Raw genomic sequence first — 57,671 nt, 5'->3', positions numbered from 1 at the left:
TCGCGATCATGGAAGTCAAGCGGTCCATCCCGGTCGTCAAGCAAGGCCTGGTGCTCCCGCTCAGCGAATTCACCAGCGCAACGGATGACATCAACAACGAACAACGCCTGATGAGGAAGCTGACGCCGATCGGCGGCGTTGAGTATGCTTTCGGCGAACCGGGCGTTTCGATCGTCGGTATGTACTACAACCGCGACCTCGTGAAGCGGCTCGGCGTGAAAGATCCGCAAGAACTTTACAATGCCGGCCAATGGAACTGGGAAACGTTCCTGCAGCTGGCGAAGGATGCAACGCGCGACACGGACAACGACGGCACGCTCGACACGTTCGGCTACGCCGGCTGGGCGGCTGACGCAGCCCGCCACTTCGGCGCAACGAACGGCGCGCTGTTCGTCAACGAAGACCTGACGCTCGGCATGACGGATCCGAAGATGATCGAAGCACTGGAATTCGTCAATCGCCTGTACAACGTCGAGAATGTTGTCAAGGTCAAGACGGGCAACAAGATGGACTGGAACGAAACGAACACGTTCAAGGACGGCGACGTCCTCATGTCGGTCAACTATGACTGGAACATGGGCGACCTGACCTTCGAAGTCGGCGTCGTGCCGAACCCGGCCGGCCCGCAATCCGACGGCAAGACCACGTATGCGAATACGGCCCAGAACGCCTGGTTCATTCTCAAGGGCGTCAAGGATCCGCAAATCGTCTACTCGATCTTCGAGCAAAGCTTCGACTTCGAGTCGACGGCCGAATATCTCGGTCAAGACTGGCTGGAGTCCCGCTTCAAGACGCAGGAGGATATCGACATGGCGCTGCAGCATATCAACGGCACGGGTCGTCTCTCGCTCGAAGAAGGCATCCCCGACTTCCCGTTCTACGCCATCATGGATGAAATCATCATGCAGAACCAATCGGTATCCGCCACCATCGAGAAGTACAGACAGGACGCGGAAGCTGCGCTTGAGAAGGTAAGATAACAACCGGTATTTGCCGGTAATCGACGGAGGAAGGGGTGTACCGCGCAACATGGTGCACCTCTTCTTGTTATTATTTTTAGGTTCCTTATGCAAAAATTTCGGGCATCCAGACCGCGCGCCAACCGTTGCGCTCCGCTTGAAAAAACAAGCGTGGTTCAACGCTTAATTCCGCGTCATTCTAAGAATACATCTGCCTTCCCCCAACAGCGGAATACATTCCGAATGAAAAACAACACCAAACAAAATACTAAGAATATATTGAATTATAATTGACTATTGTTTTGTTCGATGATACGATTGTTATGTAATTGAGGCATCGTCGGAAGAGGGGCGTTGCGCTCATGTGCGGCGGACGAGCAAGCCAGCTTGCGGGTTCGCCGTTTGTTTGAAAGATAAGCATGGATCGGCTGGCTTGTCTTTCGACGCAAAACGGATGCGGCCGTCCGCGGGACGGCGAAAGCCGTTTTACTGAATTGGGAGGGCTGACCTTGAAGGGGATACCACGGCTGAGAAACATCGCAATATCCACTTTGTGTGCCGTGACGGCGTTCGGACTGCTGCCGCCCGGTCCGCTTGTCAAGGCCGATACCGCCGCGGATGGCAATCTGTCGACCGTCCTGGCATTCGATGTCAACGATCTGTACGATCTCGTCGACGGTCGAATCGAATACAAAGATTATCTGGTCCAATATGAAAGCGCTGCACTTCCGGACAGGGAGATCGTGATCGACGCCGCCCGGTATCAGGCGGTTCACGGAGAAGGCTTCGAAGTGCTTGACGGATTCGAGGGACAGGAAGGCGCTTCGCTGCTCACCGGCGAACAGGGCCGGGTGGACTGGACCGTCGACATTCCGGAGAGCGGGCTTTACCATGTTTCGATTTTGTACTATCCGATCGAAGGGAAAAGCTCCAGCATCGAACGGATGCTGTTGATCGACGGCGAGGTGCCGTTCCAGGAAGCCGCCTATCTGCAGTTCGACCGGATCTGGGACAATCAGTACGACGAAGTGAAGCGCGACAACCGCGGCAACGACCTTCGTCCGCAGCAGATCGAGAAGCCCGAATGGCGGGAGATGCTGTTCAAGGATTATGAAGGCTACTACGAGCAGCCGTTCCAGATCTATTTCTCGGCCGGCCGCCATACGATCTCGCTCGTCTCGTCGCGCGAGCCGATGGTCATCCGCCAGCTGAAGCTGTTCCAATACAAGCCGCCGGCCCCCTATGCCGAGGTCATCGAACAATTTCGCGCAGAGGGACTCAAGGAAACATCGGGCTTCCTGCTCACCGTCCAGGGCGAGGATGCGACAGCCAAATCATCGCCGACGCTCTACCCCCAGACCGAGCGTTCGACCTCCGCGGTCACGCCGTACAGCCCGTCGAAAGTGCGCATCAACACGATCGGCGGCTACAACTGGCGCATACCGGGGCAATGGATCGAATGGGAAGTGGAAGTTCCCGAGACCGGCCTGTACAAAATCGCGTTCAAATCGCAGCAAAATTTTGTCCGCGGCATCTATTCGACGCGCCGGCTGTATGTGAACGGCGAAATTCCGTTCCGGGAGGCGGACCGTATCGCGTTCAAATACAAGAGCGGTTATCGGATCGACGTCGTCGGCGAAGGAAAAGAAGCGTACCTCGTCAAGCTGAACAAGGGGAAGAACACGATCCGGCTCGAGAATACGCTTGGTGAATTCGCCACGCTCATCCGTGAAGTCGAGGAGAGCCTGTTCAACCTGAACAGCATGTACCGGAAGATCCTGATGATCACCGGCTCTTCTCCGGACCAGTTCCGCGACTACCGGGTTCACATCCAGATTCCGAACCTGCTCGAGACATTCCAATACGAGCATGACCGGCTGAAGCGGATCAGCGACGAGCTGCGCCGGCTGTCCGGCGGCAGCGGCAACTCCGAGGCGATGCTGAAGACGATGTACCATCAGCTCGAAGAGATGATCGACGACCCGGACACGATTCCACGGCGGCTGGTCGCTTTCAAGCAGAACACCGGCGGACTCGGCACCTGGCTGCTGACCGCGCGGGAGATGCCGCTCGAGATCGACGAGCTCTACGTCGCTTCGCCCGATGTCAAATTCCCGAAGGCGGGAAGCGGATGGTTCAGCGAGCTCAGGCACCAGGTCTTGACGTTCGCATACTCGTTCATCATCGACTACAACACGATCGGCAACGTCGTCGACGAGAAAGCCCGGCGCACGATCACCGTCTGGATCGGCAGCGGCCGCGACCAGGCGAACACGCTGAAGCAGATGATCGACGAAACGTTCACGCCGCAGACGGGCATCAACGTCAACCTGCAGCTCGTGCAGATGCAGAACCTGCTGCCGGCCACACTGGCGGGCCAGGGGCCGGATGTCGCGATGCAGATCGCGAGCGACATCCCGGTCAACTACGCGATGCGCAACGCGACGGTCGATCTGACCCAATTCCCGGACTTCGAGGAAGTGGCGGCCCGCTTCCGGCCAAGCGCGCTCGTGCCGTACACGTATGAAGGCGGCGTGTATGCGCTTCCGGAGACGCAGACCTTCCCGATGCTGTTCTACCGGAAGGACATCCTGAAGGAACTGGGGCTTGAAGTGCCCGAAACCTGGGAAGACGTCGCCGCCTTGCTGGCCGTCCTGAACAAGAACAACATGCAGTTCGGGCTGCCGCTCGTCATCACGCCGTCCTATCCCGGCGAGAACCTGCCGCCGAACCCGCTGTTCGCGGCGCTGCTCATGCAGAACGGCGGAGAATTCTACCGCGACGGAGGCCGGGCGTCGGGGCTCGATTCACCGGTCGCCATCGAGACGTTCAAGATGTGGACGGAGTTCTATACCGACTACAAGCTGGAGCGCGAGTTCGATTTCGCGAACCGGTTCCGGACCGGTGAGATGCCGATCGGCATCTGGGACTATACGATCTACAACCAGCTCACCGTCTTCGCGCCGGAAATCCGCGGCATGTGGGGATTCGCGCCGGTTCCGGGCACGGTGCAGGTGGACGGCACGGTCCGCCACGACGTGACGAGCACCGGCGTCGGCACGATCATGCTGAAGAACGCGCAGGACAAGGAAGCAGCCTGGGCGTTCATGAAATGGTGGACGTCCGCCGAGACGCAGACGAAATTCGGCCGCGAGATGGAAGCCCTGATGGGCGCCGCGGCGCGGTATCCGACGGCCAACATCGAGGCGCTCGACAGCCTGCCCTGGCCGGTGCAGGATTATACGAACCTGAAGGAGCAATTCCAGTGGGTGCAGGGCATCCCGGAAGTGCCCGGCGGGTATTTCACCGGACGCCATCTGATCAACGCGTTCTACCGGGTCGTCGTCAACGGCAACAACGAGCCGCGGGAGACGATCATCGAATACGTGGAATACATTCACGACGAGATTCGCGCGAAGCGCAAAGAATTCGGCCTGCCGGAGTAAGAGGAGGGACTGAACGTGTCGAATATCGCCATTGAACCACAAGCACCGGCAGGCACCGGCAGGCAGACGCGCCTGCGCACATGGTGGGCGACCCGGAAACGGGAAATGAAGCTGCACAAGCATTCGTACATTCTGATGGCGCCCTACATGCTGCTGTTCTTTTCGTTCACGGTGCTGCCGGTCTTCATGTCGCTGCTGATCAGCTTCACCTATTTCAACATGCTCGAATTTCCGCGGTTCATCGGCTGGCAGAACTATGCGCGGCTGTTCCTTGAGGACGACGTGTTCCTGATCGCCGTCAAGAACACGCTGCTGTTCGCCGCCATCACCGGCCCTGTCAGCTATATGGCCTGCTTCATCTTCGCCTGGATCATCAACGAGCTCGGGCCGAAACTCAGGGCGTTCATGACGCTCGTCTTCTACGCCCCGTCGATTTCCGGGAACGTCTATTTCATCTGGCAGATCATTTTCTCCGGGGACCGGTACGGCATCGCGAACGCCTGGCTGATCAAGCTGGGGATCATTCTTGAACCGATCCTGTGGCTCAAGACGGAAAAGTATATTTTGCCCATCCTCATTCTCGTTCAGCTGTGGCTCAGCCTCGGCACCGGATTCCTGGCGTTCATCGCCGGCCTGCAGACGGTCGACAAGACGCTGTACGAGGCGGGCGCCGTCGACGGCGTCAAGAACCGCTGGCAGGAGCTGTGGTACATCACGCTGCCGTCCATGCGCCCGCAGCTCATGTTCGGCGCCGTCATCCAGCTGACGACGTCGCTGGCCGTCGCCGACGTGTCGATCAACATCGCCGGGTTTCCGAGCGTCAACTACGCGGCCGAGACGATCGTCACGCACCTCATCGACTTCGGCACGATCCGGTTCGAGATGGGCTTCGCTTCCGCGATTGCGACCGTCCTGTTCATCCTGATGGTCGGCACCAACCTGATCGTCCAACGACTTCTCAGGAAGGTGGGGCAATAAACGCATGAACATGATTCTGTCCTTGCGCCGCAGAAAACGCGTCAACCGGTCCTTCCTGGGAAGCTTCATGCTGTTCCTGTTCCTGGCGGTGTTCGGCGCGTTCATGGCGCTGCCGCTGGTCTTTGCGATCAACGCGGCGTTCAAGCCGCTGGACGAAATTTTCCTGTTCCCGCCGCGGCTGTTCGTCCGCAACCCTACGTTCGACAACTTCATCGATCTGGTCGAACTGCTCGGCAACTCGTGGGTGCCGTTCACGCGGTACATTTTCAACACCGTGTTCATCACGGGCATGGGCGTGCTGGGACACGTCATTTTCGCCTCGGCAGCCGCCTATCCGCTGGCCAAGCACAAATTCCCGGGACGGAACGTGCTGTTCCAGATCGTCGTCCTGTCGCTCATGTTCTCGCCGGCGGTCACATCGATTCCGAACTACATGATCATGTCGTGGCTCGGTTTCGTCGACACGTACTGGGCGGTCATCCTGCCGGCGTTCGCCTACTCGCTCGGGCTCTATCTGATGAAGCAGTTCATGGAGCAGATTCCCGACGCGCTGCTGGAGGCGGCGAAAATTGACGGCGCCAGCGAGTACCGCATCTTCTGGTCAATCGTCATGCCGAACGTGAAGCCGGCCTGGCTGACGCTCATCATCCTCGTCTTCCAGATTCTGTGGGGGACGGACGGCAACGGTTTCATCTACAGCGAGCAGCTCAAGACGCTCCACTTCGCTTCGAACCAGATCATCCAGGGCGGCATCGCGCGCGCGGGTGTGGGGGCCGCGGTCGCGCTCATCCTGATGAGCGTGCCGATCACGATATTCATTTTCTCGCAGAGCCGCATCATCGAGACGATGGCGACGTCCGGCATGAAGGACTAAGGGGGGATCGACGCGTGAGAATGAAGAAAGCGCTTCTGCTAGCGGCGATCATTTCCCTGCTGGCATTGACCGCCGCGCCCGCCGCCCAGGCGGCGGCGCCTTACGAGGCGTACACCTACAACTATTACCGGGATGCCGTGGCGCTGCCCGCGCCGTTCCTGCCGGAGCGGACCGTGGACGGCTTGCGGCTCGGCGTCGGCGATTTCAAGATGCCGAACGACATCTATGTGACGAAGGACGGCATCGTCTACATCCTGGACAGCGGCAACAACCGCATCATCGTGCTGGATGAAAACTGGAACGTTACCCGCATCATCGACGGGTTCGACAACAACGGAACGTCCGACACCTTCGGCAATCCGAACGGCATTTTCGTGGCGGAAGACGGTGAGATCTACATTGCGGACACGGACAAACGGCGCGTCGTCGTGCTGACGGAAGACGGAAAGCTTGTCAAGATCGTCCAGAATCCGCAATCCGAAGTATTGCCCGACAACTTCGAGTTCGCGCCGCTCCGGGTGACGGCGGACCGGGCGGACCGGATTTTCGTCATCGCGCGCGGCGTGTACGAGGGCATCATGCAGTTCGACGAGAAGGGCGAATTCCTCGGGTACGTCGGCACAATCAAGGTTCAGCCCAGCGCGGCCGACCGGCTGTGGCGCTGGCTGGCGACGGACGCCCAGAAGGCGCAGATGGTGCTGTTCATTCCGACGGAGTTCTCCAGCCTGGATATCGACCACAAGGGATTCGTGTACGCGACGAACATCGACGTCGGTTCGACAGAAACGATCAAGCGGATCAATCCGCTCGGTCAGGACGTCATCAAACGGTTCGGCCATTATCCGAACGTCGGCGACATTCGCTACCGGATCTATGGCAACAATTCGGGTCCGTCCAAGCTGACCGACATCAAGGTGATCGGCGATGGCATGTATGTCGTGCTGGATTCGAACCGGGCGCGCCTGTTCACCTACAATGACGAGGGCGAACTGCTCTACGCTTTCGGCGGCCGCGGCACCCAGCTCGGCGTCTTCAACACGCCGGTCGCCGTGGAATGGCAGAAGGACAAACTGCTCGTTCTCGACCGCGGCAAGAACAACATTGTCGTCTTCAAGCCGACCAGGTTCGGCCGGCTGGTCCATGAAGCGACCGCGCTCCATTACAACGGCAACACCGAGGCTGCGGTCGAGCTGTGGAAAGAAGTGCTGCGCCTCAATTCGAACTATGACATCGCTTATCTCGGCATCGGCAAATCGCTGCTCATGGCGAAGGAGAACAAGGAAGCGATGGAATATTTCAAGCTGGGCATGTCGCGCAAATATTATTCCATCGCCTTCAAGCGATACCGCAGGGAAGTGATGCAGGAGCATTTCGGCACGTTCATGACGACAGTCATCGTTCTGATCGCCGCGTTCGTCGCCTTCCGCATCGCGAGGAGAGTCCGGCTGGGAAGGAGTGCGGGTCATGAAGCATGACTGGATCAAGTTCCCGTTCCACATCATCTTCCACCCGTATGACGGGTTCTGGGATCTGAAATACGAGAACAAGGGCAGACTGCGCGTCGCGATGACGATCCTGCTGCTGATGGTCGTCGCCACGTCGCTCATGAATCAGTTCGCCGGTTTTCTCGTCAATTTCAACGATCCGCGCTACCTGAACACGCTGTACGATCTGATGTACACGGTGCTGCCGTTCATCCTGTTCTGCGTCGCCAACTGGTCGGTAACGACGCTCATGGAAGGCGAGGGCAAGTTCAGGGAGATCGTCATCGCGACGGCCTACGCGCTGCTGCCGATGATTCTCATCAACCTGCCGCTGACCTTCATCAGCCGGTTCATGACCAATGAGGAGACGGCGTTCTACTGGATGTTGAACACCTTCGGCGCCATCTGGTTCCTCTACCTGCTGTTCGTCGGCAACATGACGATTCACCAGTATACGGCGGCCAAGGCGGTCATCACCCTCATCCTGACCGTCATTGCGATGGGGATCATCGTCTTTCTCGGCGCGCTGGCGCTTACGATCAGCATGGATATATACTGGTTCGTCTACGACATTTATCGTGAACTCATATTCCGCTAGAAGGGGGCCGCACCAGTGAACAGACGCAAGAAGTGGTACGCGGTGCTGGCCTTCGTCCTCGTCGCCGGTATCGCAGCCACGACGTATTACATTGCAACGAAAGGCGCTCCCGCGGTTGACGTCTCCCGCTATGCGACGGATTCCGCGGAGATGCTGCAGGCGTCCGAACTCAAGTTTCTCGCGGACAGCCGGAACGCCGTTCCGGGCATGAAGCCGGTCGCGGAGACGGATGCCCTGGCGCTGTATTACCACGAGGAGACGACCGAGATCGCCGTGCTGGACAAACGGAGCGGCAAAGTGTGGCGGAGCAATCCGGAGGACCTGGACAGCGATCCGATCGCCTCGCCCTATGAGAAAGAAGCGCTCGCCTCGCAGGTGACGGTGAACTACCGGGATGAAATCGGAACGCTCGGCACGTTCACCAACTACGCGATGAGCGTCACGAACGGGCAATTCACGACGGAGAGCATCGAGAACGGGCTGAGGATCACCTACGTTCTCGGCGACGCCGAAGCCGGCATCGACGCGCTGCCGAAGCGGATCAGCAAAGCCCGGTTCGAAGAGAAGATCATGAGCAAAGTCGACGAACAGGCGCAGGCGGCGCTCCGCCGGGCCTACGCCGCGACCAAGTCCGATCCCGAAGTGCTGGAGCGGCTCGATTCGTATGTCGAGCGTCCGCTCGTCCTCGCCCGGGTGCTGGCCGCTTTCGAGCAGGCCGGGTATACCGAAGAGGACCTGGCGTACGACAACGAGGAGAACGGCATCGGCGGCGCCCTGACCGAGAAGCCGAGCTTTACGGTCGTCGTCGAATACCGGCTCGAGGGCGACTCGCTGGTCGTGTACGTGCCGGGCAGCAAGATCGAAGAAGCGGAAGGCTTCAAAATCCGGAACATCGAGCTGCTTGAATTTTTCGGCGCGGCCGGTCCGGAGGAACAGGGCTACATGCTCGTACCGGATGGATCGGGCGGCCTGATCTATCTGAACAACGGCAAGAAGAACGCCGAAGTGTACAGCCAGCGCATCTATGGTGACGACATGAACGACAACGCCTGGCGTCGGAAACAGATCGCGGAATCCGCGCGGCTTCCGGTGTTCGGCCTCAAATCCGGGGACCATGCCTGGCTCGCCGAGATCGAGCTCGGCGAAGCGATCGCGAGTATCACGGCGGACATCAGCGGCCGGCAGAACAGCTTCAACAACATCTACGCCAGCTTCATGATCCGCGGTGAAGACTGGCTCGAACTGTACAAAGGTTCTCGGGGCGTCGAGGAGATCCAGCTGCTCACGGAAGACCGCTATACCGGGGATCTGCAGATCCGCTTCAGTTTCCTTTCGGGAACGGATGCCACCTATTCCGGCATGGCGAAGCTGTACCGCGAACGCCTTCGCGCGGCCGGCAAGTTGAAGCCATTGCAGGCGGAAGGCGATCTGCCGTTCTATGTCGACGTGCTCGGCGCCATTGACAAGCGCAAATCGTTCCTCGGCGTGCCGTACAAAGGGATTGTGGCCATGACGACGGTCGAGGAAGCCGGCGAAATCGCGTACGCGCTCGAATCCCGCGGCATCCGCAACGTGCGGATGCGGTATCTCGGCTGGTTCAACGGCGGTCTCAGCCATACGCTTCCGTCCAAGGTGGATATGGTGGGCAAGCTCGGCAGCAGGAAAGACCTGCGGAACCTCGCGGACCGGCTCGAGTCGATGGGCGGCGGGCTCTACCCGGACGTCGCGCTGCAGCATGTGCTGAGGGACAACTTCACGTTCAGACCTGCGGCGGACGCGGCGCGCTTCGTGACGCGGGAGCAGGCGTGGCGTCATCCTTACGACCGCGCCCTGAACCGGATGAACCCTCTCCTCGGCGATTACTGGTTGCTGTCGCCGGCCAAGCTGCCGCACTTCGTCGACAAGTTTATGAAAGGATACGACAAGTACGGCATTGACGCGGTATCGCTGCGGGATCTCGGCGACCTCGTTCACGCGGACTATCGGGTAAGACGCGTTGTCTTCCGCGAGAACGCCAAGAACATCGCCGCCGAGCAGCTCGCGAAGCTGAGCGAGCGCTACGGAGACGTACTGATCACCGGCGGCAACGCGTACGCGCTGCCTTACGCGGACCAGATCGTGAACGTGCCGATGGAAACGAGCAACTTCAACATCGTGGACGAAACGGTGCCGTTCTATCAGATGGTGCTGCACGGGTCCATCGAGTACGGCGGTTCGCCGATCAATCTGCACGACGAGCAGGATACGCGCGAGCATCTGCTCCGTCTGGCCGAATACGGCGCGGCCCCGCATTTCCTGTGGTCGTACGAATCGTCGTCTGAACTGAAATTTACGCGCTACGACTACATGTTCTCGACGCAGTATACCGACTGGATCGACGAGGCAGCCGACTTGTACGCGCGGCTGAACGGCGCACTGGCGGGCCTTCGGACACAGACGATCGAAGAGCATATCCGCCACCGGGACGGCGTCGTCGAAGTCCGCTACTCGGACGGCACGGCGATCTTCGTCAACTACACCGATGAACCGGTGACGGTGGGCGGCGTCAAGATCGAGGCGAAAAACTTCACGGTGGGCGGTGATTCCCGATGATCAAGAAACGATTGACCTTGTCGCAGAAGCGATCGCTTCTCGGGATCTTCTTCATCCTGCCGTGGCTGATCGGCTTTCTCTTCCTGTTCCTGACGCCGCTTCTCGAGTCGATCCGCTTCAGCTTCAGCGAACTGAAAGTGGCGCCGAACGGGTTCACGCTCGAATTCATCGGTATCGAGAACTTCAGGTTCGCGCTCGCGGTCGACCCGGATTTCAACCGGGTGCTGACGCAGTCCATACTGGAAATGGTTTATGACGTGCCGATGATCCTGTTCTTCAGCCTGTTCACGGCAACGCTGCTCAACCAGAAGTTCCGGGGCAGGTCGGTCGCCAGGGCCGTCTTCTTTCTGCCGGTCATCCTGGCGTCCGGCGCCGTCGCCGCGGCGCAGCAATCCGGTCTGATCCAGCTCACCGGCAGCTCCGAGATTGCGCAGGAGCTGGCCCAGCAGCAGTCTGGATTCGACCCGATGATGGTCGTCCGGATGCTGGGCAATGCCGGCATACCGCTCTGGTTCGTCGAGTATATCGCGGAAGCGATCAACCGGATTTACGAGATCATCAGCAGCTCCGGCGTTCAGATTCTGATTTTCCTCGCCGCGCTGCAATCGGTGCCGTCTTCGATGTATGAAGTGGCGAAGATCGACGGCGCGACGGCGTATGAATCGTTCTGGAAGATTACGTTCCCGATGGTCAGCCCGCTCATCCTGACGAACGTCATCTATACGATCATCGACTCGTTCGCCGACAGCCCGGTAACGGAGCGGATCTATCAGACGGCGTTCCAGTCGCAGAATTTCGGCCTCAGCGCGGCTATGGCGTGGCTGTACACGATTGCCGTCAGTCTGCTGCTGGTCATCATCGGCATTCTGATCTCGCGAAGAGTCTTCTACCACAACTGACGGACGAAAGGAGGGAACGGATCATGGACGCGAAACTGCTCAAGAACGAAGCGATCGTGCTGCGGTATCAGCGGGTGAGGAACAAGTCGATGGCGTGGCTGTGGTCGATTTTCCGGCTCGTCCTCATCATCGGCATCGGCTTCATCATCATCCGGCCGATCCTGACGCAGATTTCCGTGGCGTTCAAAAGTCCGGAGGACATTTACAACCCGACGATCTATCTTGTTCCCGTCCATTTCACGATGGAGAACGTGAAGTACGCGATGGACATTCTCAATTATTGGCCGCTGCTGCAAAACACGCTGCTGTTTGTCATCGTGACCACGATCGTGTCGGCGGCATCCTGCGCGTTGGCCGGCTACGGATTCGCACGGTTCAAGTTTCCGGGGAGCAATGTGCTGTTTGCGCTCGTCGTGCTGACGATCCTCATCCCGGCGAGCACGCTCATGGTGCCGATGTATCTGCATTTCCGGAACTTCGACGTGTTGGGGCTCGTCACGCTGTTCACGGGCAAGGAAGGCGTCAACCTGCTGAACACCTACTGGCCTTCCATCATCACATCGGCGCTGGGCGTCGGCCTGAAATCGGGTCTCTACATTTATATATTCCGGCAGTTCTTCCGCGGGCTGCCGAAGGAGATCGAGGAAGCGGCGCTGATCGACGGGGCGGGCGGCATCCGCACGTTCCTGACGATCATGCTGCCGAACGCGATTCCGCCGATCATCACCGTGATGCTGTTCGCTTTCGTCTGGCAGTACAACGATACGTTCTACGCTTCGCTGTTCATGAGCAACAGCGAGCTGATGGCGAACGCAGTCGCGGCCCTGCCGGCGAACGTGAACAAGTTCCTGCCGGAACTGCTCGGCCTGGTCGGAACGGAGGCGAGGGCGGATCCGAACCATGTGGCGATGATCGTCGATACCGGCATTCTGATGGCGATCGCGCCGCTCATCATCATGTATTTGTTCGTGCAGCGCTACTTCGTGGAGAGCGTCGAGCGCACCGGCGTCGTTGGCTGACCGGCCGGAGGATGCCGCTGCGGGACTGTCGGTTCCGGGCGCGGATCAAGCCGCGCCCGGAGCGCTTTTGCTCAAGGAGGCACCGAAGGATGAATGAGCATCTGCAAGGCCGGCTGAACGTCGAACCGACGCTGGTAAGTCCCCGCGCGTCGGAGAATGCCAGGCGCCTGATGGCGTATCTGTGCGATCTGTACGGCCGGCGGATGCTGACGGGGCAGCAATACGGCATTGACGAGACGCCGGAGATGGACGTCATTTTCCGCGCGACGGGCAAATATCCGGCCGTGGGCGGGTTCGATTTCATGAACGACTCGCCGTCACGGATCGAGCGGGGAACGGTCGGAACGGATACCGTACGCGCGATCGACTGGTGGAGGCAGGGCGGCATCGTGACGTTCTGCTGGCATTGGAACGCGCCGGCGGATCTGATCGACGAGCCGCCGGACCGGGGCTGGCACCGCGGGTTCTATACGGAAGCGACGACCTTCGACATCGAGGCGGCGCTGCGCGACGACTCGTCCGAGGCGTTCGGCCTCCTCATGCGCGACATCGATGCGATCGCCGCCCGTCTCAAGCAGCTGCGGGACGAGGGCATCCCCGTCCTCTGGCGGCCGCTCCACGAGGCTTCCGGCGGCTGGTTCTGGTGGGGAGCGAAGGGACCGGAACCGTGCATCAAGCTGTGGCGCATCCTGTTCGATCAGCTGACGCGGAAACATGCGCTTGACAATCTGATCTGGGTATGGAACGGCCAGCACAAGGACTGGTATCCGGGCGACGCCTTCGTGGACATCATCGGCGAAGACATTTACCCGCCGGAACGGACGTATGTCTCGCACATCGACCGCTTCAAGCAGGCGCTGGGATATACGGCGAAAAACAAAATCATCGCGCTGACGGAGAACGGACCGCTGCCCGATCCGGACCGGATGATCGCCGACGGCGCGCCGTGGGCGTGGAACTGCACCTGGTACGGTTCTTTCGTCTGCGAGAAGCGGAAAGACGGAGCGTGGGTTGTCGGTGAACAGTACACCGAACGGTGGATGCTGAAAAAATTTTACGATCACCCGTTCACGGTGACGCGGGACGAACTGCCGGATCTGACGCGCTACCCGCTGCCGGAGGAAAGGGAAAACGGGGAAAAACGATGAAACATGGACGTCGGGAGGATATCGCATGACACTCGAGGTGATCATGCATCGCGCCGGGCTGACGAGGCTGAAAGAGGCGATCCGCGACGGGCGGGCCGTAATCGGGTTCATCGGCGGTTCCATTACCGACGGCCGGCCGCGGCACAACTGGCCCGAACCGGTCATCGCCTGGCTGGTCGACCGCTATCCGGGCACGCGTTTCGTCGTCGAGAATGCCGCGATCGGCGCCACGGGCAGCGATCTCGCGGTGCTCAGGGCGAAGCGCGATCTGATCGACCGCGGCTGCGATATCGTATTCATCGAATTCGCCGTCAACGACAACGACACGCCGACCGACCGGCGGATGCGGACGCGCGAAGGGCTCATCCGCAAGCTCTTGCTGGAAGACGGGGGCAGGGATCTCGTCTTCGTCTACACGTTCTGCCACGACATGTACGAGGCGATGATGGAGGGCAGGATGCCGGCGTCGATCGCGGAGTTCGAGCAGATGGCAGAACATTACGGCGCCGGATCGGTCTGGGTCGGGCTGCACGCGCTGAATCAGGTGCGCCGCGGCTTTATGCGCTGGGAGGAATGGCTGCCGGACGGCCTCCATCCGACAAGCCGCGGCAGCTACGCCTACGCGGAAGCGGTCATCCGCTATCTCGAGGAGGCGCTGGAGCGGCAGCCCGACGCGGCGTGGGATGCGGCGCGGGCGAGGGCGCTGGCGCAGCCGCTGCATCCGGACCACTGGGGAAACAGCGTGCTTCTGCCGCTTGATGCGGTCCGGACCCGCGGGCCGTGGACGCTCCGGCGCTGGCTGTATCACGCATGGATCGACCAGGTGCTGGAGACGGCCGCCGTCGGCGCCGGGTTCGAGCTCGATTTCGAAGGGCGCGGCGTCGCGCTAGCCTTCGATTTCGGCAAGACGTCCGCCGAATTCCGGTGGCGGATCGACGGCGGAGAATGGCGAACGGAAGCGCGCGAACGGCCGGACTGGGTCGGTCCGGACGGCTGGTTCCGGCTTTCCGTGCTGACGGAGACTTTGGAACCCGGTCCGCACCGGCTTGAACTGGAAGTGATCCATGGCAGCCGCCCGGACTGCGGCGGGACGAACTTCCGGCTGGCGCTTGCCGCCGCAATCCGATAAATGCGCGGGTTCACCTAAAGGCGCGGGTTCACCGGCTCGGTCTTCAGACCGAGCCGGTTTTCCGTTTTCGGACCGTGGCGGAACGGCCGGGACGGCGGTATAGTGGGGGCGTGCAGCGGCAGACGTACGCGGCTGTGAATTGCGCGTCAGGAGGGGACGCTTTATGCATGTGTTGGAAGTATCGCGGGTGTCGAAGTCTTTCGGCAGCGTGCAAGCGGTTCAGGAAGTGAGTTTCACGGCGAACAGGGGCGAAGTGTTCACGATTATCGGCCCGAACGGTGCCGGCAAGACGACGACGCTCGAGATGATCGAAGGACTGCAGCGCCCCGACAGCGGCGCGATCTCGGTGCTCGGCATGACCTGGGACAGGGATGCGGAGAAAATCAAAATGCGGATCGGCGTCCAGCCTCAGACCAGCGCGCTGTTCGATCTGCTGACCGTCGAGGAGAATCTGGCGCTGTTCGCTTCGTTCTATGACCGCCACCGGCCGGTCCCGGAGATCATGGAGCTGATCAATCTGACGGATCATCGGCGGAAAATGGTCAAGACGCTGTCGGGCGGCCAGAAGCAGCGCCTTGCGATCGGGCTCGGCCTGATCAACGACCCGGAAATCATTTTTCTCGATGAGCCGACCACGGGCCTTGATCCGCAAGCGCGCCGCAACATCTGGGACATCGTGCTCAAGCTGCGGGAGATCGGCAAGACGACGGTGCTCACGACCCACTATATGGAGGAAGCCGAGCAGCTCAGCGACCGGGTGTGTATCATCGACCAGGGCAGGATCATCGCCATGGACACGCCCAGGGCGCTCGTCGGCAGGCTGACGCGGGAACGCGAAATCCAGCTGAAACTTGCGGACGACGCCGAGGCCGCTGTTTCGGAAGGCGTCGCCCGGACGGAGCCGAACGTGACGCGGGTTGATCGCACGGGCGCGCATCTCCGGATCCGGTCCGGGAAGCCGGAAGCGACACTGTACCATCTGCTCGGCTTCGCGTCGGAAAGCGGGCTGACCGTCGAGCAGATTTCGATTCGCGAGATGAGCCTCGAGGACGTATTCATCGCCTTCACCGGCAAGGAGTGGAGAGACTGATGGCGAAAAACATGAAGCAGCTTCGCATGTTGTTCGACGCGCAACTCAAAGAGACGTTTCGCGAGCGGCAAGTCTGGTTCTGGTCGATCATGTTTCCCGTCCTGTTGCTTGTCATCTTCATGATCATTTTCGGCGGCAACAGCGACTTCTCGGCAAAGGTCGCAATCGTCGGAGACAAATCCGGCGCGGCGGCGGAAGCGTTCGTTCAATCGGCGGAAGCGACCGGCGTGCTGAAGATCGAGCAGGATCTCGATCTTCAGGAAGCGGAGAAGCGGCTGAAAGAAAAACGCCTCGACGCCGTCTTTGTCCTGCCTGACAGCAGCGAAGCCGGTGATTTCCGGCTGCTGCTCAACGCCGAAGGGCAAACCAGCTCGACGTCCCAGGCGCTGGGCAGCATTGCGGGGCAGCTGACGGCAGCAGCCAATCAGGCCGCAACCGGCATTGCTCCCGCGTTCGATCTGAAGACGGAATATGTATCGGCAAGCCACAACCGCCTGAAAGTTTCTGATTTTCTGCTCTCGGGCGTGATCGCGCTGTCCATTGCTCAATCGGGACTGTTCGGCATGGTGGGACTCGTCGAAATCCGCCGCAAAGGATTACTGAAGCGGCTCAAGATGACGCCCGTTAACATGCGTCTGTTCGGGGTTGCCAATGTGGGCGCCAGGTTCGTCCTCAGCATCGTGCAGGTTATCCTGCTGACGCTCATCGGCGTAGCGGCTTTCCGGGCGAACGTTGACTTCTCACCGCTGACGTTCCTGCTCATCTTCATCGTCGGGACGCTCGCTTTCTCCGGGCTCGGCTACCTGATATCTGCCGCCAGCAAGACGCTTGAAAGTTACATGGGCATCTCGAATCTCGTCAGCTTCATCATGATGTTCCTGAGCGGCATCTTCATCGATGTCAATGTGCTGCCGGGCTATCTCAAGCCGGTGTCGCATGTGATGCCGCTGACGTACTTCGTGGACGGCATCCGCGCCGGCATGATCTACGGCAGCGGGATGAACGCGGATATGTGGCTGAATCTTGCCGTGCTCGCCGCGTGGGGAGTCGCGTCGTTCCTCCTGGCCACCCTGCTGTTCCGCCGCCGATCCGCCACTTGGTAAAATGTGAAATGCCGATTCGTGTCGCAAATTGCAACCGGCCGTCACCCGGCGCGTATGAGCAGGGGGCGGCTTTTTTTCTCCACAAAGCGGAAGAGCTGGAACGAAAAATGACGCGAAACAATTCTTTGATTAATTTTTCGTAACTTTTTCCGGGGTTGCGCCGTCTAACTGATAGGTCAAGCAAAAACGGCTGGCACTGTCCTCCCGGGCGGGCGCGTCCGTTTTGCGGTGAAAGATAAGCCGGTTATCAGCGCGGAACTTATGAAGTCTTATCATTTGAAGATTGCCGCCTCGTGCAGATTGGAAGGAGTGGATTGATGACATGCTGCGGCTGAGACGGACCAAAGAGCGGCAGGATGCCGCAGCTGCCGCGGCCGCTGATGCGCGCGGCCGGGAACCGGAGGAAGCGGGACCGCTTCTTGTGACCCGAGGCGTCGAACGATCTTTCGACGTCGGCGGACAGAAGCTGCACGTCCTGAAAGGGATCGACATGGAACTGCACCCGCGGCGGCTTGTCATGCTGCGCGGCCGATCGGGTTCCGGCAAGACGACGCTGCTCAATCTGATCGGCGGTCTGGATACGCCGACCCGCGGCGAGATTCAGTTCGGACCGTACGCATTCCACCGGATGAGCGATGACGAGCGGACGAACGTGAGGCGGAAGGAGATCGGATTTATTTTTCAGGCGTACGCGCTTCTGCCGCTGCTGTCCGCCTACGAGAACGTGGAGCTGTCTATGCGGATGGCGGGCGTGCCCAAGGCGGAATGGAAGGACCGGGTGACCGAATGTCTGGAGCTGGTCGGTCTCGGGAAGCGGATGCACCATCGCCCGTTCGAGCTGTCCGGCGGCGAGCAGCAGCGGGTCGCCATCGCCAAGGCGATTGCCCACCGGCCGAGGCTGATCCTGGCGGATGAGCCGACGGCGGAGCTCGATTCCCAGATGGCCGCCCAGATCATGAAAGTATTCAGGGCGATCATTGAAACGGAGCAAATCACGATCTGTATGACGACGCACGACCCTACGATTCTGGAGGTTGCCGATCATGTCTATGAAATGGTTGACGGAAAATTCATCTGAGCCGCGCGGACTGATGGAGCGGGCTGCCGCCTTCTTCCGGCGCCGGGTGCCGGCTGCCGCCGCCATGCTGCTCGCCGCCTCGATTGCGGTGGGAGGATGCGCGCTGCTGCCGGATGAAGGCGAGGAAGAGCAGCTGCCCGACATCACGCCGCCGCAAATCTCGAAGAAGCCGGAATACGAGGTAACCACCGCAACGCTTGAATCGAAAGTGCAAGCGCTCGGCAAAATCATGAGCCAGCAGGAAGAGACGCTGTTCTTCGAGCTGGACGGGAAGCGGCTCCGGACGCTGAATGTGAAGCCGGGTGACTACGTGGAAGCCGGGCAGGTCATCGCCGTGCTCGACGTGGACGACATGGAGAAAGAGCTGCGCCAGAAGAAGCTGCAGTTCCGGAGTGCGGAGACAAGGATGAAGGATACGATCCGCAAACGCGACGAGATGGACCCGGTCGATTACGAGATGGAAGTCATCAGCTTTGAAGAGCAGCGGCAGGCGATCGTCGATCTGGAGAACGAGATCGCGAAAGCGGTGCTTACGGCGCCGTTCTCGGGCACCGTCGTCCAGGTGAACGTCGAGAAAGGCGCGCTCATCAAGGCGTATGATCCGGTCGTCACCATCGCCGACACCGGCCGGCTGGTGGTGACCGCCGATTTCTCGAAGAGCGATCTGGAGAAGATCGCGGTCGGCATGCCGGCGGTCGTCGACATCAACGGGGCGGGCAAGTTCGAAGGCAAGGTCTCGCTGCTGCCGGTTGCGCAATCGGACGACGAAGGAAACGGGGGCTGGCCTCCCCAGCAGCAGCAGCGCTCCGAGCGGCCGGAAGATTATGTGCAGATCGACATCGGCGGCATTCCGGAAGGCGTGAACCGCGGCACGCCGCTGTCGGCGAACGTCATCATCAACCGGAAGGAGAACGCGATCGTCATCCCGCCATCGGCGCTCCGGACGATCGGTTCCCGGACCTACGTTCAAGTCGTGGAAGAGGACGGCAGCAAGCGCGAAGTCGATGTGGCGGTCGGCCAGCAGACGGCGACGCTGGTTGAAATCCTCGAAGGTCTTACGCCGGGACAGAAAGTCGTGGGTCGATAAGCGATGGGTATGCCGCTTCTACGGTTTCTGTTCCGCAAAATGTGGAATACCCGCTGGCTGACGCTCAGCACGGCGGCGGGGCTGATCGCGGCCGTCGCGTTCACCGTCAGCATACCGATGTATGCGGACGGCGCGCTCAAGCGGGTCGTGGCCGATTCGCTCCGGGAGAAAAGCACCGGCATGCCGGCCGGTTCGCTGCTCATCCGCTATCAGGCGAGCGGCGGTTCCACCGCCGCCGACCAGGCCGGACTTCCCGATGTGGATGCCTTCATCCGTGAGAAAGTGCCGGAGCGGATCGGATTCCCATATGACACGTTCGCTTCCGTCCGGTCGATCCGCGGCACGGAGACGGCGCCGGTCGACCCGACGAAGGTCGATGCGAGCCGCGTCCGGCAGATGACGATCGCGACGATGTCCGGTCTTGAAGAGAAGGTCGAGATGATGCAGGGCCGCATGTATGGCGACGAGGGCGCGGACGACGGCGTCATCGAGGCTGTCATGCTGGAAGAGGCGCTCTACCGCAACGACCTGCACATCGGAGACGAACTGTATTATCCGATCTACGGCGGTCTGAATCTCGTGCTCAAGGTGAAGATCGTCGGCGCGTACATGCCGCTGGACCAGACCGATCCCTACTGGTTTCAGGGGCTTGAGTCGATCATGAATACGCTGCTTGTCAGCGAGGACGCCTTCGCCGACAAGCTGATCGGCGCGGGGGTGCCGGTTCACAACGCCTACTGGTACTATTCCTTCGATCTTCGCGAGATCAAGACGAGCCAGCTCGCGCCGCTCAGAAGGACGCTGGACCGGCTCGATATCGAGCTGTATCAGCTGCTCAAGGACACGCGGGTGGAAATCTCGTTCGCGAATACGCTGACCGAATTCCGCCGGCAAGGCTTGCAGCTGCAGACACTGCTCTTCACCCTCGCCGCGCCGATGATCGCCATGGTGTTCTACTTCATTGCGATGAACGCGAAGCAATCGCTGGAGAAGCAGCGGAGCGACATCGCCGTCCTGCGCAGCCGCGGCGCCGGCACGCGGCAGATCATCTGGATCTACGTCCTGGAAGGGCTGCTGCTCGGCGGAACCGCGCTGGTGCTCGGACCGCTCATCGGCTGGTTCATGGCGAAGAGCATCGGTTCGGCGAACGGCTTCCTGACGTTCGTGGACCGCAAGGCGATCCCCGTCGGCTTCTCGACGGAGGCGGCCATCGCGGGCGTCGCGGCCGTGCTGCTCGCCATTCTGTCGACGGTCATCCCGGCCATCCTGTATGCGCGGTCCTCGATCGTCGATTACAAGCGGCAGCTCGCAAGAAGCGACCGCAGACCGCTCTGGCAGCGCTGGTTCCTCGATGTGGCGCTGATCGGCGTAGCCGGATACGGCTGGTATCTGTTCAACGAGCGGCAGATGCTGACGTTCCGGACCGGCATGACGACGGATCAGTTGAACGTCAATCCGTTCCTGTTCTTTGTCCCGGCCATCGCCATCTTCGCCATCGGCTTGTTCTGCCTGCGGCTGTTCCCGCTGCTGCTCAAGCTGATCGGATGGCTCGGGCGGAAAATGCTGCCGCTGCCGCTGTATTTGACCTTGACGCAGTTGTCGCGCTCGTCCGGCGCGTACTATCCGCTCATGATCCTGCTCATCCTGACGCTCGGTCTCGGCGTCTACAACGCAGCGGCGGCGCGCACGATCGATCTGAACTCGACCGAGCGCATCCTGTACCGCTACGGCTCGGACGTCATCATCCAGACCGTGTGGGAAGGACGCGCGGAAGTGCCGCCTCAGAGCGGCAACCCCGGCGGAAACCCCGGCGGGAATCCGGGCGGAAACCCCGGCGAGAATCCCGGCGGCAACCCGGGCGGCAATCCCGGAGGACCCGGCGGCAATCCCGGCGGCGGATCGGGTACGCCGACCCGCATCAACTACATTGAGCCGCCGTTCGAAATCTTCCGCACGCTGGACGGCGTCGAAGCCGCGGCGCGCGTGCTCAAGACGAGGGGCAACATCGTTGTCTCCGGCCGGTCGATCGGTCAGGGGACGCTGATGGGCATCAACAACGACCAATTTGCCGAGGTCGCCTGGTTCCGGGAAGATTTGTTCCCGATCCATCCGTTCTACTATCTGGATTTCCTGGGCCGATACGAACATGCGGCCATCATTCCGTCGAATGTGGCGGAGCGCTATCAGCTCAAGCCGGGCGATCTGATCTCGGTGGGGCTGACGGACGGCATGCTGGAATTTGTCATCGTCGGCATTTTGCCATACTGGCCGTCGCAGTATCCCGATCAATCGCCGTTCGTGATCGCCAATCTGGATTACATCTACGACCAGGTGCCGCTCATTCCGTATGAAGTATGGCTCAAGATGAAGCCGGACGCGAAGGTGGCGCCGATCGTGACAGCCTTGATGGATCAAGGCATCGAGCTGGCGTCAGTCACGGATGTCCGGTCCGAGCTGATCACCCAGTCGAAGCATCCGACGCGCGGCGGCGTCTTCGGCATTCTCAGTCTCGGTTTCCTCGTCTCGGTCATCATCTCGCTGGCAGGCTATCTGCTCTACTGGTTCTTCAATCTGTCCGGGCGGATTGTGCAGTTCGGCGTGCTGCGCGCGATGGGGCTGTCGAGGAAGCAGCTGACCGGCATGCTGCTCCTGGAGCAGATCTTCACGGGCGGCCTGGCGATCGGCCTCGGCTTCATCATCGGCAAGGTGGCCAGCCGGCTGTTCCTGCCGTTCCTGCAGACGGCGGAGAATGTCGCCAATGCCGTGCCGCCGTTCCGGGTCATTTTCGAGCAGCAGGATGCGATTCAGCTGTATATCGTCGTCGGATTCATGTTGCTGACCGGCGCCGCGCTCTTGTTCCTGCATATCCGCAGGCTGCGCGTACATCAGGCCGTGAAGATGGGAGAGGAGCGGTGATCGATGGAGACGTCGGCCGAAACGATGATCGAATGCGAAGGCTTGGTGAAAATCTACAAAACCGACGAGCTGGAAGTCGTCGCGCTGCAAGGTTTGAACCTGACCGTCCGCAAAGGCGAAATGATGGCGATTATCGGCAACAGCGGCAGCGGCAAGTCGACACTGCTCAATATTCTCGGCGGCCTCGACCGGCCGTCGGCCGGACGCGTACGCGTCGGTCCGTGGGATCTGCTGAAAATTACGGATGAGCAGCTCGTCGAGTACAAGCGGAAGACGGTCGGATTCATCTGGCAGAACAACGCCCGCAACCTGCTGCCCTATCTGTCCGCGCTGGAGAACGTCGAGATGCCGATGATGCTCTCCGGCAAGCTTGACCGCGCCTATGCGAAGCAGCTGCTCGAGATGGTCGGGCTGGGACACCGGATGATGAACAAGCTGCACCAGCTGTCCGGCGGCGAGCAGCAGCGGGTCGCGATCGCGATCTCCCTGGCGAACCGGCCGCAGCTTCTGCTGGCGGACGAACCGACCGGATCGGTCGATACGAAGACGTCCGACATGATCATGGACATCTTCCGCCGGCTCAACCGCGAGCTCGGCGTCACGATCGTCATCGTCACGCACGACCTGTCGCTGGCGGGCAAGGTGGACCGGGTCGTCGCGATCCGCGACGGTCTGACCAGCACCGAATTCGTGAAGCGCAACGAGAATCTCGACAAGCCGGACAGCGAGATCCGCGGGCTGAAGGACGCGCATGAAGAGTATGTCGTGCTCGACCGTGCAGGACGGTTGCAAGTGCCGAAGGATTATTTGACGGCCCTCGGCATTCGCGATAAAGCATCAATGGAATTTGACGGCGAACGGATTATCATCACGGCGCCGAAATCTTTGGGGGGATGAGAACCATGATCACCTATGAGAAAAGGGCCGGCAAAGCCGGCGGATGGAAACGGACTTTCGCGGCTCTGCTGGCGGCGCTGATGATGATGTCGCTGCTTGCGGCGTGCAGCAAGGGAAGCGATCAGGGCGGCGCGGAAACCCGCGTGCTCCGCATCGGCACCCTGTACGGCGGCCCGAGCGATGAAGTCTGGTTCCGGCAGCAGTACACCGATTCGTACGAACTGCTCAATTCTGATATCGAGATCCAGATCGTATCGGCCATCGATTGGAACAAGCAGCGATTCAACACGGGCGAAGAGCAGCAGCAGATCGATCCCTATGAGGAACTGACGAAAATGCTGACCGGCGACAACCCCGTCGATGTGCTGATCGTGGACTACACCTATTTGCGCCGTCTGGTGCAGGACAACTTGCTGCAGCAGCTCGATCCGCTCATTCAGCGGGACAAATTCGATCTGGAGGACTTCGTGCCGACGGTGCTGGAAGGCATCAAGTCGGTCGGCGACAACAATCTCTACGCGCTTGCGCCGACGTTCAGCTCGAACGCGCTCTTTTACAACAAGAAGCTGTTCAATGAAGCGGGCGTGACCCCGCCGACCGACAACATGTTCTGGCCGGAAATCTTCGATCTCGCGAAACGCGTATCGCGCGGCGAAGGGCAGGAACGGATTTTCGGCCTCAGCTTCAACCGGTGGATCGGCGATCCGTACTACGACATGCAGTACACCTATGCCGCGCCGCTGCAATTGAAGGTATTCGACGACAACGGCGAGAAAATGACGGTCAACTCGCCGCTCTGGGAACGCGTATGGACCTCGATGGCGGATCTTCACAAGAACGACATTGTGCCGACTTGGGAAGACTTGGGCAATGCCTGGGAAGTGAAAGAAGGCGAGCAGCCGAACCCGTTCGCCGGCGATCCGTTCATTTCCGGCAAAGTGGCGATGGTCACCGCGGATTACGGCTACATCACCGAACTGCAGGCGGCGGCGGAGTATGCCAGCCAGAACGCCAACTTCCAGGCTCCGGACTGGGATGTCGTCACGCTGCCGCAGCATGAGGAAGCGCCGGGCATCGGCAGCAGCACGTATCTGAACTCGCTCACCGCGATCAATGCCAAGGCGCAAAATCCGGATGACGCCTGGGATTACGTGAAGTTCATCAATGGCAAGGATTGGGCCAAACTGAAATCGCGCTCGATGTATGAACTGTCGGCGCGCAAGGAATTCCTGAAACCGCCGGCCGGTCTCAGCTTCAACCTTGACGCGTTCACGACGCTGAAGCCGGTCCCGCCGTCAACGACCGATACGGACAAAATCTACCGGAACAATCCGAATCTGTGGCAAGTGGAAAGCATCGGGCGGACCAAGTTCCAGGAAGTGATCGATGACAAGAAGTCGGTAAAAGATGCGCTTGCCGAATGGGAAACCGAGGGCAATGCCATCTTGCAGAACAAGGGCAATTCGAATACGGACGTCGAAGCGCCGGTCATCCCGTTTGACGATGCGGTCGTCATCGACTGACGCCGGCGGCTCCCGCAGCCACGGGCAGTCCTGGCTGCGGAAGTCCGACCCGCGGCCCTTCCGGCCATGGCCGTCCGACCTTTGGTCGTCCGACCGTTGACCGTCCGACCTTGGTCGGACGCCCCGCTTGAATTTCCGCGGATGCGGGCATTCTAACAGCGAATCTTCACAAGCGGGGAGGATGGACATGGGTTGGGTATACTGGGTCCGATTATATGATACGAAATTTCAGGCGGGCTGCCTGGTCAAGCGAATGGAGAACGACTGGTGGATATACGGCTGCGACTGTCCGCGTGAAATTGAAGTGTTCCGTTCGCGCAAAGGCCGCTACGGCGTCCGCTACCTGCCGTAATGATCCCGGATGTCAGCCGCTGTGCGTCCGGGATCTGCCCGGCTTCATGATCGTCCGGAATCCGGGAGACCCTTGATACTTGACGCACAGGGAACGGCTATTGTATAGTTAAGTTTGTCGCTGTAGTGCAGTGCTTCACTGAATTGACGCGGGGTGGAGCAGTCCGGTAGCTCGTCGGGCTCATAACCCGAAGGCCGCAGGTTCAAATCCTGCCCCCGCAACCATGATCTCCGTACGGAACTTCCGGGGCCCTTAGCTCAGTTGGTTAGAGCGGTCGGCTCATAACCGATTGGTCGGGGGTTCGAGTCCCTCAGGGCCCACCATCATGGGTAGGAATCGCGCCGGGGTGGCGGAACTGGCAGACGCACAGGACTTAAAATCCTGCGGGTGGTGGCACCCGTACGGGTTCGATTCCCGTCCTCGGCACCATCTGAGTTCATTCCTGGCATGATCGTTTTTATATAAGCGCTTGTTATCAGAAACGTCAAATGATCGAATTCATTTGACGTTTTTTGTTTGGCTGCGGATGCCGGCCATGCCGTGAACAATTGATCATTTGGAGATTGATGCCCGGAGGGAAAGGCAATATAATCGAAATATAGCGAATGGACAACCCTGGAAGCCAAAGGAGCACGGTCGGCCGTGGATTATATTCTTTTTTTGATTGGTTCGTCATTTGAATATTTCGCTTATTTCGTTTTCATGTTCACCTTGTTCCGTTTCCGCATCAAGCCCAAAATGATAGCGTTCACCCTGTTGATCGCTTTTCTGATGAGCCAAATTTCCTATGTCACACGGCTCAATGAGAACCTGGCCGAATTCTCATCCTACATCCAGCTCATTCTGCTGGTGATCTGGTTCTGTCTGTTGTTCAGAGTTCCGATGTTCTATTCGATCATTATGAATTTTTCCGGTTTCGTGGCGGGGTTTGTGCTTCAGGGCATCGTCGTTTCCGGATTGATGTTCATGCTCGATCTGACTTTGACCGACATTCAGAACAACCCCTGGATCATGTCCTCCATCCAGGTGCTCACGGCCATTCTTGAACTTGCGCTGTGCCGGCTTCTCTATGTCATGAACTGGAACTTTGATTTTGTTCCGACCTCGCATCGCGCGGATGTGCGGTTCAGCGGCACGAATGCCATCTTGCTCTTCACCATCGTGCTGTGCATTTCCCTTGGCGCGGCTGCGGCATACCTGTTCCGGGACAAATTCGACAATTACTTCTTGTTTACCTATATTGTGTTTTTTGTTACGCTTCCCATATTCCTGTACTATCTCTTGAGGAAGGATTATGAGGATGCTTCGTAGAGCCGCCGAGTCGCTGCATGGGGGCATGGTGCGCAACGGGGTATCGCCGCCTTCCGTGGACGTCATTTATTACGCGCTGAACGTTGCGGGCAACACCTTGTCGATCATTGGCCTCACGCTGCTGATCGGATGGTTCACCGACGCCCTGCCCGATACGGCGCTTTCGCTGGTTTCGTTCGCGCTGATCCGGATGTTCAGCGGCGGGTATCATCTGAAATCCGGATGGTTCTGCATCATCGCCTCCACCGCCGTCATGTCCGTCATACCGCATATTCGTTTGAACGATCTTTGGGTTCTCGTCTTCACGGCGGCAGCGGCGCTGCTCTTCCTTTTTTTCTCCCCTTCCAATCTGGACAAGTACGCGAGAATTGCTCCCGGCTGCTATCCGTTGCTCAAAGCGCTCACGACCGCCGCGGTAGCGGCCAATTTCTTCATCCGGTCGGATGTGCTGGCCTTGGTATGCTTCTTGCAAGCCGTGTCCTTGCTCATCAAGAACACGCCGGAAGGGGGTGAACAAGGATGAAGAGACGCGTACTTCGGGTAGTCGCTGCCGGCATAGCGGGCCTGGCCTCGCTGTTCGTTCTGACCGGTTCGCTGTATTATTTCAACAACCCGAAGATCCCGGCTGAACTCAGAAGGAAGGACGCATAACATGGAAATCCCGGTAGTCAGACGCATAAGCCGACAAGAATTCGAAATCGTCATGCTCGACTTGAACGACGTCTTCTTCACCTTTGTGGAAAGCAACGTCATCAAGTACCAGACCCAGGACGAAGTATTCAGCCAAATCAGCACGCTCGAGGAGCAGGAGCGATTCCTGTCAACGATGGGGTTCAAAAAGCTGGAGCGCGGCTACCTTGTCCAGATGGACAAGGTGAAGTGGTACGATGACGAGACCCATCAGGTGTTCTTTGAGCCGTACCCTTCCAAGAAAGCGCCGAGCGCCCCGGTGTCCCGCGTGCATCGCAAGGATGTGCCGGAAGAACTGGTCGTCAAACGCCGCGCGCGCGGCTATGCGCGCGGGCTTTATTCCCCGTTTGAACGATGATGCGTCAGAAGCGGATCAAGTGCAGCAAGGCCGGCCGATGAATTCGGCCGGCCTTCAACTTTCGAACGGTGCGGGAGGCGGTGCTCAAGGATGGACGTCCGATTCAAGACTCCCGGCCGGATGCTGAATCCGGCCGGCGGATTTCTGGAAGGGTACACGCATACGCTCAACCCTTACGCCGGCTGCGCATTCGGCTGCTCCTACTGCTATGTCCGCAGAATGCCGGTCGGCATGTTCCGTGCGTCTGCCTGGGGCGAATGGGTCGACGTGAAGCGGATGGACCGGGAGGCGTTCCGCAGGGAATGGCAGCGGACCCGAAGGCGGGGGAGAATGACCGTCTTCGTGGGGTCTGCGACGGATCCGTATCAGCCGGCAGAAGCCCGATTCGGCGTCACGCGCGCCATTTTGGAGACCATGGCGGAGATGCCGGCCGACTTCGTGCTGCTGCAGACGCGCAGCCCCCTCGTGGTGCGCGATGCGGAGCTGCTCCGCGGCCTCGGAACCCGCGTGCGCGTCAGCATGACGATCGAGACGGACCTGGAGTCCGTCCGCAGGCGATTCACGCCAAAGGCGCCGCCCATCGCGGCCAGGAAGCGCGCGCTCGCGGAGTTGCGGGATGCCGGTGTTGACGTGCAAATTGCCGTATCGCCGCTGCTGCCGCACGGCGAATCGTTCGCCGCCGATCTGGCTCACATGGCGCCGCGCATCGTCGTGGACGATTTCTTTCACGGCGACGGTGCGGGAGGGAAGCGGACGGAAGCGCTGGGCATTCGCAGGATGTATGAGCAAGCCGGGGAAGGGGATCAATATCATCCGGAGACGGCGCGAACGTTCTACGACACGTTGCGCCGTCATGCCGGCAAATCCGGGAGCATCGCGTTGTGGAGCCGGGAAGGGTTTCTGCCGTAACGCGCGTCCCGCCGACCGGTTATTCCGGCAGCGCAAGCACCGGCGTGTATTCCGCGCCGATGTACACCGCCGTCGAGACCTCGGTCAGCACCTGCGGGTAGATGCGGTCGGGATTGGGCATGACCGGCTCGACATGCAAGAATGCCTTGCCTTCATCAAATACAATGGACGTCACCCGGATGCCGTAGCCGGGATGGGGCGCGGTCGCCCGAACGGTCACCGTGTTCACTTCGCCGGTCAGCGGCGCGGATTCAATCTTCAGGCCGGTCAGCGGCGACGGATCGGCTGCCTTCACGGCTTTGCCCGACGCTTCAAGCTGCCGGAGAAAGGCTGAAGCTTCGTAGACCATGCCGGCTGCTTCGCTGCGCGTGATGGCCCGCTTCGATTCGAAACGCCGGTCCTTATTCAGTTCCGCTATGCCGGCAAAAAGCAGCAGCTGCACGCTATCGCGGTACTCCGGTGCGATGTCGGCGAGGTCTTCGATCACCAGTTTCGGCTTCGGAAGGGCAAAGCCGGATTTGGCCGCAAGTCCGCGATAGAGATGATAGGCAAAGCGCTCGCGCGTCATCGACAGGTCGGGTTTGACGCTGCGCGGCATGTCGAGATAGAAGCTTGCCGTGATGAATGCGTCGGAATACCATTTGCCGTCCAGGACGAAATCATAGGAATCGCTTGCCTTCGGTTCTTTGACGAATTGGATTCCGTCGAGTCCGAGCTTGAGTCCCTTGACGATCATGGAAACGCCTTCCGCATACGTCAGCCTGTCGTCCGGCCGGAACCGCCCGTTCGCATCGCCCGATACGACGCCTTCTTCCTGAAGCTGGCGTATCCGGTCGGCGTTCGGGTCGCCTTGAATGTCCGGAAATGCCGCGGCCGGTCCGGCGAATGACAGCCAGATCAGCAGCCATGCCGCAAGCATTGCAGCCGGAAGCCGATGCCGACAGCTTCTGCGCGTGTTCATCATGCCGATCACCTCGAAGCGTTTGATGTGCAAGGCAAGCATCCTTTATAAACCATTGGACGCCTGAAACTGTCGAAAAGTTGCGTGGCAACTGCCGGGCAAAAAGAAAAAGAACCCTTGAATCTCAAGGGTTCTCGGACGTTTGATAATGGTGATCTGTAGTGGGCTCGAACCACTGACCCCCACCCTGTCAAAGGAGATTCCTCCTTCTGAAGGGATATGAAGCGATCTGAAAAAGCCTGATATATGGGCGTTTATTGCAATGGGAGGTTGTTTTCGGACGATTCGAAATGATCTTTTCCGAAGATTTGTGTCCCCAATTTGTCCCCATTGTCCCCCTTCGGAATGGTAGCATTACCTCTGGCGAACTTGTCATATTTGCCGGCCGCCCGCCGCTTGACTTTTTTCGTTACATGTACATAAACGTCCGATGTTGTGGAAAACCTAGAATGACCGAGGCGCTGCTGGATAACTTTCAGGATCGAATCAAAGTTCGATTCGTCTTCGTCTTCAAGCAGCAGTGTACCGGAGCTGTGCCGAAGGCCATGGAATTTGATGTATCGAATGCCATGCCGCTCACAGAACCGTTTCCACCACTTTGATGGGTGCTGGTAGTAGTACGGCTTGCCGGTGCCATTATGGAAGACGTACTGACGGTCTCCGCCTTGCCAGAGCCCCTCAGCCTCGAGCTGTTCCTTCTCGTGATTCCACTCATCTTTGTACGCCCGTAGCTCATCCATGTACCATTTCGGCATGTCTATGTTGCGGTATGATGCGATCGACTTTGGGCCTTTCTCAACTGCTTTCCCGTGTTTCGATAGAGGGATATTGTTCTCGATGGAAATATACCCTTCATCAAAATGGACGTACGGCCATTCCAAACCGTTCAGTTCCCCCCGACGGGCGCCGCCAATCATGGACCCCAATATCAGGAGTCTCCATTTACGTGACTCTTTGTAGAGCGCATCGACGACGCGCTGAGCTTCGGCCTCGTCATAAAACTGTGGATTTTCCCGCTGCTCGAGAAGCTTTCTCTTAGGGTCTTTTTCGCCGGGTTTCGGAATACCGTTCATCGGATTCTCTGCGAGTAGTTTCCATTCTACTGCTCGGTTGAGTATATTCTTCAGAACGCGATAAATATACCCGATCGTTCCTACATCGAGCGGTTTCATCAGTTTTTCCTTTTGCCGTTCGGTCAGTGTTCCGGACATTTTCGGAGTCAGCCTGGCGCCTGGTTTCTCCAAATCTTTTAGAAACGACAGGATCATGAGCGGCGTGATCTCATCGATCCAGAAATGTCCAAAAGCCGGAATGAGCCGTGAATTGATGACGATGTTGTAGTTGGAGTAAGTCGCTGGTGAGAGCTTTTCTGGATCTGATCCGTATTTTTCGCGCCAAATTTCTACGAAGTCCGCGAACTTGATCTTTTTTACCCTCACAAGCGATCCGGTTTCGGCCTGATACTTAAACTTGAGGTATTCGTCCTGGAAATGTTGGTTCAACTTTTTCGCATGCCGAATCGCCGTCGAAGTCGCCTCTTTACTTTCGATAAATCGGTTCAGATTATTTGCTGACTTGAGAATATTGGGATCGATCTCATCCAGAGCCGAGATGGACTGTTGCAGTGCTGGATCTTCTATTACCAGCGATTGATACTGCTTCATCCGTTTTCTGTTCGGTCCAAACCCGAGAGAGAGGACCAGACGCCAGGAATTTTTTCCCCTTCGTTCAAACGATGCCACAATATCCCCTCCTTGAAAGCGAATGAATGTTCGGATAGAACAGGAGAAAAAATGCCCTTACGGGCGGAAGCGATTTTTGAACTTCACCAGCTCCTCAGATGTAATTCCGAATCTCGCGCCGGCCGGCAGCGGGCCGAGTTTTTCGAAGTCGACGCCGATCCGGCCGGATTCATCAACGATTAGATCGTCGGCCGTCAGCATGACGGTCGACTCGTCGTATGTACCGAACGAGAGTTCAGCGAAGAACGTCTTTTCCACATCAGGCAGGTGCTGCTCGTTTGGCTTCAGGATGGCAATCTTCTTCTTCATCGTATCGACCTGAAGACGATAGCAGAGTCCCAAAATAACACCACCTTCTTATTGTCGCACCATGTACTGGCCATTGGCATGCTTGTACAATTTCGACCTGCATTTATAGCAGCGCGTAGAATTGCCCCGGACCTTGATCTTTCGACCGCATGCTGGGCACTCGATAGGATCGGAAAAAAGGGTGATTATTCCATTTCCGCCGGCTAAAATGACGCCGAGAAACAACCCCACTACTACGCAAGTTAAGATGAACACAATCACGGACACACCCCCCTTTTAGAAATAATCACCTTGATACGAACACATGTTCTATATAAAATAGAACTGTGAGCGCTGGAACTTACAATAGTGGTTACCGCTGGCAACCGCAATTTTTTTATCTATACGACAAGGAAACGGAGGATCAGAGCCATGGAAGACGTCAAAATTGGTCGAGAGTTTGAAGAAGATTGCATCGATGAGAATATGGTTGCATCACTGGTTTCGTTGATCCTCCGATCCCCTAATTCTTTTCGCCAGATCAAACGCTGCATCGAGTGCCTTCAGAAAAGCGGGGTCAGTTAGTTCGACCCCGTATTCATTTGCTACTTCACGAAGTTGTTCAATAAATCTTCGCTCGTCCTCGTCCAGATCATCGTATGTCACATTCCTTGGCTTTGGATCATGATTGCGTCCGAGAAGATAATCAACGTTACTATCAAACAAATCTGCAATTTTTGAGACCGTCTCCAAAGGGGGTTGCTTCGTTCCGTTTTCATATGCGGTATAAGTAGAGCGAGCAACCCCAATTAAGTCCGCAACATATTCTTGAGTCCACCTAGAATCCTTTATTTTTCTTGACTCCCTCAGCGCCTTCAATCTACGCCCGAATCCATCCATCATTAACACCACTCTTTTGTTGATACCCCTAATTATAATGTTGCCGAAAGAAACATAAACAAAATGTTACTGAAAGTATAAATTTATTGTTGACATGTTTCCGAAAGGAACATATACTTAAACTAGTCGATGTTACTATAAGGAACTGCACGGAGGTGAAAGAGGTGAGGTCCTGGCTGAAAGAAGCGCGAGAGCAAAGGAGTCTGACCCAAGAAACGGTTGCAGAGAACGCCGGAATTTCGCGTTCGTACTACACATCTATTGAATCCGGCATGAAAACCCCTTCTGTTGAAGTCGCAAAGTCGATTGCCGAAACATTGGGGTTTAATTGGACTCTTTTTTTTGACGAGCAATGTTCCCGTAAGGAACAAGACAGGGTTTGTAAAAACGGCAATAGTGCCCGCGACGCAGAATCCGCATGAAAGGAGCGCAGACATGAACCAAGCGACAATGTCCGCCGAAGCCGCGATAGTCGAAGCACTCAAGCAATTCGTCGAAACCATCCTGCCCGCAATGGTCTCCGCAGAGATCAAGCAGCAGCAAACGGTCCAGCGGGCGACGCTGACGGTTGAAGAAGCCGCGATCTATCTCGGCGTCCACCCGGACACGGTACGGAAGTTGATCCGAGAGAGAGTGATCCCGGTTTCAAGGTTGGCCGGCCGCATCGTTCTGCGTGCATCTACGCTTGACAAAGTGTTGGATCAGCTCGAGTTGGAGAGCATCCGCTCCGACTCGGTCGCATGACAAAAAGCCCGCCAGCCCAACGCGAGCTGGCGGCACAGGGGTGTAGGGTTGGGCCACATCAAATATACAACGCTTTTCGTCCCTGCACTATTCCGGGATGGAATGTCGGATTGAAAGGGGTGATACGGTGAATACGGTCCCGGTTTGGATTTGCCCTTACTGCATGGATAGGCGCGCCAAAGAAGATGCCTGCCCGCGTTGCAACACAAGAATTATCAAATTCGATGTTGCGGTCCCCGAACTCAGCGAAGAAGAGAAGGCGCGGGCTGCAAGCTACATGGCGGCACATCCGCCTGGAGAATTTGGCGCTCATCTGAAGCCGTGATTGCGCAGAAAACGGTTGACCAACTCCACCTTTGCTGATCGGCCGATGAACTCATCTTTATCAAGCTTTGTAATGATCCATTCATCATAGAATTCGGCGTGATCACGAATGGCGTCGTGAACTTCCTGAGCGCTTAATTCACTGGCGAGGATGATCGCATGCTTGTTAACTTGAATCGCTTTTCCTTGTGAATTCAGCAAGTGGAACATACTTTCGAAGGATTCTTCATGGTTCTGAAGCTCGTATGCGACAAGGTAGAACTTCACGGCATCGGCCTCCCTTAACATACTGATTCTATTCTACCAAAAGGAGGGATGCCGAGAAACGAAAGTTGGCGATCTGATTTGAAGGGGGGGTGAACGTGAAAGGCGATTTGGGTGCAATTTTGAAAGCTGTGCGCCTCCGGGCCGGACTCAGCCAGGAGGAATTAGCTGATCGGCTCCACTACAACCAGTCGGACATTTCGAAATTCGAGACTGGTTCGAAGGAGCCGACGGCGTCAATATTCCTCCGCTGGCTCCGCGAGACGAACGCGCATGAAGTGATGGTGGCGTACTTCTGCGGCCTCGACGGGCTGCAAATTATGCAGACCATCCTCGGACTGACGGGGATGGGGTGAGGAAAGGAGCAATGACACATGATTGAGCATATTCGTCGCATCCAGTTTTACACGCGAAAAGCGGCAACGTATGCAACCGACAGACGGCCGCAACACATGCGGAACCGGTATCGATTCGAACGGCTGATGCAGTACAAAGCGGAGCTCAATCGCAGGATCAAAGCATCCGGTTATCGTTGGAAACCGGCTATACCGCTCAATGAGGAGGGGGAGCAAGTTGGACAGACAAGCACTGGCGCGTGAAGCTGAGGCGGCAGCTCGGAGGGCGCGGCACAATCTGCGCTGGATCCGGAAGCATCCGGACAGGATTGATCAGGCCAAACTCGCGGACATGGAAGCGTATCTGGAGCGAATGATCAGGTTCGCGGAGGAAGAAAAGCGAAACGCCCGGCGGGCAGGCCGGACGTTCTGGAAGATGCATTTTGGAAAGCTCTTCGTGTCCATTATACCACGATTCCACCGGGAAAGGGAACGGCATGTATGAAGTTCCGCTGGCTCTCGAAGAAGGCGGAACAGGCAGCCGTCACAATGGCCTTCGCCCGGGTGATGTGCCGCGGGCTCACGGTCGAGGAGGCTGTCCGGGAGACGTTGGCGAACGGTCGGCACTGCGTCCACCCTGAAGCGGTCTCGGACAGCACGTTCGCCCGCCTGTGTCGGGCAGTCGCTGAACTCCAGCAGAAGAAAGGAGCATGACGATGCCGGAATTTACGGTCGATCTTTCAAGAGATATCGTCCACGTGAAAGTGAAGCCGGAAGATCGCTGGGACCCTACGGAGTTGGTGATCTCCGGCGCCGGGACGACGGTTCGGTTGCAAGTCACGGACGATGACCTGGCCGAGATCGCAGAGACGATCCGGACGCATCTCGAACGGGTCCGGTATCACGAAACACCGGACCAGCAACGAATTCTGAACGCGGAACTTGACGCCGCGATTGAGAATGGCGTCGCATAGGGGCCGTCGGCCCCGTCGTAGAGCGTTCGAACGAGGTGTCCCACCCCCTGCACCGATGACATCGAGCGCTCTACGATGCGGCTGACGCATCCGAGGTGGTGGCAGAACGGTGTATGCAGCGCCTTGGTGGCAAGCGAAATAGGGGTGAAAATCCCCGGCGCTTATAAGAGTTTGCATGTCATGAACATGCAGGAAGATACCCGCTTGGCTTTCCGGTGAAGTCAGTCCGAAACTGGCGACTATAAACTACAGTGCAAACCGATGCAGGGTTCGAGTCCCTGCCCACCTTGATCATATTACGGAAGGGAGGTTGTGGCAGTGAGTCTGAAAAATCGGATAGAAAAGCAGCTTGATAAACTGAATGATTTCAAAAGTGGAATTGATGACCGCTACAATTCAACTCAAGAAATCTTGCGAAACATCGCAACGTTCATCGACGAACTTGAAAGCATCAATGATGAACTCGAAGAAGTCATGTTGGAAGTTGAAGAACTTGAAAAAAACGAAAAATGACCCGCGGCAACGGGTCAACACAAAATCAACCTATCACGGCTATTCTACCATGCAAGGTAGGGTGGAGACAAGGAGGTAAAGCATGAAGCAGATCGTTCTGGAACGGTTGGTGTTGCGCAATTTCAAGGGCATCCGGGATTTCACGCTGGATGCCCGCGGCGCAAACGTGAACGTCTACGGAGACAATGCTGCGGGCAAGACCACGCTGTTCGACGCCTGGAGCTGGCTTCTCTTCGACAAGGACAGCGAGAACAAGAGCACGGGCAACTTTGAAATCAAGACGCTGCGGCCGGACGGCACGCCGATTCACAACCTCGAGCACGAAGTCGAGGGAATGCTGCTGGTTGATGGCCGGAGGACAACACTTCGGAAAGTATATCGCGAGAAGTGGACAAAGACCCGCGGCAGAGTGGAGGCCGTGTTTTCGGGGCACACGACGGATTACTTCGTCGACGGTGTGCCCGTTAAGAAGGGCGAATATGAGGCATCCGTCGCCGCCATCGTCGATGAAGACATCTTCCGTCTGCTGACGGATCCGCGTTACTTCAATGAGGTCATGAAGTGGCAGGACCGCCGCAAAACCCTATTGACGGTCTGCGGCGACCTGAAGGACGACGAAGTGATCGCGTCGCGCGCGGAATTGGCGGACCTGCCGGCGATTCTGGGCGGCCGAACGATCGAACAGCATCGCAAAGTGGTGCTGGCTCGTCGCAAGGAGATCAACGATGAGCTCGAGCGCATCCCGGACCGGATCGACGAAGCGAATCGCGCGAAGCCGGACGTCAGCGGCTACAGCGAGGACGAGCTGCACGAGAAAATCGAGGCGCTGAAAGCGCAGATCGATGCGAAGCAAGCCGAACTGACGCGAATCCAGAACGGCGGCGAGATCGCCGAGAAGGAACGGCGGCAGCGCGAACTTGAGGCCGAACTTCTGGCCATCAAGAACGAACTGCAAGCCGGCACGCTGGACAAGCTGGCAGCGAAACGGCAGGAGATCGCAGAGCTGCGCCGGCAGGCTGAGGAAGCGGACTACGGCATCCAGGAGCGCCGGCGCCGCATCGAGGCGGTCGAGCGCGAAATCGCCGAGCTCAACGAGGAAGCCGCCCGGCTCCGCGAAGAATGGCGCCGGGTCAATGCCGAGCAGTTCGATGCATCGAGTTGCGGAGACGCCAACTGCCCTACGTGCGGGCAGGCGTTGCCGGAAGAGCAAGTCGCTGCCGCCCGGCAGAAGGCAGAGGCCGAGTTCAACCGCCGGAAATCCGAACGTCTGGAGCAGATCAACCAGCGTGGAAAGCAGAAAGTCGCGGAGGCTCAGCGGCTGGCTCACGAAAAGGCTGAGCACGAACGGGTTCTGGCCGAACTACAGGATGTCCGCGGGCCGAGATGGGCGGCCGTCGAAGTCGCCGAGAAAGAACTGGCCGAACTGCAGGCCGGCATGACGGACGTGGCCGCTGATCCGCGGTACATCAAGAAGCAGCAGGAGCTTGAGGCCGTCAAAACTGAGATCGCAGCGTTGCGGTCGTCCACGGTCAGCGCGCTGGACAAGGTTCGGCTCGAACTGGCCGGTCTCCGGACCGAGGCGGAACTGCTCGAATCGAAGCGCGCGAAGTTCGACGTTGTGCGGCGGCAGGAGGCCCGGATCGCCGAACTGGAGCAGCAGGAGAAGGAGCTGGCCGCCGAGTTCGAACGGCTTGAGCACGAACTGCATTTGCTCGATCTGTTCACGCGGGCGAAGGTCGATCTGCTGGAAAGCCGGATCAACAGCAAGTTCCGGCTTGCCAAATTCAAGCTTTTCAGGGAGCAAATCAACGGCGGTCTCGAGGAGACGTGCGAAGTCATGGTCGACGGCGTGCCCTACGGCAGCCTGAACAACGCCGCTCGACACAATGTCGGCCTCGACATCATCACGACGCTGTCCGAGCACTACGGCATCGCGGCGCCGATTTTTCTCGACAACGCGGAGAGCATCACGCGGCCGCTGCCGACTCCGGGTCAGCAAATCCGGCTGATCGTTTCCGCCGGCGACAAGACGCTCAGGGTGGAGACGGAACAATCCCAAATCAAGGAGGCAGTCTGATCCATGGCATACGCAACGGGACTTGTCAAGATTACGGACACGTTCGCGCCGATGATCGAACGGCAACTGACGTCGAACGGGGTCCATATGGACCAATATGCGAAGCAATGCGTCGTCAACGCAATCGGCGCAATCAATGCCGTTCTGGACGGCAAGGGGATCGACTGGAACGATCCCCAACTGGACAGGAACAACGTGACGCAAATCCTGCTGAACGTTGCCGCTCTCAAGCTGAACGCTGCGGCGAGCCCGCGGGAAGTGTACTTCCAACTGCGCAACGTCAAAATCGGCGACAGTTGGAAGAAACAGATCGAAATGGGGATCGAGGGTGACGGAAACGATGCCATCCTTGCCCGATTCGGCCGCAATGTGAAGCAAGTCCGTCCCTTCTGGCTCGTGCGTGAGCACGACCATTTCGAATATCCCTCTTTCAACGGTCTGGAGATGACACCGCCGAAGTGGACGCCGACCGGTAAAGGCGAAGTCGTCCGCGTCGTGTACCCGATCATCTTCCAGGATGACAGCATCCAATTCTTCATCGCAGAGCGCGAGGACGTGGCGAAAAACCTCATCGCGCACATCAACAACAACCTCATGAACGAGACGTTCGGCATCTGCAAGGATCGGTTCAACGCGACGCCGGAACAGCAGAAGAAGATCGCCGAGAAGAAGAAAGAAGTTCTCGACAAAGCGAAATCGCTCGGCCTGGACGCGCTGGACGATCCGGAACTTCAGAAATGGATCAGCCCGGCATGGCGGGAATATCAGAGCCGCGAGCAGATGCTGATCCGCAAGATGCGGAACAACATCGTGAAGAAGATCCCGAAGGACTTCGGCAGCGCATTCGTCGAGATGATCCACGCTGAAGCGACGGACCCGGACTATGCTGAAGTGCGGCGCGAGATGTTGCAGAACGCCAACAGCGAGCCGATCGACGTGGATTACACGGTTAAGCCTGATCCGGAAGAGAAGCCGGCGACGCAGCCCGAAGCTCAAACTGCCAAAGAGCCTGAGCCGCAACCGCAGAATGTGCCTGAACATGAAGATCGACAGCAACCATCAGCGACGACATTCGACGCTGGCCAGAGCGCCTTTGACTTCGGTGACCAGGCGGGCGATCCCGTGGCAGCCGGTGCGGAGCCGGCGTTCTGATGATCCAATTTCGTCCCCTCGCCAGCTCGTCCGCCGGCAACTGCTACCACGTGACGGACGGCCGTACAGAGCTGCTCATCGAGGCCGGCATACGATTCACCGACATCCGCAAGGCGCTGGATTTCCGCGTCACGCGCCTTGCGGGCGTCCTGATCAGCCACGAGCACATGGACCACTCCCGGGCGGCTGCAGACCTCGCAAAAGCCGGCGTCAACGTCTACGTCAGCGCCGGCACAGCCGCCGCCCGAGGCTTAAGTGGCCACCGGATCAAGGTAATCGAGCCAAAACGGCAGTTTGAAGTCGGGACGTGGGTGATCATGCCGTTCGACGTGGAGCATGACGCGGAGCAGCCGCTGGGGTTCCTGCTCGCGAACCAGACGGGCGAGAAACTGGTGTTTATCACGGATTCATATTACTGCCGGTACACGTTCAGCGGCCTCACGCACATCGCGATCGAAGCGAACTATTCGCTCCGTATTCTGGACGAAAACATCGCCGCCGGCCGCGTACACCCGGCGATGCGGCCGCGGCTCTTACGATCGCACTTCTCGCTTGAGAACGTGCTGGACTTTTTGAAGGCGAACGACATGTCGAAGGTGCAAGAAATTCATCTGCTGCATCTGAGCGACAGCAACAGCGATGAGGCGCTGTTCAGACGCCGGGCGCAGGAAGTGACCGGAAAGCCGGTCTACATTGCGGGGAGGTAGGAACGGTGGGACAACCGATTTACACGACTTTGAAGCCTGTATTTGATGCCGGAGTCCTTTATCCCGGACGTGCTGTCCGGCTTGGGGGATACAGCGAGGAAGGCGAAAAGCTCGAGGGCATTTACCTGATTCGAGGGTGCAAATACGAGCATTTGGTGCTGATTGACCACTACGGCACGACCATAACCGTCCATATCGACGACGTGCTGCGGCATGATCCCTACGCCAGAACGATTATTACACCGCTGGAGGGCTGACGATGAAGGGGAAACGACCGACGCTGCGGCAGAAGAAGGCGATCGCCGCTGTGAGCCTCAATCCGGACAATTGGCTCGTTGCAAAGGCGCCGCCGGGGGAGTTGCACCTGGTACATCGGTACACGGGCACGAAGAAGGTAATACCGGCCTGAAGGTGATACGAAATGAACAGCTACCCCTTCCCGATGTACTCGGGGATCTTTGAACCAAAGCACTACAAGCAAATAGGAACGGCCCTGTGGTTCTTCTCCTGGTGCATCAGCGCGACTACAAAGGAAGTCATGGACGAGGAAGGGGTCACCTGGGGGCATGTACTGGGGAAGAAACCACTGAAGCTGTCCGAAATGGCAGAACCGTTTGGGGTAGACGAAAAGACCGTGAGGCGCTGGATCAAATCCCTGGAACAGTATGGCTACATAAGAGTGACCCGAGCGCCTTACGGCATCATCATTGAGGTCAGAAATTCAAAGAAGAGAGTCCACTCTCAACCTGAGAGATCGGACAAATATGTCCAATCTGATGATCATAGAACGGACAATAATGACCGAACTGAACCAGAGAGATTGGACAAAATTGTCCAATCTGAAACAAGAGAGTGGACAGAAATGCCCGATCACCCGGACAAAAATGTCCACTCTAAAAAAGATATATCAGTTGATATTACTGCTACTACTACTGATGATACGGCCGAGTTCGAGAAAGTTTTCAGGGAATTTTGCACGCTTCACGGGAAGCTTGACATACATGTGAAGCCGCCGGACGTGAAGCTTATGACCGAGATGATCGCCCTGGGAGTGCCACCCACCCTAATCATCCGGGTCATGCGGACCGTGCACGAGGAGAGAACGGCAAATGGTGCGAAGATCTCGACCTTCGCTTATTACAAGAATGCGATCCTCGAGGCATGGGAAACGGAGCGCGCCATAACCGAAGGGGTGCCAGTCCCCGAGGGGGTGCCACTCCCCCCGGTCGCCCTTGTCGCGCAACCGCGGAAATCACGTCATCAGGCGCAGATCGACGAACTGACGAGACTGATCGAGGAGGAGAGGGCGCGTGAAGCTAGCGGAAGTCGCTGAACTGTTCGTTATGATCAAACGGGCATATCCGGGTTTCGACGGCAGCAGCGAAAACGTGAGATTTTGGCACCAATACCTGGCGGACACACCGTTTGAGCAGGCAAAGGCGAATCTCGAACGGCATATCCGGGATGAGCGGTTCCCTCCGACGATCGCCGACCTGCGGCGGCCGCTCGAACACAAGGATCCGGAGACGATTTACCACGAGCAACTGCGGCGCGAGAGCGAGGAGCATTTTCGACGGCTCGATGAGTTCGCCCGATCAGCCGTGCCGGCGCCGCCGGAAGTGAAAGAGAGGATGAGGCAGCTTGCTGCGCGACGAGCTTATGGCGGCTGAACTGCCGCAGAACTACGAGGCAGAGGTGTCGGTGCTCGGCTCAATCCTGTTGGATAACGCCGCCTTCGACGCGGCAGAAAGCGTCCTTCGCGGCGACGAGTTTTACGACGCCCGGAACGCCCGAATTTACAGGGCCATGTGCGAGCTGCGCGAGGCGGGCGAGCCGATCGACCTCGTGACACTGACGGATCAACTGATCAAACGCGGCGAGTTGGAGACAGTCGGCGGGGTTGATTATTTGGCAAGGCTCGAAAGCATTGTGCCAACGGCGGCCAATATCGAGTATTACGCCGGCATCGTCCGTGAGCGGCACCTGAAACGTGCTGAGATCCTGATGCTCCGCGAAGCGTTGCAGAAGGCCATGCAGGGGGATGGTGAGGCCGGCCAGATTGCGGCGGCCGTCCAGGACAAGGCAATGTCCATCCTCGAGCAGAGCGCGGCGGCCGAGAAGACATTCCGGCCAATCGGTGAGGTTGCAGTCAGCCGTTACGACGAGATTGAGCGGCGCGCGGAAGCCCCGGCGGGGAACGGCGTGACCGGGCTCCCGACCGGATACCCGGATCTGGACCGGATGACGACCGGCTTCCAGCGAAGCGACCTGATCATCGTGGCCGCGCGGCCGTCGGTCGGGAAGACGGCATTCGCGCTCAACATCGCAGCCAATGTCGGAATCCGGGCGCGGGAGACGGTCGGGATCTTCAGCCTTGAGATGTCCGCTGGGCAACTGGTAGACCGGATGATCGCGGCCGAGGGACCGATCGACGCGAGCAGGCTGCGGACGGGTCGGCTGGAGAGTGATGATTGGGAAAAGCTGACGATGGCAATCGGGAGCCTCAACGAGGCGCCGATCTACATCGACGATACGCCTGGGCTGACGGTGCAGGATATCCGCCTGAAGGCCCGCAAACTGCAACGCGAACACGGACTTGGGCTACTGATCGTCGACTATCTGCAACTGGTCCAGACGCGTCGGCGAGGCGAGAACCGGCAGCAGGAAGTCTCGGAAATTTCCCGCACACTGAAGCAAATCGCGCGCGAGCTGAACGTGCCGGTCATCGCCCTGTCGCAGCTGAGCCGCGCAGTCGAGCAGCGGCAGGACAAGCGTCCGATGCTCTCCGACCTGCGCGAATCGGGCTCGATCGAGCAGGATGCGGACATCGTCGCGTTCCTGTACCGGGACGACTATTACGACCGGGAGACGGAGAAGAAGAACATCATCGAAATCATCATCGCGAAGCAGCGGAACGGCCCGGTCGGCACGGTCGAGCTCGTGTTCCTGAAGAACTTCAACAAGTTCGTGAGCCTCGACCGCGGGCACGGTGAGCAGCCGGCGCGCCGGGAAGAGCCGGACCGGAGGAGGCAATGGGCATGACGGAACGCATGACGGTTGAAGAGTATCGGGCGTACCTGGACGGCAAGAAGCGCAGCAAGTACCGGAACGAGAAGACACGCGTCGACGGCATCACATTCGACTCACAGGCTGAGGCGAACCGGTACTGCGAACTGAAGGCCCTCCAGCAAGCCGGCGTGATCGAATGGTTCATCCTTCAGCCGCGGTTTCTGCTGCAGGAGGGCTTTCAGAAGGGCGACATTACGTTCGGCAAGATTGAATACGTCGCGGATTTCCTGATCCGCTGGTCGGACGGGACGAACACCGTCGAGGACGTGAAGGGGATGAAGACTCGGACATACCGGGACAAGCGGAAGATGTTCGAGAAACGATACCCGACGCTGCGGATCGTGGAGGTGGAGGCATGAGCCCGGCGGAGATTGTTCACTACAAAGAGCGTTGCTGGTTCTGCCATAAACGAAAAGCCACGCTACTCTGCGACTTCGTTGTCGGATGGGTCCAGACGACGATCGACTTCCGGAAAACACCACAGACCTGCGATCGGCGAATTTGCGAGCAGTGTGCGATACATCTCGGCGGTGACACGCATTTCTGCCCTATCCATGCGATGGAAGCAAAGCAAAGGCTGGGGGTGGGTAAGAGAAAATGATCGATCCTCAGTGGTTCGAGACGGTTGGGATAGTGCATATGCGTCGGTTTTGCCGTATGGCCGGGTTCGCGGCGAAGGCGGCAAAAGAACGTGGTTGGGATGTTTCGGCTGACGACCTGCTAAAGGGATATCACATCATATTCCGCGGCGAGAAATACGGACATGAGTCGATGTCCAGGGCACATATCGAAAGGAATAGGCGCCGGAGAGCGGCGCAGATGGTGGAGGTGGAAGCGTGAAGGTCAAGGTCAGGGCGGACATGATAAAGCGTGCGCTCAGCAAGCGGCATCATGAGGACTTCTTTCTAACGGAAGTCAAAACAGGCCCCACGCACTACGGAGCAGACCTGCACATCATTGATGCGCTCGCAATCAAAAAATCCTGGGCGAACCCATGCATCACCGCATACGAGATCAAGGTCGACCGCAGCGACTTCACGCGGGACGAGAAGTGGATGGCTTATCTGCAATATTGCCATCAGTTCGCATTTGTATGTCCAAAGGGATTGATCCAACCGGAGGAACTTCCGGATGAAGTCGGGCTTGTCTATTACAAGCCTGAAACGGGGTCGCTCTTCACGATGAGAAAACCGTCATACCGCCAAGTCACCATACCGTCAAACATGCTCATGTACATCATCATGTCACGTCTCGACAATGAGCGGCACCCGTTTTTCTCTTCCCAGCGCGAATACATCGAAGCATACCTGCAGGACAAGGACGAGCGAAAGGAAATAGGGGAAAGATTCGGCATCAAGGTGACGGAAGAAATCGGGAAATTGCGCCGGGAACTTGAGAGACTGAGCGACAGAAAAGAAAAGCTTCAGCGCTTAAAAGAAGTGAGCGACATTCTGCGTGAGTACGGAATCTGGATAGACGGCTGGGGAACGTCCTGGAAAGAAGAACTTCGAAAGGCGCTTGCGAACGGTCTTGATCCAAGGATTGAGAGTGAATTGCAATACCTACTCAAACGGGCTGACGTGATCAAAAAAATGCTGGACGAAAGGAATGCGGAACAATGCTCGACCGCATGAAGTCGGAGATTCGCACAGCAGCAATCCTATTCGGTGGAATCGGCGGATTCTCGGCGGGCCTGAAGCGCTCGCTGGTCGAAGCCTACGGTCGGGTATATCGCTGGGAGATTCTCTGCTCGATTGACTTCGACCCGGTCGCGTGCCGAAACCACGACCTCATCATCGGCGAGCAGACGGCCGTGCAGATGGACCTGTTCGACCGGGACCAGTACCGGAAATGGTTCGGCCACGAGCCGCCGGAAGAGTGGCAGGAAGCGACGCCGCAGGACATCTGGATGGCATTCAAGGAGCAGGTGCCGGACTACTTGTTCCTTTCGCCGCCGTGCAAAGGATTCAGCGGCTTGCTTCCGGAAAAGTCGGCGCGGTCAGCGAAGTACCAGGCGCTGAACCTTCTCACGATCCGCGGGTTGGAACTGTGCCTCGAAGCCTGCGTGAGGTACGGCGACGGCGAGCTTCCGGCGTTCATCCACTTCGAGAATGTGCCACGAATCACGTCCCGTGGGGCCGACATCCTGCAACGCATCAAGCGCCTGCTCGAGCGATACGGGTACGCGGTAGATATGCGAAGTGACCACAACCTCGGAGAGATCGGCGGGCTCGGCCAGAATCGGATGCGTTATCTGCTGCTGGCCCGGAACCAGAAGCGCGTACCGAATTGGTGCTACCTGCCGCCGAAGAAGCTGCTCAAGACGATCGGCGATGTGCTCGGGCCGCTCCCGCTGCCGGACGATCCGGCCGGCGGGCCGATGCATCGGCTACCGCGGCTCCAGTGGAAAACGTGGGTGCGGCTGGCGCTGATACCGGCCGGCGGAGACTGGCGGGATCTGAATGCTATCGACTGGCAGCGGTACCGGATTGAGCACGAGGCGCGCGGCGGCGCATACGCGGTCGAACAGTGGGACGATCCATCCCGCACGGTGACGGCCACAGCCGGACTTGGACGGAGCAATGGCGCTGCAGCGGTGTCGGACCCGCGCATCGGACTTGACGTCAACGGTCACGCCGCAATCTACCGGGTGGTCCGGTACGATGAGCCCGCCCCGTGCGTCACGGGTGCACACAGGCCGAACAACGGTGCGATAACGATCAGTGACCCACGATTGCGGGCTCAGGAAGGCAAGCATCCGGGCGTGTACCGAGTTGTGCGGATGGGCGAACCTTCGCCGACTGTGACCGGCACGAGATTCGGCAGCGGCGCGCCAGCGATAGCAGATCCGCGCGTGAAGACTGAGTTGATGCCCGACTGCTACGGCGTCCAGGATTGGGACGAACCGGCGAAAACGATCCGAGGCAACAGCAGGATCATGCAGTCGGCGTCGAGTGTTGCCGACCCGCGCATTGGCTGCTCGCCCCGGTCTGGCACGATGGGCGTCCAAAAGTGGGACGAGCCAGCGAAGACCGTGATCGGCGCCGGGGACATCCACGCCGGCGCGGCGGCCGTCGCCGACCCGCGAATCCCGGAGGACAACGAGTCAGGAACATGGGTAATCATCGCCGAGGACGGCACATGGCACCGGCCGCTGACGACATACGAGTTGGCGATGCTTCAGGGCTTCCCGACGCACCTTCCTGATGGGCGTCCGTTCCAGCTCGATGGATGCAGCGACGCGAAGGCCCGGGAATACATCGGGAATGCAGTTCCGGTGCCGGCTGCTGAGGCCATGGGCAATGTGATCATGATGGCAATCGCACAGGCTGAGGCCGGTATCACATTTGAGATGAGCTGGAACGACGTGTGGGTGCTGCCGGAAGTAGAGGAACAGGAGCGAACGGTGGTGCATTGAGATGACGGCAAAACAACAACTCTACCAAATCGCCGTAGATGACAGTCAGCCGCTTGAAGAACGATACGCAGCCGCCCGGGAGTTGCAGCGCCGTACGCTCAGCTCGCGCAAGGTCTATGATCTGATTCGCTTGTGGCCGTATCATACGCCGTCTGAGATTGCGGACATATTGGGTGTGACCGTACCAACAGTCATCGGGTGGGCCAGTCAATACGGACTTTGGCAGAGGAGACGGTCATCGTGAGTGGTCAGTATGACGAATTCCAACCCTACTACCGCGCCTATCTTCTCCATACCGGCGCTGATCCGGGGGATGTGACAGGATACATCCTCTGGATCAGCCGAAAATGGCGCGAGTGGCGCGGTACGCACGGCATCGGCAGATGGGACGTGATTGGCGAAGAAGAGCGGCTGCGGTTTGAAAGTTGGCTTTTTGAAACGGTTCCAGAAGGACAACTTGTACTGTTTTGATGGCGGTGAACACGATGAGTACCAATATGGCAGTTCATTTCTCATCCGAAACCGACTCAAGGTATGCGAGCGTTGCAGAAAAGAAGATTTGAAGCGACTGCTGAACATACCCGACGAATCGCAAGCCTACGGCAACGACTGCCCCGGCAGGAAATGTGAGATGTGAAAGGAGCGAATCCCATGAGTGAATACTTGAGCAAAAAAGCGGTGTTGGAGTGGCACAAAGAACGAATCGAGCACTGGAAGCAATTCCGTAAGACGTTTAAGGACGGTAGTCATTCGCTAAACGAAACGTGTGAAGTGCGGATTGATACGCACCAAGTGGCGATTAACCTCATCCAATCCGGCGCATTCGATGCCCCTGAAATGGAACATATCAACGCCTACTGGGCGCGAGAAGGTCTAATCAAGCGTCAGCAGGAAGAAGTTAAGCGTTTGCGGGCGGCGTTGGGACACATTCACGCCATCGCACAGTCGGAATTGGATGAGCTTCAATACGAGAGCCAACGCAAGACGTGGGTAGAAATCTTACTGACGGCGGAAGAGGCGCTGAAAGGAGACGGGAACGATGCGTGAGATAAAGTTTCGGGCGTGGGATAAAATTAACAAGATGGCCATTTTGAACCGGTTCCCGCCTCATGATCGGAGGGCAATCTTGGCTGAGATAGCCAAAGAAGTGATGAAAGGAGCCTAAACCATGCGTCAATATCGCGGACGAATCAAAGATAGCACCGTATGGGTCTACGGATATTACACCAAAAGCCCGCAAGGTATTGCAAGGATATGGTCGCCTATCACAAAGGATAACGGTGAGTCGTATTTGTATGACTACGTTGTCGATCCCGAAACCGTTGGGCAATCGACCGGCCTGAAAGACAAGAACGGCAAGGAGATTTATGAGGGGGATATCCTCGAAAGTAACCACAAACTTTTTCGTTTCGAAGTAATTTGGTCGGAAGATTGGGCAATGTTCACGGTCAAAGGCGGTAGTGTTGAGGCTCTTATAAGATGGGCTACTTACTGTGAAGTCATCGGCAACATCTACGAAAACCCCGAACTGCTTACTGAGTAGTTCGAACATATTACGAAGAATTGGCGGTGATGGGGATATGAACGGTAGTTTTCAAAGCTTGTCCGCGGCCAACGCGAGAATCAAGGAACTGGATGCGGAACTCAAACGATTGCGGGAGGAACGAGACAAGCTGATCGAGGGGTTGCGGTGGTATGCGGACAAAACCAATTACGTCCAAGAAGTACACCACTTGCGGCATGGAACGTTGATCGGGCCGGCAGAGGCAATTTACTATGACGAGGGCCAACGCGCCCGCGACATCCTCAAAGAGATCGGGGTGACGGTGGAGTGATTCTATACCACGTCACCACGCCGAAGAAGGCGAAGAACTATCGAGCGTCAGGCTGCATCCATGCTCCGGTTCGTGGATTCACCACGTTTCTTGCGGCAATGGCTTGGGCAATCAAGACACAGCGTACGGTCATATACAAGGTAGAGAGCGAAAAGGCGTACAAACTTCCAGATCATCACAACCGGTTTGGTGAGGCGTGGTGGCTGGACGAAGATGTCCCGATAGATCGCATTAAATGCGTGTTTAGCGCGGATAAGGATGCATGAGATAGATCGAGAGGGGAGGGAGAAAACGGATGAGCTTGCCGAAATATCGCATCCTCGTGAATGGTCTTTATCTTCGCGGATGGGACGACTCCGAGACGGCCGGGCATTCCGGCCATATGGGGTGGCAGCCGAGAGCGGTGGAGATGTCGAAGATGTTGATGACGAGGCTTAAAGATCAGGCCCGAATCGTCGAGGGTAACATCGAACTGAAAAGCCAGTTAAATCGAATCTATGACCGAGTAAGATATGCCGGATTCGAATTGGAAAGATTAGTGGTCGAGAGGGTGACGGACGGATGAGCGATATTAAACCGGGAGATATTGTGAGACACAAACGAGACAAGACCCTTGTGCGAGGCGAGCGCCAAGTGAACCGCGGAGACAAATACCGCCCGGTCGTGACAGTCCTAAAAGTCAAACGAGGTGTACCGACCGTGATCCGGGTCAGCGGAAGGGAGTACGTGCTGCGGACGCCGGACCAGTTCAACATGCAGCCGAGGCCGCAAAAGAAATAAAAAACTTCCCCTGCATTTGGGCCATGCAGGGGAAAAGCCGAATGGATGTTCCTACACATCATCATAGCACAAGGGTGAGGTGTAGGGGAATGGGTGCAAAACAACTCTGTCTCGGCATTTACGAAATAGACGAGGAAGCGACGAGGGAAGCGGTTGAACAATATCTGTATGATGCGAGGGAGTACAAGGTAACAGAATATATCCCGCTCGATCCGAAAGTTACACCACTGTATGAGCCGCGATATCACGGTCCGACGAACGCGGTCGGATCGCAAACTGAGAGGATCGCCATCACAAACGTGGATGAGCAGGAGCGGCGCCGCCGGCATATTGAGCGCGTCGAAGAAGCTGTCAGCCGGCTGGGAGCTCAACAGCAGAAACTGATCCGAATGCGTTACCTGGACGATGATAACGTGATGGATATTGAGGTGGCAACCGCTCTCGGGTACAGTACCCGGCATTACCGCCGAATTAAATCCTATGCGATCTATAGGCTGGCAACAGCCCTCGGACTGGTGGTGCTCCGGGAAGAATAAAAAACGTGGCCGCTCTGTGGCCGCTTTATGACCGCATCATGGCCGCTTTCTCGCAAAATTCCATGATATGATGGTATCGTCGAAGAATTGCAATCAGGGTCGCCGATCATCGGCGGCCCTTTTCGTCTCTGGAGAAGGAGGAGCAATCATGATTAAGGTTTCGTCCCATTTTGCAGGCTGGATCAGCAAGCGGCACCGCATCATCTGGTCCGTCAATCCGTACCGGCGCGACAAGCGAACGGGGGTTGTGCGGCCCTGAAGTGGATCAATCGACTGGCGCGCCGCCTGGCGCCGTTTGCGTGGCCGGAGCCGCGGAATCGGAAAGAGCGGCGGGAGCGGAGAAAAAACGTCAACCCGCTGATTCAGAACAGGAAATTTCCTCCTAGTGTCGAATTATGGCATTGGGAGGCGATTATGCATGTCAGGTATTATGGAACTTCTTCAGTCCTACGAAGAAGTAATTGATGTTTATGAATTCGTCGGTGAATGGGAAGTATGGATTGGGTATCAGAAAGTAAGAATCAAGGTCTTAAAAGATAAGAACGGAGGTTATGTCTCGTCTACCAGTCATTATTATCATGGATCGCAACAAGCAGGGCCATATATTTCATCGATTAACGGAGGCAAAACCGTTGAGGCCGCGGTCCGTGAAGCGATGAGACAACTACTCACATTTTATCGACCGGACGACGAGAATGCGAAATGGGTCGTGAATGATTCATATTGAGGCGCCTTCTGGCGCTTTTTCTATTGCCTTGCGAGGTGGTGATCATGAACTTCGTTCAACCGATCCGGGATCCGCAGATGGTGGAAGCGATCCGGCAATACTTCAAAGTCCGGAACTTTCGAAACTATATCTTCTTTTCGCTCGGCGTCTACAGCGGCCTGCGCGTGTCGGACCTCTTGAATCTGAAGGTCGGGCAGGTGCGCGGCACCCATATCGACATTGTGGAGTCGAAGACGAAGAAGCGGAAACGGTTCATTATCCATCCGTCGATCCGCGCGGATCTGGACTTCTTCATTCGGGACAAGCAGGATCATGAATATTTATTCCAGAGTCGACAGCGGAAAAAGCATACCGGTTTCGCTGGCCGGCCGATCGACCGCAGCACCGCCTACAAGATGCTGCGCGAGGCGGCCGATCATTTTGGCCTGACCGACATCGGCACGCACACGATGCGGAAGACGTGGGGCTACCACCTGTACATGCAGGACCCGCGCAATTTAGCGTTACTTATGCGGATGTTCAATCACACGTCGGAAACCGTCACTTTGATGTATTTGGGCCTCACACAGGACCTCATGGACAGCGCGATAAGGCGTCTGAAGTACGCATAATTCGTGTTGTGTTGCACTCAAACCACTGCACCAAAAACAAACCCTAGAAGAATCGAAGAAAAACAGCGATTTATGAGTGCAACAGAATCTATGTTATGGGTTAGTGTAGAAGCAGAAACTGGAAGATTCGAGATGGCGGAAGTTGACGAAAACCGAGAACGTCAATGGAAACGTCGCGTTACCAAACGACGCGTTCCGTTCTTTCAAACTCAAATCATCAGTTACCCCGATTCATTGCCGACAATTGGAAGTTCATGTATGATAATGTCGGGGAGGCTGATGGCTCGTGCACAAGATGAAGGTCCAGAATCCGCTGACCATCATTGCATTATTTGCTGGGATCGCGGAGGTTGCAGGGACTGTTGTATTACTCGGTCTGCCGCTTGAAATCCAGCGAATATTCGTTTGGTTCACGATTGGGTTCCCTATTGCGATTGTAGCTGCGTTTTTTTGTATTCTCGTAACTAGGCCAGAGGTCCTCTACGGCCCAGGTGATTACGAGAATGAGGAAATTTTCTACAAGCTCATGATTAAGGCGAATGCCGATATTGGAGAAATCATAAGTAAAGTCGAAAAAGGGACAGATGAATCAGAGTTAAAAGAAAAACTAAAGGATGTACAACAAAATATATCAGCTGCTGCTCAAATTGGAGGGAATATTAAAGTACGACGTAGTGAAAAGTTCGAGAAGATTATTGAAGTGTTAGAAAAGAATCCTCAAGGATTAACAATAGATGAGATAGTTGCAAAAGTCGGTTATCTTCCTTTACCCAACTCGATACTAAATGCGCTTATTTTAGGTGGAAAAGTATACAAAAAAGGCGATAGGTTTTTCTTAGTTGGTTGATTCAATTGTGGCACCCAATAGGGTGTCTTTTTTTGGAGGTGGGGTGAATGTAGTGTCTCGACCGCGCAGCGATAACCGCAAGAAAGCTCTTCAGCTCTGGCTGAAATCCGGCCGGACAATGAAGCTTGTCGACATCGCCAACGAGCTCGGCGTCTCTGACGTCTTGATCCGCAAGTGGAAGTTCCAGGACAAGTGGGACGAGATCCCCGCCAAACGGCCGCGCGGTGCGCCGAAGGGGAACCAAAACGCAAAAGGGAACCGCGGCGGCGGCGCGCCGAAGGGCAACCAGAATGCGCTGAAGCACGGGCTGTACCGCAAGCTGCTGCCGGACGAGCTTCGGGATCTCATGAAAGAGGTCGAAAACCTCGACCCGCTCGATATGCTCTGGCACGGCGTGGAACTTGCCTACGCCAAAATGCTATGGGCGCAGCGGATTATGTTCGTGCGTAGCAAGGATGATTTAACGAAAGAGATCAAGCGCGAAAAGTTCATGCCGGGCAAATTTGGCAATGGAACCGAAGAAGAATACGAACTGCAATTTGCCTGGGATAAGGAAGCCGCCCAGCTCAAGGCGTTCGCGACGATCAACAAGGAACTGCGCTCTGCGATCAAGCAGTTCCTTGCTGCGGCACCCGAGAACGACGAGCGCCGCGCGAAGCTCGAACTCATGCAGGCGCAAGTCGAGAAGGTGCGGGCGGAAGTCGAGTCTGTCAAAGGCGGCGGCAAGAACGCCGACGCCGAAGATTGGGTGGCGGCGCTGAAGGAGGCCGCCGAGCGGCGTCGGGCGCGGCAGGTGAGCGATGATGAGTAGTCATGCTGTCCAATCGACGCTCGTCGAACTGCTCGATGTGTATTGGGATGACCCAGTCGCATTCGTGCAGGATATGCTCGACGCGGAACCTGACGATTGGCAGCGGGCCGTTCTCCGTGATCTCGCTGGGCATCGTTGGGTGAGCGTGCGGTCCGGTCAGGGAGTCGGCAAGACGGCGCTCGAGTCATGGGCCGTCATTTGGTTTTTGTGCTGCCGTCCGAACCCGAAAATCGTTTGCACGGCTCCGACTCAACAGCAGCTGCAAGACGTGCTCTGGGCCGAGGTCGCGAAGTGGCTGGAGAAGGCGAAAATCCGGCGGTTGCTGAAGTGGACGAAGACGAAGGTCTACATGATCGGCCACGAAGAACGCTGGTTTGCGACGACACGGACGGCGACGAGGCCGGAGAACATGCAGGGCTTCCACGAAGACTACATGCTGTTCATCGTAGACGAAGCATCAGGCGTTGCTGATCCGATCATGGAAGCGATTCTCGGCACGCTCTCCGGGCCCGAGAACAAGCTGCTCATGTGCGGAAACCCGACGCGAACGTCGGGTGTTTTTTATGACTCGCACAACCGCGACCGCAAGCGATTCAAGACTCATAAGGTCGACAGCCGGGATAGCGCGCGCACGAGCCGCGAGAACATCCAGATGCTAATCGACAAGTACGGCGCCGAAAGTGACGTCGTGCGCGTGCGCGTGTATGGAGAGTTCCCGAAGGCCGAGTCGGATGCTTTCATCGCGCTCGAGCTGGTGGAGTACGCGGCGAACGCCACGGTCCGGCCGGCGGGCGATACGCTGCACATCGGTGTCGACGTGGCGCGCTTCGGCGACGATGAGACCGTCATCGCGCCGCGGATTGGCGGAAAGGTGTTCGACTTGAGGACATACCACAAGCAGGACACGATGGTGACGGCCGGGTGGGTGATCGCGACGGCCAGGGAGATGCTGCAGCAGTACACGCACATCCGCCGTGTTGTGATCAAGGTCGACGACACCGGCGTCGGCGGCGGCGTAACGGATCGACTCAACGAGGTGATCCACGAGGATCGGCTTTATGATTGGACAGTGGTTCCGGTCAACAACAGCGGCAAGCCGACGTCCGACGAGGAGGAGCATTACGAGAACCGCGGCACCGAAACCTGGGCGACGGTCCGGGATCTGCTGCAGGAAAGCTTCTCGCGGCACATGCGGGGAGAAGCGCCGACGATCGAGCTGCCGAACGACGACCGGCTGATCGCGCAACTGTCGCAGCGCAAATACCGAATGACGAGCCGCGGAAAACTGGCGCTGGAGCGAAAGGAAGACATGAAAAAGCGCGGTTTGGACTCGCCGGACCGGGCGGACGCTGTCGTGCTGGCGTTCGTGGAAGAACGCAGTTTGCCGTTCAGCGGTCAGCGGCCGGCAGGTTGGTGATGTGGTAACATGCGTGCATGGATGAACGACAAAGAATTGTCGGACATGCCGTGCTTCGTACCTGAAACCAAATGAAGGAAATCGAAAGTCTCTCAATTGAGCGGCTTTTTCTTTTGCAGAAATGGGGTGATTCCACTGACCATCGAATACGCTCGCAAGCAGTTCCCACCGCCGCCATTTGACGTCGAAGTCGCTGAGACCAACTACTACCGCAAGCTGTACGACGGCGACCACGCGGAAATCTTCCCTCGGGCGCGGCACGCGGGGAAAGACAAACGATACCGCTGGCGCCGGAAGTCGCTGAAGGAATGGGAACAGGTCACAGAGGTCGTAGAGAGTGGCGTTCCGTATATCGTCGTCAATTTCTGCAGCCTGGTCGCGGAACTGCCGGCCGATCTCCTGAACCGGTCGCTCGGCAACATCTCGGCTGACTCGGAAAACGATGCGGAACTTGAGTTTGTAACCGGCGTCGTCGAGGCGTCGAAGGTGAACGAGAAGATTTGGGCCGCCGTGACGCAGCACCAGGTTGACGGTATGATCGCGTACCGAATCCGCCGGGATGATGTGACAAAAAAAGTCTGGTTCGAATGGGTACTGCGCGATATGTTCATCCCGCATCAGGACGGCCTCGGCGCCGACATCGTGTGGATCGAGAATCACGGCGACGGCGTCAATAGGGAGCAGTTTCTCCGCGTCGAGCGCCAACGCCTGACCGAAACTGGCCTGACGATGCAGCAGATGGTGTTCCGAATGAAGGGCGACAGCGTCTCGGAGGAGATGGATGTGCAGGAGTATGCGCTCAAGTACAACGTCGACATCCCGGAAGACGTGGAGTTGGTCGGCGTGTCCGAGCTCATGTGTGGTGTCGTTACGAATGACGAGACGCTTACGAGACCGCGTGGCCGTTCGGCGCTCCGGAATGTCGACATGATCCAAGAAGAGATCAACTGGACCATCACCCGGGATGCTGTGATCTTCGAGAAACACGGCAAGCCGAAGCTGGCCATACCGCGCTCGCTCTGGGACACTGTGGCGAACACGAACCACCAGCACTACGGTCAGCGATTCGTCCGGAACGCCGATCTCGAGGTCGTGTCCTATGACGAGAACAAGGGTGCTGTGCCGCAATACATCACGTGGGACGCGAAGACGCAGCAATCGTTCGAACATGTGAACAGGCTGATCAAGTACATGCTTGCTATCACAAAGACATCTCCGCAGGCTGCAGGGCTTGAGAATGGCACGGGACAGTCGGCAATAGCGCTGCTGTACCTGTGGATTCAAAGCGTGATCAAAGCCGAGGCGATCCGCGCGAAGTTCGACACGGCGATCAAGGACGCCATCCGCAAGTGCATTATCCTCGAAAACGCGCTCGGTGGAACGCAGTACGAGGTAAAGGCGCCGGTCATCGAATGGGGCGACATGCTGCCGAAGGCCGAGGAAGAGCAGAACAAAGAAGAGCGCGCCAACTACGAGGCCGGCGTGCAATCGCTCGAGACGACGGTCCGCCGCGTCCACCCCGACTGGTCGGAGGAAGCGATCGAGGAGGAAATCCGAAAGATCCAGGAAGAGAAAGCGGTCGACTCCATGAATCCGACCTTCGTGCAGCCGCCGCGGGTGACGCTGTGATATGGCGACGTCGGCAGAAAAAATCATCGCGCTCTACGTCCGCGCGGACGAGCGCTTGCGCGAGCTGATCCAGTCGCTTGAGAATGGATCGATTTCGCAGCGTCGCAAGAACGAGCTGCTGCGGCAGGTTGAGGAGATCATTGCCGAACTGACGGGACAGACCGGCCAGCAAATGGCGGGTATGATCAGCGAGTCGTACCACGCCGGCGCCGCGGAGGCCGTGACGAGCATGATCCGAGCTGGCATGGCCGCGGAATCGATCAACACGACGCTCCGGGCATTAATCCATCAGCGCGCCGCGCAGGCTATCATGGACGAGGCGTTTTACTCGATCCTTGAGGCCAGCGACAACATGAGCGCGGATGCGAAGCGGCGCATTGAGGAGGCCGTCAGGCGGGCGAATGAGCGGTCGCTGTTGACCGGTATGAGCCGCCGAGAAGCGACGCATCAGGCCGTCGCCGAGCTGAACCAGCAGGGCATTACCGGCATCGTTACCCGGAACGGCGCCCGGGTGCCGGCCGACAAGTACATGACCGGCGTAATTCATTACCATCAGCGCAAGGCGCATGTCACCGGCTCCGAGAACATGACCGTCCAGAACGGCATTGATCTCGTGTACGTCAATTCCGTCGGCATCACGTGCGAGTATTGCGCCAAATACCAAGGCCGCGTGTACTCCATCAGCGGGCGTGATTCGCGATTCCCGAAGCTCGAGGTCCGGCCGCCGTACCATTCCCACTGTGTCCATTCGCTCACGCCGTGGATCGAGGAGCTGACGTCGCCGGACGAGGTCCAGCGCATGATCGAGCAATCGAACCGGCCGTTCGTGGACAACCGGACTGAAGCGAATATCCGGCGTTACAACGAGCTGCAGCGCGAAAAGTCGCGCAAGAACGCGACGCGCAAGCAATGGATCCGCTATAAGGCGGTGCTTCCCGACGATACGCCTGACCTGCGGACATTCGCCAGCATGAAGGCGCGGAATACGCAGTCGTACCGAGAACTGCAGGAGGTTTATCGAAAGGTTAACGCAATGATAAAGGCGGGCGAGGCCGATGGATAGGTTTATCCATGACATGATCCACATGACCGAAGGCGAAAAGTTAGTAACCTATTGGCCGCTGTGGTTGGTGATCGCGGCGGTTTTGATTGCGGCCGATGTTTTCTTCGAAAGGAGGGAAAAGCGGGATGAGCGCCGTCATTCAGACCGAAGACGAACTTCGCGCTAAATTAGCGGAATGGCAAAAGATCCTGCGGCTGCAGGATTGGATCATCAACGTTTCGATCTTCCGGGAACGAGACATGAAAGGCGAGAACCGCTGCGGAGAAGTTGAATGGACACTTGAGAAGCGCATGGCGTCAATCCGCATTCTTGATCCTGTCGATTATCCAGACGGCTTGATGGAAGAGCAGGATATGGAACTTACGTTGGTTCATGAACTCCTGCATCTCCATCTGGTCACTGTTACCCCAGATCACGAAGACGAATTGAGGCACTGCGCGCTTGAACAAGCAATCGATGCGATCAGCCGCGGGCTTGTGGCGCTGAAAAGAGGTTTGACGGGGTGATTACCGGTGAACGATATCCTTGAGCATCGAGCCAAGCGCGAGGGCAGGGTAACGCCGCGGGCCTGTGTTGAAAATCTCATGCAGGCCATTGAGATGGGGCTTGTCGATTCGGTTGTGTTTGTCGCTCGGCAGCCAAATGGAGAGATCAAAGTGGGTTGGAGTGACACACTGGACACTGAAATCATTGGATTGCTCGAGTGCGGAAAACACATGGTTATTCGAGAGATGGAAAGGTAGCGGGCCCCGGATGAGACTTCCGTGGGCCCTTTTTCATGACCAACACGCCGTGAAGTCTTTAAACCCGGGTTCGACAGTAAGCCCCTAAAAGTAGGCACCCTCTTGGGTGCTATGGATAACTGAATTCCAGATTTGACGCGGTTTTTCCGACTTGTCCACAGGCACTACATCGTGAAAAAATCCGAAAATCTGTAGGCACTAAATTTCTGTGGATAACTCGATGTTTTTGTTGCATTTCTTGTAGTATATACGATATCATGTAGATATGTACATACGAACGATTTCTCGGAAAAACAAAAATGGTTCGGTCACCCGTTACGTTCAGCTTGCCCATAATGTACGAAATCCGGTGACCGGGACGCCGCAAGCGAAAGTCCTGTACCATTTCGGCCGCGCGGACGAACTGGACATGGAAGGCTTAAAACGTCTTGCCGCCAGCATCCATCGTTTTGTGGGTGAGCCGCAGGCGCCTTCTCCATCGCCATCCACATCGGTCACGCTGCTCAGCAGTCGTTCGCTGGGCGGTGTATGGTTACTCGATCAACTGTGGAAGAAGCTTGGGATCGGCGAAGCGATCACACGACGGCTTGCCGATCGGGAATACCGCATGCCGGTGGAACGCGCCATCTTTGCCATGGTGGCCAACCGGGCGTTGGCACCCAGCAGCAAGCTGGCCATGGAAGATTGGGTGGATCGCGAAGTGGCCATTCCGGATCTTCCAGCGTTTGACGTGCAGCATGGCTATCGGGCAATGGATTTTCTGC

At 57.7% G+C, this 57,671-nt stretch carries 61 protein-coding genes, 3 tRNA genes and 1 pseudogene (1 of these 65 running past the window's edge); 60 read left to right on the top strand and 5 right to left on the bottom strand.

Translation table 11 applies throughout. From position 1 onward, the window contains the following. The 27 genes from C6W55_RS10770 to C6W55_RS10640 all read left to right on the top strand — a co-directional run. Window positions 1-980, top strand: the 3' portion of a protein-coding gene (locus C6W55_RS10770) for an ABC transporter substrate-binding protein (RefSeq protein ID WP_286892647.1). Its footprint begins 409 nt before the window's first position; only the last 980 of its 1,389 coding nucleotides appear in the window; the start codon falls outside the window, past its left edge; it ends in the stop codon at window positions 978-980. Between the two features lie 488 nt (window positions 981-1,468). After that, a complete protein-coding gene (locus C6W55_RS10765; protein WP_286892646.1) occupies window positions 1,469-4,405 on the top strand; it encodes an extracellular solute-binding protein in 2,937 nt (978 codons plus the stop codon). Window positions 4,406-4,510: 105 nt separating this feature from the next. Further along, a complete protein-coding gene (locus C6W55_RS10760; RefSeq protein ID WP_086010550.1) occupies window positions 4,511-5,383 on the top strand; it encodes a carbohydrate ABC transporter permease in 873 nt (290 codons plus the stop codon). 4 nt (window positions 5,384-5,387) lie between these two features. Then, complete coding sequence (locus C6W55_RS10755; protein WP_015255130.1) at window positions 5,388-6,257, top strand: carbohydrate ABC transporter permease; 870 nt, start codon at window positions 5,388-5,390, stop codon at window positions 6,255-6,257. Between the two features lie 20 nt (window positions 6,258-6,277). Beyond that, complete coding sequence (locus C6W55_RS10750; protein WP_286892664.1) at window positions 6,278-7,732, top strand: NHL repeat-containing protein; 1,455 nt, start codon at window positions 6,278-6,280, stop codon at window positions 7,730-7,732. Beyond that, window positions 7,722-8,339 carry a Yip1 family protein gene (locus C6W55_RS10745; protein ID WP_015255128.1) on the top strand — a complete coding sequence of 206 codons (618 nt, stop codon included), beginning with the start codon at window positions 7,722-7,724 and terminating at the stop codon, window positions 8,337-8,339. Before C6W55_RS10750 ends, C6W55_RS10745 begins: the two co-directional genes overlap by 11 nt. A gap of 15 nt (window positions 8,340-8,354) precedes the next feature. Further along, window positions 8,355-10,931 (top strand): DUF5696 domain-containing protein, encoded by a 2,577-nt coding sequence (locus tag C6W55_RS10740; protein WP_015255127.1) that lies wholly within the window; start codon window positions 8,355-8,357, stop codon window positions 10,929-10,931. Continuing rightward, entirely contained in the window at window positions 10,928-11,830 is a 903-nt protein-coding gene (locus tag C6W55_RS10735; protein WP_015255126.1) for a carbohydrate ABC transporter permease, read from the top strand. The genes C6W55_RS10740 and C6W55_RS10735 overlap by 4 nt, the downstream gene beginning before the upstream one ends. Before the next feature lie 23 nt (window positions 11,831-11,853). After that, window positions 11,854-12,849, top strand: a complete 996-nt coding sequence (locus tag C6W55_RS10730; RefSeq protein WP_015255125.1) for a carbohydrate ABC transporter permease — start codon at window positions 11,854-11,856, stop codon at window positions 12,847-12,849. Between the two features lie 89 nt (window positions 12,850-12,938). Then, window positions 12,939-13,997, top strand: a complete 1,059-nt coding sequence (locus C6W55_RS10725; RefSeq protein WP_286892645.1) for a glycosyl hydrolase — start codon at window positions 12,939-12,941, stop codon at window positions 13,995-13,997. 25 nt (window positions 13,998-14,022) lie between these two features. Then, window positions 14,023-15,126, top strand: a complete 1,104-nt coding sequence (locus C6W55_RS10720; protein ID WP_286892644.1) for an SGNH/GDSL hydrolase family protein — start codon at window positions 14,023-14,025, stop codon at window positions 15,124-15,126. 163 nt (window positions 15,127-15,289) lie between these two features. Beyond that, on the top strand, window positions 15,290-16,216 hold the full coding sequence (locus C6W55_RS10715) for an ABC transporter ATP-binding protein (RefSeq protein WP_286892643.1): 927 nt from the start codon (window positions 15,290-15,292) through the stop codon (window positions 16,214-16,216). Then, entirely contained in the window at window positions 16,216-17,319 is a 1,104-nt protein-coding gene (locus C6W55_RS10710; protein ID WP_015255120.1) for an ABC transporter permease, read from the top strand. The genes C6W55_RS10715 and C6W55_RS10710 overlap by 1 nt, the downstream gene beginning before the upstream one ends. A gap of 322 nt (window positions 17,320-17,641) precedes the next feature. Next, window positions 17,642-18,397, top strand: a complete 756-nt coding sequence (locus C6W55_RS10705; protein ID WP_213484282.1) for an ABC transporter ATP-binding protein — start codon at window positions 17,642-17,644, stop codon at window positions 18,395-18,397. Continuing rightward, window positions 18,363-19,484, top strand: a complete 1,122-nt coding sequence (locus C6W55_RS10700) for an efflux RND transporter periplasmic adaptor subunit (RefSeq protein WP_213484283.1) — start codon at window positions 18,363-18,365, stop codon at window positions 19,482-19,484. The genes C6W55_RS10705 and C6W55_RS10700 overlap by 35 nt, the downstream gene beginning before the upstream one ends. A 3-nt stretch (window positions 19,485-19,487) precedes the next feature. Beyond that, complete coding sequence (locus C6W55_RS10695; RefSeq protein ID WP_286892642.1) at window positions 19,488-22,400, top strand: ABC transporter permease; 2,913 nt, start codon at window positions 19,488-19,490, stop codon at window positions 22,398-22,400. A 24-nt stretch (window positions 22,401-22,424) separates the two neighbouring features. Next, entirely contained in the window at window positions 22,425-23,297 is an 873-nt protein-coding gene (locus C6W55_RS10690) for an ABC transporter ATP-binding protein (RefSeq protein WP_041854386.1), read from the top strand. A gap of 5 nt (window positions 23,298-23,302) precedes the next feature. Beyond that, window positions 23,303-24,820: an ABC transporter substrate-binding protein gene (locus C6W55_RS10685; protein ID WP_213484286.1), complete on the top strand. Its 1,518-nt coding sequence runs from the start codon at window positions 23,303-23,305 to the stop codon at window positions 24,818-24,820. 187 nt (window positions 24,821-25,007) lie between these two features. After that, entirely contained in the window at window positions 25,008-25,172 is a 165-nt protein-coding gene (locus C6W55_RS10680; RefSeq protein WP_015255113.1) for a hypothetical protein, read from the top strand. A gap of 147 nt (window positions 25,173-25,319) precedes the next feature. Continuing rightward, window positions 25,320-25,396, top strand: a tRNA-Met gene (locus C6W55_RS10675). Window positions 25,397-25,418: 22 nt separating this feature from the next. Beyond that, window positions 25,419-25,495, top strand: a tRNA-Ile gene (locus C6W55_RS10670). Window positions 25,496-25,512: 17 nt separating this feature from the next. Continuing rightward, window positions 25,513-25,601 (top strand) — tRNA-Leu (locus C6W55_RS10665). A 213-nt stretch (window positions 25,602-25,814) separates the two neighbouring features. After that, window positions 25,815-26,483 carry a hypothetical protein gene (locus C6W55_RS10660; protein WP_015255112.1) on the top strand — a complete coding sequence of 223 codons (669 nt, stop codon included), beginning with the start codon at window positions 25,815-25,817 and terminating at the stop codon, window positions 26,481-26,483. After that, window positions 26,473-27,006 carry an accessory gene regulator B family protein gene (locus C6W55_RS10655; protein WP_157373564.1) on the top strand — a complete coding sequence of 178 codons (534 nt, stop codon included), beginning with the start codon at window positions 26,473-26,475 and terminating at the stop codon, window positions 27,004-27,006. Before C6W55_RS10660 ends, C6W55_RS10655 begins: the two co-directional genes overlap by 11 nt. Next, the gene (locus tag C6W55_RS10650; RefSeq protein WP_015255110.1) at window positions 27,003-27,134 is read left to right on the top strand and encodes a hypothetical protein; all 132 of its coding nucleotides are present in this window, start codon (window positions 27,003-27,005) and stop codon (window positions 27,132-27,134) included. The genes C6W55_RS10655 and C6W55_RS10650 overlap by 4 nt, the downstream gene beginning before the upstream one ends. Before the next feature lies 1 nt (window position 27,135). Continuing rightward, the gene (locus C6W55_RS10645) at window positions 27,136-27,531 is read left to right on the top strand and encodes a LytTR family transcriptional regulator DNA-binding domain-containing protein (protein WP_015255109.1); all 396 of its coding nucleotides are present in this window, start codon (window positions 27,136-27,138) and stop codon (window positions 27,529-27,531) included. A gap of 90 nt (window positions 27,532-27,621) precedes the next feature. Next, a complete protein-coding gene (locus tag C6W55_RS10640) occupies window positions 27,622-28,440 on the top strand; it encodes an SPL family radical SAM protein (protein WP_286892641.1) in 819 nt (272 codons plus the stop codon). Window positions 28,441-28,459: 19 nt separating this feature from the next. On the opposite strand, the gene C6W55_RS10635 is transcribed toward C6W55_RS10640, so the two are convergent. The 4 genes from C6W55_RS10635 to C6W55_RS10620 form a co-directional block, all read right to left on the bottom strand. Beyond that, window positions 28,460-29,434: an S-layer homology domain-containing protein gene (locus C6W55_RS10635; RefSeq protein WP_286892640.1), complete on the bottom strand. Its 975-nt coding sequence runs from the start codon at window positions 29,432-29,434 to the stop codon at window positions 28,460-28,462. Between the two features lie 221 nt (window positions 29,435-29,655). Then, complete coding sequence (locus tag C6W55_RS10630; protein WP_286892639.1) at window positions 29,656-31,143, bottom strand: tyrosine-type recombinase/integrase; 1,488 nt, start codon at window positions 31,141-31,143, stop codon at window positions 29,656-29,658. 57 nt (window positions 31,144-31,200) lie between these two features. Further along, window positions 31,201-31,452: a hypothetical protein gene (locus C6W55_RS10625; RefSeq protein ID WP_286892638.1), complete on the bottom strand. Its 252-nt coding sequence runs from the start codon at window positions 31,450-31,452 to the stop codon at window positions 31,201-31,203. A 474-nt stretch (window positions 31,453-31,926) separates the two neighbouring features. Beyond that, a complete protein-coding gene (locus tag C6W55_RS10620) occupies window positions 31,927-32,334 on the bottom strand; it encodes a helix-turn-helix domain-containing protein (RefSeq protein ID WP_353682036.1) in 408 nt (135 codons plus the stop codon). A gap of 161 nt (window positions 32,335-32,495) precedes the next feature. Between C6W55_RS10620 and C6W55_RS10615 the strand changes: the two genes are divergently transcribed. Then, the gene (locus tag C6W55_RS10615; RefSeq protein ID WP_286892637.1) at window positions 32,496-32,753 is read left to right on the top strand and encodes a helix-turn-helix transcriptional regulator; all 258 of its coding nucleotides are present in this window, start codon (window positions 32,496-32,498) and stop codon (window positions 32,751-32,753) included. Window positions 32,754-32,766: 13 nt separating this feature from the next. Next, on the top strand, window positions 32,767-33,075 hold the full coding sequence (locus C6W55_RS10610) for a helix-turn-helix domain-containing protein (protein WP_286892636.1): 309 nt from the start codon (window positions 32,767-32,769) through the stop codon (window positions 33,073-33,075). A gap of 309 nt (window positions 33,076-33,384) precedes the next feature. Here C6W55_RS10610 and C6W55_RS10605 read toward each other — a convergent pair whose 3' ends face one another. Next, window positions 33,385-33,666 carry a hypothetical protein gene (locus C6W55_RS10605; RefSeq protein WP_286892635.1) on the bottom strand — a complete coding sequence of 94 codons (282 nt, stop codon included), beginning with the start codon at window positions 33,664-33,666 and terminating at the stop codon, window positions 33,385-33,387. A 95-nt stretch (window positions 33,667-33,761) separates the two neighbouring features. Here C6W55_RS10605 and C6W55_RS10600 point away from each other — a divergent pair, with 95 nt between their 5' ends. The 31 genes and pseudogenes from C6W55_RS10600 to C6W55_RS10450 all read left to right on the top strand — a co-directional run. Further along, on the top strand, window positions 33,762-34,019 hold the full coding sequence (locus C6W55_RS10600) for a helix-turn-helix domain-containing protein (protein ID WP_286892634.1): 258 nt from the start codon (window positions 33,762-33,764) through the stop codon (window positions 34,017-34,019). 217 nt (window positions 34,020-34,236) lie between these two features. After that, window positions 34,237-34,503, top strand: a complete 267-nt coding sequence (locus C6W55_RS10595; protein ID WP_286892633.1) for a hypothetical protein — start codon at window positions 34,237-34,239, stop codon at window positions 34,501-34,503. Then, window positions 34,500-34,712: a hypothetical protein gene (locus C6W55_RS10590; protein WP_286892632.1), complete on the top strand. Its 213-nt coding sequence runs from the start codon at window positions 34,500-34,502 to the stop codon at window positions 34,710-34,712. The genes C6W55_RS10595 and C6W55_RS10590 overlap by 4 nt, the downstream gene beginning before the upstream one ends. 2 nt (window positions 34,713-34,714) lie before the next feature. Continuing rightward, complete coding sequence (locus C6W55_RS10585) at window positions 34,715-34,972, top strand: hypothetical protein (RefSeq protein WP_286892631.1); 258 nt, start codon at window positions 34,715-34,717, stop codon at window positions 34,970-34,972. Window positions 34,973-35,290: 318 nt separating this feature from the next. Further along, a complete protein-coding gene (locus C6W55_RS10580) occupies window positions 35,291-35,485 on the top strand; it encodes a hypothetical protein (protein WP_286892630.1) in 195 nt (64 codons plus the stop codon). Window positions 35,486-35,567: 82 nt separating this feature from the next. Continuing rightward, window positions 35,568-37,562 (top strand): AAA family ATPase, encoded by a 1,995-nt coding sequence (locus tag C6W55_RS10575; RefSeq protein WP_286892629.1) that lies wholly within the window; start codon window positions 35,568-35,570, stop codon window positions 37,560-37,562. Window positions 37,563-37,565: 3 nt separating this feature from the next. Further along, entirely contained in the window at window positions 37,566-38,714 is a 1,149-nt protein-coding gene (locus C6W55_RS10570; RefSeq protein WP_286892628.1) for a hypothetical protein, read from the top strand. After that, complete coding sequence (locus C6W55_RS10565; protein WP_286892627.1) at window positions 38,714-39,421, top strand: MBL fold metallo-hydrolase; 708 nt, start codon at window positions 38,714-38,716, stop codon at window positions 39,419-39,421. The genes C6W55_RS10570 and C6W55_RS10565 overlap by 1 nt, the downstream gene beginning before the upstream one ends. 5 nt (window positions 39,422-39,426) lie before the next feature. Next, window positions 39,427-39,678, top strand: a complete 252-nt coding sequence (locus C6W55_RS10560; protein ID WP_286892626.1) for a hypothetical protein — start codon at window positions 39,427-39,429, stop codon at window positions 39,676-39,678. A gap of 2 nt (window positions 39,679-39,680) precedes the next feature. After that, a complete protein-coding gene (locus tag C6W55_RS10555) occupies window positions 39,681-39,830 on the top strand; it encodes a DUF6906 family protein (protein ID WP_286892625.1) in 150 nt (49 codons plus the stop codon). A gap of 12 nt (window positions 39,831-39,842) precedes the next feature. After that, on the top strand, window positions 39,843-40,754 hold the full coding sequence (locus C6W55_RS10550; protein WP_286892624.1) for a helix-turn-helix domain-containing protein: 912 nt from the start codon (window positions 39,843-39,845) through the stop codon (window positions 40,752-40,754). Further along, window positions 40,732-41,091, top strand: a complete 360-nt coding sequence (locus C6W55_RS10545) for a replicative helicase loader/inhibitor (protein ID WP_286892623.1) — start codon at window positions 40,732-40,734, stop codon at window positions 41,089-41,091. Before C6W55_RS10550 ends, C6W55_RS10545 begins: the two co-directional genes overlap by 23 nt. Beyond that, window positions 41,081-42,463: a replicative DNA helicase gene (gene dnaB / locus C6W55_RS10540; RefSeq protein WP_286892662.1), complete on the top strand. Its 1,383-nt coding sequence runs from the start codon at window positions 41,081-41,083 to the stop codon at window positions 42,461-42,463. The genes C6W55_RS10545 and dnaB overlap by 11 nt, the downstream gene beginning before the upstream one ends. Next, entirely contained in the window at window positions 42,460-42,849 is a 390-nt protein-coding gene (locus tag C6W55_RS10535) for a DUF1064 domain-containing protein (protein ID WP_286892622.1), read from the top strand. The genes dnaB and C6W55_RS10535 overlap by 4 nt, the downstream gene beginning before the upstream one ends. A 477-nt stretch (window positions 42,850-43,326) precedes the next feature. Further along, the gene (locus C6W55_RS10530; RefSeq protein WP_286892621.1) at window positions 43,327-44,124 is read left to right on the top strand and encodes an MmcB family DNA repair protein; all 798 of its coding nucleotides are present in this window, start codon (window positions 43,327-43,329) and stop codon (window positions 44,122-44,124) included. Beyond that, a complete protein-coding gene (locus tag C6W55_RS10525) occupies window positions 44,109-45,908 on the top strand; it encodes a DNA cytosine methyltransferase (protein ID WP_286892620.1) in 1,800 nt (599 codons plus the stop codon). Before C6W55_RS10530 ends, C6W55_RS10525 begins: the two co-directional genes overlap by 16 nt. A gap of 240 nt (window positions 45,909-46,148) precedes the next feature. Further along, window positions 46,149-46,379 (top strand): hypothetical protein, encoded by a 231-nt coding sequence (locus tag C6W55_RS10520; RefSeq protein WP_286892619.1) that lies wholly within the window; start codon window positions 46,149-46,151, stop codon window positions 46,377-46,379. 180 nt (window positions 46,380-46,559) lie between these two features. After that, a complete protein-coding gene (locus C6W55_RS10515; protein ID WP_286892618.1) occupies window positions 46,560-46,955 on the top strand; it encodes a hypothetical protein in 396 nt (131 codons plus the stop codon). A 121-nt stretch (window positions 46,956-47,076) separates the two neighbouring features. Then, entirely contained in the window at window positions 47,077-47,451 is a 375-nt protein-coding gene (locus tag C6W55_RS10510; RefSeq protein ID WP_286892617.1) for a YopX family protein, read from the top strand. 37 nt (window positions 47,452-47,488) lie between these two features. Next, complete coding sequence (locus tag C6W55_RS10505) at window positions 47,489-47,743, top strand: hypothetical protein (RefSeq protein ID WP_286892616.1); 255 nt, start codon at window positions 47,489-47,491, stop codon at window positions 47,741-47,743. A 295-nt stretch (window positions 47,744-48,038) separates the two neighbouring features. After that, the gene (locus C6W55_RS10500; protein WP_286892615.1) at window positions 48,039-48,308 is read left to right on the top strand and encodes a hypothetical protein; all 270 of its coding nucleotides are present in this window, start codon (window positions 48,039-48,041) and stop codon (window positions 48,306-48,308) included. A gap of 304 nt (window positions 48,309-48,612) precedes the next feature. Then, window positions 48,613-49,059 carry an ArpU family phage packaging/lysis transcriptional regulator gene (locus C6W55_RS10495; RefSeq protein ID WP_286892614.1) on the top strand — a complete coding sequence of 149 codons (447 nt, stop codon included), beginning with the start codon at window positions 48,613-48,615 and terminating at the stop codon, window positions 49,057-49,059. A gap of 418 nt (window positions 49,060-49,477) precedes the next feature. Further along, complete coding sequence (locus C6W55_RS10490; RefSeq protein WP_286892613.1) at window positions 49,478-49,786, top strand: hypothetical protein; 309 nt, start codon at window positions 49,478-49,480, stop codon at window positions 49,784-49,786. Window positions 49,787-49,830: 44 nt separating this feature from the next. Further along, window positions 49,831-50,397 carry a tyrosine-type recombinase/integrase gene (locus C6W55_RS10485; protein ID WP_286892612.1) on the top strand — a complete coding sequence of 189 codons (567 nt, stop codon included), beginning with the start codon at window positions 49,831-49,833 and terminating at the stop codon, window positions 50,395-50,397. 286 nt (window positions 50,398-50,683) lie between these two features. Further along, window positions 50,684-51,244, top strand: coding sequence for a hypothetical protein (locus C6W55_RS10480; protein ID WP_286892611.1), 561 nt, complete (start codon window positions 50,684-50,686; stop codon window positions 51,242-51,244). A gap of 52 nt (window positions 51,245-51,296) precedes the next feature. After that, window positions 51,297-52,055, top strand: coding sequence for a phage terminase small subunit (gene terS, locus C6W55_RS10475; RefSeq protein WP_286892610.1), 759 nt, complete (start codon window positions 51,297-51,299; stop codon window positions 52,053-52,055). Further along, window positions 52,048-53,472: a DEAD/DEAH box helicase family protein gene (locus C6W55_RS10470; protein ID WP_286892609.1), complete on the top strand. Its 1,425-nt coding sequence runs from the start codon at window positions 52,048-52,050 to the stop codon at window positions 53,470-53,472. Before terS ends, C6W55_RS10470 begins: the two co-directional genes overlap by 8 nt. A gap of 126 nt (window positions 53,473-53,598) precedes the next feature. Then, window positions 53,599-55,101 carry a phage portal protein gene (locus C6W55_RS10465; RefSeq protein ID WP_286892608.1) on the top strand — a complete coding sequence of 501 codons (1,503 nt, stop codon included), beginning with the start codon at window positions 53,599-53,601 and terminating at the stop codon, window positions 55,099-55,101. A gap of 1 nt (window position 55,102) precedes the next feature. Further along, a complete protein-coding gene (locus tag C6W55_RS10460) occupies window positions 55,103-56,164 on the top strand; it encodes a phage minor capsid protein (protein ID WP_286892607.1) in 1,062 nt (353 codons plus the stop codon). A 125-nt stretch (window positions 56,165-56,289) separates the two neighbouring features. Then, on the top strand, window positions 56,290-56,670 hold the full coding sequence (locus tag C6W55_RS10455; protein WP_286892606.1) for a hypothetical protein: 381 nt from the start codon (window positions 56,290-56,292) through the stop codon (window positions 56,668-56,670). A 502-nt stretch (window positions 56,671-57,172) separates the two neighbouring features. Continuing rightward, a pseudogene (locus C6W55_RS10450) lies at window positions 57,173-57,671 on the top strand (IS1634 family transposase); the annotation flags it as partial.

It is taken from the genome of Thermobacillus sp. (assembly GCF_003390775.1).
GTDB classification, from domain to species: domain Bacteria; phylum Bacillota; class Bacilli; order Paenibacillales; family Paenibacillaceae; genus Thermobacillus; species Thermobacillus xylanilyticus.
Note: the sequence above shows the minus strand (reverse complement) of the source record. Positions and strands in the feature narration are given on the sequence as shown.

Bases quoted from the DNA above. Each gene is read 5' to 3' on its own strand.
- C6W55_RS10760 (WP_086010550.1), top strand. From the start codon at position 4,511: ATGAAGCTGCACAAGCATTCGTACATTCTGATGGCGCCCTACATGCTG.
- C6W55_RS10755 (WP_015255130.1), top strand. From the start codon at position 5,388: ATGAACATGATTCTGTCCTTGCGCCGCAGAAAACGCGTCAACCGGTCC.
- C6W55_RS10750 (WP_286892664.1), top strand. From the start codon at position 6,278: ATGAAGAAAGCGCTTCTGCTAGCGGCGATCATTTCCCTGCTGGCATTG.
- C6W55_RS10745 (WP_015255128.1), top strand. From the start codon at position 7,722: ATGAAGCATGACTGGATCAAGTTCCCGTTCCACATCATCTTCCACCCG.
- C6W55_RS10735 (WP_015255126.1), top strand. From the start codon at position 10,928: ATGATCAAGAAACGATTGACCTTGTCGCAGAAGCGATCGCTTCTCGGG.
- C6W55_RS10730 (WP_015255125.1), top strand. From the start codon at position 11,854: ATGGACGCGAAACTGCTCAAGAACGAAGCGATCGTGCTGCGGTATCAG.
- C6W55_RS10725 (WP_286892645.1), top strand. From the start codon at position 12,939: ATGAATGAGCATCTGCAAGGCCGGCTGAACGTCGAACCGACGCTGGTA.
- C6W55_RS10720 (WP_286892644.1), top strand. From the start codon at position 14,023: ATGACACTCGAGGTGATCATGCATCGCGCCGGGCTGACGAGGCTGAAA.
- C6W55_RS10715 (WP_286892643.1), top strand. From the start codon at position 15,290: ATGCATGTGTTGGAAGTATCGCGGGTGTCGAAGTCTTTCGGCAGCGTG.
- C6W55_RS10710 (WP_015255120.1), top strand. From the start codon at position 16,216: ATGGCGAAAAACATGAAGCAGCTTCGCATGTTGTTCGACGCGCAACTC.
- C6W55_RS10705 (WP_213484282.1), top strand. From the start codon at position 17,642: ATGCTGCGGCTGAGACGGACCAAAGAGCGGCAGGATGCCGCAGCTGCC.
- C6W55_RS10700 (WP_213484283.1), top strand. From the start codon at position 18,363: ATGTCTATGAAATGGTTGACGGAAAATTCATCTGAGCCGCGCGGACTG.
- C6W55_RS10695 (WP_286892642.1), top strand. From the start codon at position 19,488: ATGGGTATGCCGCTTCTACGGTTTCTGTTCCGCAAAATGTGGAATACC.
- C6W55_RS10690 (WP_041854386.1), top strand. From the start codon at position 22,425: ATGATCGAATGCGAAGGCTTGGTGAAAATCTACAAAACCGACGAGCTG.
- C6W55_RS10685 (WP_213484286.1), top strand. From the start codon at position 23,303: ATGATCACCTATGAGAAAAGGGCCGGCAAAGCCGGCGGATGGAAACGG.
- C6W55_RS10680 (WP_015255113.1), top strand. From the start codon at position 25,008: ATGGGTTGGGTATACTGGGTCCGATTATATGATACGAAATTTCAGGCG.
- C6W55_RS10655 (WP_157373564.1), top strand. From the start codon at position 26,473: ATGCTTCGTAGAGCCGCCGAGTCGCTGCATGGGGGCATGGTGCGCAAC.
- C6W55_RS10650 (WP_015255110.1), top strand. From the start codon at position 27,003: ATGAAGAGACGCGTACTTCGGGTAGTCGCTGCCGGCATAGCGGGCCTG.
- C6W55_RS10645 (WP_015255109.1), top strand. From the start codon at position 27,136: ATGGAAATCCCGGTAGTCAGACGCATAAGCCGACAAGAATTCGAAATC.
- C6W55_RS10640 (WP_286892641.1), top strand. From the start codon at position 27,622: ATGGACGTCCGATTCAAGACTCCCGGCCGGATGCTGAATCCGGCCGGC.
- C6W55_RS10625 (WP_286892638.1), bottom strand. From the start codon at position 31,452: ATGAAGAAGAAGATTGCCATCCTGAAGCCAAACGAGCAGCACCTGCCT.
- C6W55_RS10620 (WP_353682036.1), bottom strand. From the start codon at position 32,334: ATGATGGATGGATTCGGGCGTAGATTGAAGGCGCTGAGGGAGTCAAGA.
- C6W55_RS10610 (WP_286892636.1), top strand. From the start codon at position 32,767: ATGAACCAAGCGACAATGTCCGCCGAAGCCGCGATAGTCGAAGCACTC.
- C6W55_RS10590 (WP_286892632.1), top strand. From the start codon at position 34,500: ATGAAGTTCCGCTGGCTCTCGAAGAAGGCGGAACAGGCAGCCGTCACA.
- C6W55_RS10585 (WP_286892631.1), top strand. From the start codon at position 34,715: ATGCCGGAATTTACGGTCGATCTTTCAAGAGATATCGTCCACGTGAAA.
- C6W55_RS10575 (WP_286892629.1), top strand. From the start codon at position 35,568: ATGAAGCAGATCGTTCTGGAACGGTTGGTGTTGCGCAATTTCAAGGGC.
- C6W55_RS10570 (WP_286892628.1), top strand. From the start codon at position 37,566: ATGGCATACGCAACGGGACTTGTCAAGATTACGGACACGTTCGCGCCG.
- C6W55_RS10565 (WP_286892627.1), top strand. From the start codon at position 38,714: ATGATCCAATTTCGTCCCCTCGCCAGCTCGTCCGCCGGCAACTGCTAC.
- C6W55_RS10555 (WP_286892625.1), top strand. From the start codon at position 39,681: ATGAAGGGGAAACGACCGACGCTGCGGCAGAAGAAGGCGATCGCCGCT.
- C6W55_RS10550 (WP_286892624.1), top strand. From the start codon at position 39,843: ATGAACAGCTACCCCTTCCCGATGTACTCGGGGATCTTTGAACCAAAG.
- dnaB (WP_286892662.1), top strand. From the start codon at position 41,081: ATGGCGGCTGAACTGCCGCAGAACTACGAGGCAGAGGTGTCGGTGCTC.
- C6W55_RS10535 (WP_286892622.1), top strand. From the start codon at position 42,460: ATGACGGAACGCATGACGGTTGAAGAGTATCGGGCGTACCTGGACGGC.
- C6W55_RS10525 (WP_286892620.1), top strand. From the start codon at position 44,109: ATGCTCGACCGCATGAAGTCGGAGATTCGCACAGCAGCAATCCTATTC.
- C6W55_RS10515 (WP_286892618.1), top strand. From the start codon at position 46,560: ATGAGTGAATACTTGAGCAAAAAAGCGGTGTTGGAGTGGCACAAAGAA.
- C6W55_RS10510 (WP_286892617.1), top strand. From the start codon at position 47,077: ATGCGTCAATATCGCGGACGAATCAAAGATAGCACCGTATGGGTCTAC.
- C6W55_RS10505 (WP_286892616.1), top strand. From the start codon at position 47,489: ATGAACGGTAGTTTTCAAAGCTTGTCCGCGGCCAACGCGAGAATCAAG.
- C6W55_RS10500 (WP_286892615.1), top strand. From the start codon at position 48,039: ATGAGCTTGCCGAAATATCGCATCCTCGTGAATGGTCTTTATCTTCGC.
- C6W55_RS10495 (WP_286892614.1), top strand. From the start codon at position 48,613: ATGGGTGCAAAACAACTCTGTCTCGGCATTTACGAAATAGACGAGGAA.
- C6W55_RS10490 (WP_286892613.1), top strand. From the start codon at position 49,478: ATGTCAGGTATTATGGAACTTCTTCAGTCCTACGAAGAAGTAATTGAT.
- C6W55_RS10485 (WP_286892612.1), top strand. From the start codon at position 49,831: ATGAACTTCGTTCAACCGATCCGGGATCCGCAGATGGTGGAAGCGATC.
- C6W55_RS10470 (WP_286892609.1), top strand. From the start codon at position 52,048: ATGAGTAGTCATGCTGTCCAATCGACGCTCGTCGAACTGCTCGATGTG.
- C6W55_RS10460 (WP_286892607.1), top strand. From the start codon at position 55,103: ATGGCGACGTCGGCAGAAAAAATCATCGCGCTCTACGTCCGCGCGGAC.
- C6W55_RS10455 (WP_286892606.1), top strand. From the start codon at position 56,290: ATGAGCGCCGTCATTCAGACCGAAGACGAACTTCGCGCTAAATTAGCG.